Origin of the sequence: Moheibacter stercoris, from assembly GCF_040545805.1 — a bacterium.
Taxonomy (GTDB): domain Bacteria; phylum Bacteroidota; class Bacteroidia; order Flavobacteriales; family Weeksellaceae; genus Moheibacter; species Moheibacter stercoris.
Genome location: NZ_JBEPMO010000002.1, coordinates 115,343 through 173,013, shown reverse-complemented (window position 1 = coordinate 173,013; position 57,671 = coordinate 115,343). Strand labels below are relative to the sequence as shown.

General features: G+C 36.6%; 53 protein-coding genes (2 of these 53 running past the window's edge). 27 read left to right on the top strand and 26 right to left on the bottom strand.

Going from position 1 to position 57,671, the window contains the following annotated elements:
• From rpoC to ABID46_RS02665, 5 genes are all read left to right on the top strand, one after another.
• Positions 1–2,907, top strand: the 3' portion of a protein-coding gene (gene rpoC, locus ABID46_RS02685) for a DNA-directed RNA polymerase subunit beta' (RefSeq protein ID WP_354506806.1). Its footprint begins 1,353 nt before the window's first position; only the last 2,907 of its 4,260 coding nucleotides appear in the window; its start codon lies beyond the left edge, outside the window; the stop codon is at positions 2,905–2,907.
• Positions 2,907–3,209 carry a DUF3467 domain-containing protein gene (locus ABID46_RS02680; RefSeq protein ID WP_354506804.1) on the top strand — a complete coding sequence of 101 codons (303 nt, stop codon included), beginning with the start codon at positions 2,907–2,909 and terminating at the stop codon, positions 3,207–3,209. Before rpoC ends, ABID46_RS02680 begins: the two co-directional genes overlap by 1 nt.
• Before the next feature lie 231 nt (positions 3,210–3,440).
• Entirely contained in the window at positions 3,441–4,223 is a 783-nt protein-coding gene (locus ABID46_RS02675; RefSeq protein ID WP_354506802.1) for a hypothetical protein, read from the top strand.
• A 122-nt stretch (positions 4,224–4,345) separates the two neighbouring features.
• Entirely contained in the window at positions 4,346–5,233 is an 888-nt protein-coding gene (locus ABID46_RS02670) for a T9SS type A sorting domain-containing protein (RefSeq protein WP_354506800.1), read from the top strand.
• Between the two features lie 51 nt (positions 5,234–5,284).
• Positions 5,285–6,583: a dihydrolipoamide acetyltransferase family protein gene (locus ABID46_RS02665; protein ID WP_354506798.1), complete on the top strand. Its 1,299-nt coding sequence runs from the start codon at positions 5,285–5,287 to the stop codon at positions 6,581–6,583.
• Between the two features lie 89 nt (positions 6,584–6,672).
• On the opposite strand, the gene ABID46_RS02660 is transcribed toward ABID46_RS02665, so the two are convergent.
• Together ABID46_RS02660 and ABID46_RS02655 are read right to left on the bottom strand one after the other, a co-directional pair.
• The gene (locus ABID46_RS02660) at positions 6,673–8,277 is read right to left on the bottom strand and encodes an FG-GAP-like repeat-containing protein (RefSeq protein WP_354506796.1); all 1,605 of its coding nucleotides are present in this window, start codon (positions 8,275–8,277) and stop codon (positions 6,673–6,675) included.
• 14 nt (positions 8,278–8,291) lie between these two features.
• Complete coding sequence (locus ABID46_RS02655; protein WP_354506794.1) at positions 8,292–9,413, bottom strand: hypothetical protein; 1,122 nt, start codon at positions 9,411–9,413, stop codon at positions 8,292–8,294.
• A gap of 108 nt (positions 9,414–9,521) precedes the next feature.
• Between ABID46_RS02655 and ABID46_RS02650 the strand changes: the two genes are divergently transcribed.
• Positions 9,522–10,019, top strand: coding sequence for a DUF8465 domain-containing protein (locus ABID46_RS02650; protein ID WP_354506792.1), 498 nt, complete (start codon positions 9,522–9,524; stop codon positions 10,017–10,019).
• 63 nt (positions 10,020–10,082) lie between these two features.
• Complete coding sequence (locus ABID46_RS02645) at positions 10,083–12,905, top strand: gluzincin family metallopeptidase (RefSeq protein ID WP_354506790.1); 2,823 nt, start codon at positions 10,083–10,085, stop codon at positions 12,903–12,905.
• A 1-nt stretch (position 12,906) separates the two neighbouring features.
• Here ABID46_RS02645 and xerD read toward each other — a convergent pair whose 3' ends face one another.
• The 11 genes from xerD to ABID46_RS02590 form a co-directional block, all read right to left on the bottom strand.
• Positions 12,907–13,794 carry a site-specific tyrosine recombinase XerD gene (gene xerD, locus ABID46_RS02640; protein WP_354506787.1) on the bottom strand — a complete coding sequence of 296 codons (888 nt, stop codon included), beginning with the start codon at positions 13,792–13,794 and terminating at the stop codon, positions 12,907–12,909.
• Complete coding sequence (locus tag ABID46_RS02635) at positions 13,795–15,378, bottom strand: S41 family peptidase (protein ID WP_354506785.1); 1,584 nt, start codon at positions 15,376–15,378, stop codon at positions 13,795–13,797.
• Entirely contained in the window at positions 15,375–15,812 is a 438-nt protein-coding gene (locus ABID46_RS02630; RefSeq protein WP_354506783.1) for a deoxycytidylate deaminase, read from the bottom strand. Before ABID46_RS02630 ends, ABID46_RS02635 begins: the two co-directional genes overlap by 4 nt.
• Positions 15,813–15,863: 51 nt before the next feature.
• Positions 15,864–17,174: an aspartyl protease family protein gene (locus ABID46_RS02625; RefSeq protein ID WP_354506781.1), complete on the bottom strand. Its 1,311-nt coding sequence runs from the start codon at positions 17,172–17,174 to the stop codon at positions 15,864–15,866.
• A 55-nt stretch (positions 17,175–17,229) separates the two neighbouring features.
• A complete protein-coding gene (gene rodA / locus ABID46_RS02620; protein ID WP_354506779.1) occupies positions 17,230–18,759 on the bottom strand; it encodes a rod shape-determining protein RodA in 1,530 nt (509 codons plus the stop codon).
• Positions 18,728–20,656, bottom strand: a complete 1,929-nt coding sequence (locus ABID46_RS02615) for a peptidoglycan D,D-transpeptidase FtsI family protein (RefSeq protein ID WP_354506777.1) — start codon at positions 20,654–20,656, stop codon at positions 18,728–18,730. The genes rodA and ABID46_RS02615 overlap by 32 nt, the downstream gene beginning before the upstream one ends.
• The gene (locus ABID46_RS02610) at positions 20,653–21,168 is read right to left on the bottom strand and encodes a rod shape-determining protein MreD (protein WP_354506775.1); all 516 of its coding nucleotides are present in this window, start codon (positions 21,166–21,168) and stop codon (positions 20,653–20,655) included. The genes ABID46_RS02615 and ABID46_RS02610 overlap by 4 nt, the downstream gene beginning before the upstream one ends.
• Positions 21,155–22,012 (bottom strand): rod shape-determining protein MreC, encoded by an 858-nt coding sequence (mreC, locus tag ABID46_RS02605; RefSeq protein ID WP_354506773.1) that lies wholly within the window; start codon positions 22,010–22,012, stop codon positions 21,155–21,157. Before mreC ends, ABID46_RS02610 begins: the two co-directional genes overlap by 14 nt.
• Before the next feature lie 8 nt (positions 22,013–22,020).
• A complete protein-coding gene (locus ABID46_RS02600) occupies positions 22,021–23,046 on the bottom strand; it encodes a rod shape-determining protein (RefSeq protein WP_354506771.1) in 1,026 nt (341 codons plus the stop codon).
• 162 nt (positions 23,047–23,208) lie between these two features.
• Positions 23,209–23,970, bottom strand: a complete 762-nt coding sequence (locus tag ABID46_RS02595) for a C40 family peptidase (RefSeq protein WP_354506769.1) — start codon at positions 23,968–23,970, stop codon at positions 23,209–23,211.
• Positions 23,971–24,019: 49 nt separating this feature from the next.
• Entirely contained in the window at positions 24,020–24,664 is a 645-nt protein-coding gene (locus tag ABID46_RS02590) for an O-methyltransferase (protein ID WP_354506767.1), read from the bottom strand.
• Positions 24,665–24,825: 161 nt separating this feature from the next.
• Here ABID46_RS02590 and ABID46_RS02585 point away from each other — a divergent pair, with 161 nt between their 5' ends.
• The 4 genes from ABID46_RS02585 (at position 24,826) to ABID46_RS02570 (ending at position 26,896) form a co-directional block, all read left to right on the top strand.
• A complete protein-coding gene (locus ABID46_RS02585) occupies positions 24,826–25,527 on the top strand; it encodes a CoA transferase subunit A (protein WP_354506765.1) in 702 nt (233 codons plus the stop codon).
• A gap of 70 nt (positions 25,528–25,597) precedes the next feature.
• The gene (locus ABID46_RS02580) at positions 25,598–26,251 is read left to right on the top strand and encodes a CoA transferase subunit B (protein ID WP_354506763.1); all 654 of its coding nucleotides are present in this window, start codon (positions 25,598–25,600) and stop codon (positions 26,249–26,251) included.
• 11 nt (positions 26,252–26,262) lie between these two features.
• Positions 26,263–26,439, top strand: coding sequence for a CPXCG motif-containing cysteine-rich protein (locus tag ABID46_RS02575; protein WP_354506761.1), 177 nt, complete (start codon positions 26,263–26,265; stop codon positions 26,437–26,439).
• An 88-nt stretch (positions 26,440–26,527) separates the two neighbouring features.
• Positions 26,528–26,896: a peptidoglycan DD-metalloendopeptidase family protein gene (locus ABID46_RS02570; RefSeq protein ID WP_354506759.1), complete on the top strand. Its 369-nt coding sequence runs from the start codon at positions 26,528–26,530 to the stop codon at positions 26,894–26,896.
• Positions 26,897–26,961: 65 nt separating this feature from the next.
• Here the strand turns inward: ABID46_RS02570 and ABID46_RS02565 are convergent, their stop codons facing one another.
• The 6 genes from ABID46_RS02565 to ABID46_RS02540 form a co-directional block, all read right to left on the bottom strand.
• Positions 26,962–27,783: a phage tail-like protein gene (locus ABID46_RS02565; RefSeq protein WP_354506757.1), complete on the bottom strand. Its 822-nt coding sequence runs from the start codon at positions 27,781–27,783 to the stop codon at positions 26,962–26,964.
• Positions 27,783–28,646 carry a hypothetical protein gene (locus ABID46_RS02560; RefSeq protein ID WP_354506755.1) on the bottom strand — a complete coding sequence of 288 codons (864 nt, stop codon included), beginning with the start codon at positions 28,644–28,646 and terminating at the stop codon, positions 27,783–27,785. Before ABID46_RS02560 ends, ABID46_RS02565 begins: the two co-directional genes overlap by 1 nt.
• A 13-nt stretch (positions 28,647–28,659) precedes the next feature.
• Positions 28,660–29,568 (bottom strand): hypothetical protein, encoded by a 909-nt coding sequence (locus tag ABID46_RS02555; RefSeq protein ID WP_354506753.1) that lies wholly within the window; start codon positions 29,566–29,568, stop codon positions 28,660–28,662.
• A gap of 482 nt (positions 29,569–30,050) precedes the next feature.
• Complete coding sequence (locus tag ABID46_RS02550; protein WP_354506751.1) at positions 30,051–30,767, bottom strand: hypothetical protein; 717 nt, start codon at positions 30,765–30,767, stop codon at positions 30,051–30,053.
• A gap of 250 nt (positions 30,768–31,017) precedes the next feature.
• Positions 31,018–32,127: an ABC transporter permease gene (locus ABID46_RS02545; RefSeq protein WP_354506749.1), complete on the bottom strand. Its 1,110-nt coding sequence runs from the start codon at positions 32,125–32,127 to the stop codon at positions 31,018–31,020.
• 6 nt (positions 32,128–32,133) lie between these two features.
• On the bottom strand, positions 32,134–34,197 hold the full coding sequence (locus tag ABID46_RS02540; protein ID WP_354506747.1) for a carboxy terminal-processing peptidase: 2,064 nt from the start codon (positions 34,195–34,197) through the stop codon (positions 32,134–32,136).
• Between the two features lie 96 nt (positions 34,198–34,293).
• On the opposite strand from ABID46_RS02540, the gene surE reads away from it, so the two are divergent.
• Complete coding sequence (gene surE / locus ABID46_RS02535; RefSeq protein WP_354506745.1) at positions 34,294–35,076, top strand: 5'/3'-nucleotidase SurE; 783 nt, start codon at positions 34,294–34,296, stop codon at positions 35,074–35,076.
• 52 nt (positions 35,077–35,128) lie between these two features.
• On the opposite strand, the gene ABID46_RS02530 is transcribed toward surE, so the two are convergent.
• Positions 35,129–35,662, bottom strand: coding sequence for a hypothetical protein (locus ABID46_RS02530; protein ID WP_354506743.1), 534 nt, complete (start codon positions 35,660–35,662; stop codon positions 35,129–35,131).
• A 136-nt stretch (positions 35,663–35,798) separates the two neighbouring features.
• Here ABID46_RS02530 and ABID46_RS02525 point away from each other — a divergent pair, with 136 nt between their 5' ends.
• The gene (locus ABID46_RS02525; protein WP_354506741.1) at positions 35,799–36,215 is read left to right on the top strand and encodes a type II 3-dehydroquinate dehydratase; all 417 of its coding nucleotides are present in this window, start codon (positions 35,799–35,801) and stop codon (positions 36,213–36,215) included.
• Here ABID46_RS02525 and yihA read toward each other — a convergent pair.
• The gene (yihA, locus tag ABID46_RS02520; RefSeq protein WP_354506739.1) at positions 36,212–36,817 is read right to left on the bottom strand and encodes a ribosome biogenesis GTP-binding protein YihA/YsxC; all 606 of its coding nucleotides are present in this window, start codon (positions 36,815–36,817) and stop codon (positions 36,212–36,214) included. The genes ABID46_RS02525 and yihA overlap by 4 nt on opposite strands.
• The gene (locus tag ABID46_RS02515) at positions 36,814–37,590 is read right to left on the bottom strand and encodes an alpha/beta fold hydrolase (RefSeq protein WP_354506736.1); all 777 of its coding nucleotides are present in this window, start codon (positions 37,588–37,590) and stop codon (positions 36,814–36,816) included. Before ABID46_RS02515 ends, yihA begins: the two co-directional genes overlap by 4 nt.
• Before the next feature lie 237 nt (positions 37,591–37,827).
• Between ABID46_RS02515 and mraZ the strand changes: the two genes are divergently transcribed.
• The 14 genes from mraZ to ABID46_RS02445 all read left to right on the top strand — a co-directional run bounded on the left by mraZ (position 37,828) and on the right by ABID46_RS02445 (position 55,037).
• Positions 37,828–38,301 (top strand): division/cell wall cluster transcriptional repressor MraZ, encoded by a 474-nt coding sequence (gene mraZ / locus ABID46_RS02510; protein WP_354506734.1) that lies wholly within the window; start codon positions 37,828–37,830, stop codon positions 38,299–38,301.
• Positions 38,288–39,184, top strand: a complete 897-nt coding sequence (gene rsmH, locus ABID46_RS02505; protein WP_354506732.1) for a 16S rRNA (cytosine(1402)-N(4))-methyltransferase RsmH — start codon at positions 38,288–38,290, stop codon at positions 39,182–39,184. Before mraZ ends, rsmH begins: the two co-directional genes overlap by 14 nt.
• Positions 39,185–39,189: 5 nt before the next feature.
• Positions 39,190–39,534 (top strand): FtsL-like putative cell division protein, encoded by a 345-nt coding sequence (locus tag ABID46_RS02500; RefSeq protein WP_354506729.1) that lies wholly within the window; start codon positions 39,190–39,192, stop codon positions 39,532–39,534.
• On the top strand, positions 39,518–41,485 hold the full coding sequence (locus ABID46_RS02495; RefSeq protein WP_354506727.1) for a penicillin-binding protein: 1,968 nt from the start codon (positions 39,518–39,520) through the stop codon (positions 41,483–41,485). The genes ABID46_RS02500 and ABID46_RS02495 overlap by 17 nt, the downstream gene beginning before the upstream one ends.
• Entirely contained in the window at positions 41,486–42,946 is a 1,461-nt protein-coding gene (locus ABID46_RS02490; protein WP_354506725.1) for a UDP-N-acetylmuramoyl-L-alanyl-D-glutamate--2,6-diaminopimelate ligase, read from the top strand.
• A gap of 3 nt (positions 42,947–42,949) precedes the next feature.
• Positions 42,950–44,176: a phospho-N-acetylmuramoyl-pentapeptide-transferase gene (mraY, locus tag ABID46_RS02485; protein WP_354506723.1), complete on the top strand. Its 1,227-nt coding sequence runs from the start codon at positions 42,950–42,952 to the stop codon at positions 44,174–44,176.
• Positions 44,176–45,510: a UDP-N-acetylmuramoyl-L-alanine--D-glutamate ligase gene (gene murD, locus ABID46_RS02480; protein WP_354506721.1), complete on the top strand. Its 1,335-nt coding sequence runs from the start codon at positions 44,176–44,178 to the stop codon at positions 45,508–45,510. The genes mraY and murD overlap by 1 nt, the downstream gene beginning before the upstream one ends.
• Before the next feature lie 11 nt (positions 45,511–45,521).
• On the top strand, positions 45,522–46,724 hold the full coding sequence (locus ABID46_RS02475; RefSeq protein WP_354506719.1) for an FtsW/RodA/SpoVE family cell cycle protein: 1,203 nt from the start codon (positions 45,522–45,524) through the stop codon (positions 46,722–46,724).
• Positions 46,693–47,805 (top strand): undecaprenyldiphospho-muramoylpentapeptide beta-N-acetylglucosaminyltransferase, encoded by a 1,113-nt coding sequence (gene murG, locus ABID46_RS02470; RefSeq protein ID WP_354506717.1) that lies wholly within the window; start codon positions 46,693–46,695, stop codon positions 47,803–47,805. Before ABID46_RS02475 ends, murG begins: the two co-directional genes overlap by 32 nt.
• Positions 47,802–49,142 carry a UDP-N-acetylmuramate--L-alanine ligase gene (gene murC, locus ABID46_RS02465; RefSeq protein WP_354506715.1) on the top strand — a complete coding sequence of 447 codons (1,341 nt, stop codon included), beginning with the start codon at positions 47,802–47,804 and terminating at the stop codon, positions 49,140–49,142. Before murG ends, murC begins: the two co-directional genes overlap by 4 nt.
• Positions 49,132–49,872 carry a cell division protein FtsQ/DivIB gene (locus tag ABID46_RS02460; protein WP_354506713.1) on the top strand — a complete coding sequence of 247 codons (741 nt, stop codon included), beginning with the start codon at positions 49,132–49,134 and terminating at the stop codon, positions 49,870–49,872. Before murC ends, ABID46_RS02460 begins: the two co-directional genes overlap by 11 nt.
• Positions 49,862–51,259 carry a cell division protein FtsA gene (ftsA, locus tag ABID46_RS02455; protein WP_354506711.1) on the top strand — a complete coding sequence of 466 codons (1,398 nt, stop codon included), beginning with the start codon at positions 49,862–49,864 and terminating at the stop codon, positions 51,257–51,259. The genes ABID46_RS02460 and ftsA overlap by 11 nt, the downstream gene beginning before the upstream one ends.
• A 23-nt stretch (positions 51,260–51,282) precedes the next feature.
• Positions 51,283–53,097: a cell division protein FtsZ gene (gene ftsZ / locus ABID46_RS02450; RefSeq protein WP_354506708.1), complete on the top strand. Its 1,815-nt coding sequence runs from the start codon at positions 51,283–51,285 to the stop codon at positions 53,095–53,097.
• A 239-nt stretch (positions 53,098–53,336) separates the two neighbouring features.
• Complete coding sequence (locus tag ABID46_RS02445; RefSeq protein ID WP_354506705.1) at positions 53,337–55,037, top strand: T9SS type A sorting domain-containing protein; 1,701 nt, start codon at positions 53,337–53,339, stop codon at positions 55,035–55,037.
• 282 nt (positions 55,038–55,319) lie between these two features.
• Here the strand turns inward: ABID46_RS02445 and accC are convergent, their stop codons facing one another.
• The 4 genes from accC to ABID46_RS02425 all read right to left on the bottom strand — a co-directional run.
• Positions 55,320–56,678, bottom strand: coding sequence for an acetyl-CoA carboxylase biotin carboxylase subunit (gene accC / locus ABID46_RS02440; protein ID WP_354506702.1), 1,359 nt, complete (start codon positions 56,676–56,678; stop codon positions 55,320–55,322).
• Between the two features lie 91 nt (positions 56,679–56,769).
• Complete coding sequence (gene accB, locus ABID46_RS02435) at positions 56,770–57,252, bottom strand: acetyl-CoA carboxylase biotin carboxyl carrier protein (protein ID WP_354506699.1); 483 nt, start codon at positions 57,250–57,252, stop codon at positions 56,770–56,772.
• A gap of 112 nt (positions 57,253–57,364) precedes the next feature.
• Positions 57,365–57,565 carry a 50S ribosomal protein L32 gene (rpmF, locus tag ABID46_RS02430; RefSeq protein ID WP_354506696.1) on the bottom strand — a complete coding sequence of 67 codons (201 nt, stop codon included), beginning with the start codon at positions 57,563–57,565 and terminating at the stop codon, positions 57,365–57,367.
• 10 nt (positions 57,566–57,575) lie between these two features.
• A protein-coding gene (locus ABID46_RS02425; protein ID WP_354506693.1) for a YceD family protein crosses the window boundary here: on the bottom strand, positions 57,576–57,671 show its 3' end. Its footprint extends 483 nt past the window's final position; 96 of the gene's 579 nt are visible here — the last part of the coding sequence; its start codon lies beyond the right edge, outside the window; it ends in the stop codon at positions 57,576–57,578.

Here is a 57,671-nt window from a genome sequence, read left to right as displayed (position 1 = left end):
CAACCCAAATTAATTGAAGGAAAAGCAATCCAATTACACCCATTGGTGTGTACAGCATTCAACGCTGACTTCGATGGTGACCAGATGGCTGTTCACTTACCATTAGGACCAGAAGCGATTTTGGAAGCGCAATTATTGATGTTGGCTTCTCAAAACATTTTGAACCCTGCAAATGGATCTCCAATTACCGTACCTTCTCAGGACATGGTCTTGGGTCTATATTACATGACCAAAGCTCGTCCAACAGCAAAAGGTTCTGGAATTACGTTCTATTCAGCTGAAGAAGTTGAAATCGCTTACAATGAGAAAGCAGTTGATTTAAATGCTGTAATCAAATTGAAAGCAAATGTTCGTAAAGGAGAAGAATTGGTAGAAGAATACATTGAAACGACTGTTGGACGTGTATTATTCAACCAAATCGTTCCAGAACAAGTTGGTTACGTAAACGAAGTATTGACCAAAAAGTCATTACGTACGATTATCAACAACATTTTGAAAATTACGGACTTCCCTACAACAGCAGCTTTCTTGGATCAAATGAAAGATCTTGGATTTAAAAATGCATTTGAAGGAGGATTGTCATTTAGTTTAGGGGATATCTTGATTCCAGATCAGAAAAAAGATTTGATTTCTGATGCAATCAATCAAGTTGAGAATATCAAGATGAACTATAACATGGGTCTTATCACCAACAACGAACGTTACAACCAAGTAATTGATGTTTGGACAAATACCAACGCAACATTAACCGAAATTGTAATGAAGCGTATGACGGAAGACCAAGAAGGATTCAACTCAGTTTACATGATGCTTGACTCTGGGGCGCGTGGTTCGAAAGAGCAGATTCGTCAGTTGTCAGGTATGCGTGGATTGATGGCGAAACCACAAAAAGCAGGTTCATCTGGAGGGGAAATTATTGAAAACCCGATTGTCTCTAACTTCCGTGAGGGATTATCGATCTTGGAATACTTTATCTCGACCCACGGTGCTCGTAAAGGTTTGGCGGATACCGCTTTGAAAACAGCCGATGCGGGGTACTTGACTCGTCGTTTGGTTGACGTTGCACAAGACGTAATCGTGATGGAAGAAGATTGTGGTACATTGAGAGGTATTGAAGCAACTGCTTTAAAGAAAAACGAAGAAATCGTGGAAACATTGGCTTCTCGTATCTTAGGTCGTTCTTCATTGCACGATGTATACAACATGGATACAGGTGAGAAATTGCTTTCTGCTGATGAAATCATTACTGAGGACAAAGCTGAAGCAGTTGAAAAAGCTGGAGTTGAAATGGTTGAAGTACGTTCACCATTGACTTGTGAAGCGAAAACCGGTATCTGTACAACTTGTTATGGACGTAACCTTTCAACAGGTAAAAAAGTTCAAAAAGGTGAAGCAGTTGGAGTTGTTGCAGCTCAATCAATTGGAGAGCCTGGAACGCAGTTAACACTTCGTACTTTCCACGTTGGGGGTACTGCAGGTAACGTTTCTGAGCAGTCTTCATTGATTGCAAAAGCAAACGGACGTGTTGAATTTGAAGATTTAAGAACGGTTAAATCAGAAGATGAATTCGGAAATCCAGCAGACGTTGTAATTTCTCGTTCAACTGAGATGAAATTGATTGATGCTGACGGAAACGTTCGTATGACCAATAACATCGCGTATGGTTCTATCTTGAAAGTTGCAGATGGTCAACAAGTAACAAAAGGTGATGTAATCGCATCTTGGGACCCATATAACGGGGTTATTATTGCAGAATCTGCAGGTAAAGTTGAATACGAAAACATCGAACAAGGGGTTACTTTCCAATTGGAAATTGACGAACAAACAGGTTTCCAAGAAAAAGTTATCTCTGAATCTCGTAACAAGAAATTGATTCCTACCTTAAAAGTGATGATCACTGGCGGAGAGGAGAAAAACTACAACTTACCAGTTGGAGCTCACTTAATCGTTAACGACGGTGAGAAAATTAAAGCCGGTAAGATTTTAGTGAAAATCCCTCGTCGTTCTGCAAAAGCAGGGGATATTACAGGAGGTTTACCACGTGTAACCGAATTATTCGAAGCACGTAATCCTTCTAACCCAGCAGTTGTAGCAGAAATCGATGGTGTGGTTTCATTTGGTAAAATCAAGCGTGGTAACCGCGAGATCATCGTGGAATCAAAAACAGGTGAAGTAACCAAATACTTGGTGAAATTGTCAAATCAGATCTTGGTTCAAGAAAATGACTTCATCCGTGCAGGTATGCCATTGTCAGATGGTGCAATTACACCAGAAGATATTTTGAAAATCAAAGGGCCTACAGCAGTTCAAGAATACTTAGTAAACGAAATCCAAGAGGTTTACCGTTTACAAGGGGTAAAAATTGATGACAAACACTTCGAAATTATCGTTCGTCAGATGATGAGAAAAGTTCGAATTGTGGAATCAGGTGATACTCGTTTCTTAGAAGATAGCTTGGAACACAAAGATGATTTCATCGAAGAAAACAACCGTATTTTCGGAATGAAAGTCGTAGAAGATGGTGGGGATAGCGACAGCTTGAAACCAGGTCAGATTATTACGGCTCGTGAATTACGTGATGAAAATTCGAGATTGAAACGTGAAGATAAAAACTTAGTTACGGCAAGAGATGCAATGCCAGCAACGGCTGAGCCTATCTTACAAGGAATTACAAGAGCTTCACTTCAAACGAAATCATTCATGTCGGCTGCTTCCTTCCAAGAAACAACCAAAGTATTGAACGAAGCTGCAGTAGCAGGAAAAGTAGACGACTTAAACGGATTGAAAGAAAACGTTATCGTTGGTCACTTGATCCCTGCTGGAACTGGATTGAAAGAATACCAATCCATCATTGTAGGTTCCAATAGAGAATATGAAGAATTAGTTAGCGCAAAATCAGTTTTATAATGAACGAAGAAAAGAAAAACATAGACATTGAAATCAATGATCAGACGGCAGAAGGGATTTACTCAAACCTTGCTGTAATCAACCATTCACCATCTGAATTTGTTGTTGATTTCATTCAATTAATGCCAGGTGTACCAAAAGCGAAAGTTAAGTCAAGAATCATTTTGACGCCTCAACACGCAAAACGTTTGGCTGGTGCTTTGATTGAAAACGTAAATCGTTTTGAATCTCAATTCGGAGAAATCAAAGATGCGCAACAAGCATCTATGCCAATGAACTTTGGCCCTCCGGGTGAAGCTTAATTGCAAAGAAGTATTCAAGTAATACATAAACGAAACCGCCTCCATTGAGGCGGTTTTTTTTTATCTCTAAGGGAATACCCCGAAATGAAAATCCGAAGTATCCCTTAAAAAATCCGAATTCTAACATTGGATATTTGTAAAGCTTTTAGAGGATGAATCTAAATAGTTTCGAGCAAGTCTTGAGTAATATTTACTAATAGATGATGATTAACAATTAATACTAAATACCAAATGAAAACGAAACAACTGCTAATTGTATGGATTGGAATACTTTTATTTTCTTGTTCAGATAATGCCAAAACAGCCAACAATACCCAAGAAAATTTAGATGTAAATTCTGTTGTTGGAAATAGCAAAAATTTAGATCCAGAAGCCAAAGGAGGAAACAAGTGTTTACTTGGTTATGGGTCAAAATTAGATGAATTATTGACCTTAGATGAAGTTGTTTCATTGACAGGATTTTCAAAGGATATAGCGGAAGTTGATGTAGAACAGACTTCAAAAAATCCTTTGTTCAACTACGCTCGGTATAAATTCTCCAATAAAAGAACCGAAAAGATAGGTAGTTATAATATCTTAACGGAAGTATCCGATTTTGTCTCTGTTCGAAACTTGGACGAAATGTCTATGAAACAATTTGATTTTGAGTACAAAGCCATCACACAAGAAGAGTTAGATGATCTCAATCAGGTTACCGATGATTTAATTGACGGGAAAATTGAAAATTCTGACGTAGAAGATGCCGTGAAACAAGCAGAAAATGCGGGTGTAAACAAAGAAAACATGAAGAAAACATCGGGTGCTATCACAGGATTGTTCAAAGAAGTTTCGGAAGGTTACCGAAATGTTGAAGGATTGGGAGATGCCGCACGATGGAATGTCGTGACCAATGAATTAGCCGTTATTTCCAATGGGGTCAAATTTGACGTACAAGTTGAAATCAGCAAAGACACAGAAAAAAACAAAGAATTAGCTATCAAATTTGCCCAATTAATTCTTAAAAAATGCTCCTAATATATTAGTTTTTTCATTTAATTATAGTTTTTATAATTAACGAAACTCCTTTTCTAAAAAGGAGTTTTTTTATTTTCCTTTTTAAATCTTCTCTTGTATCTTTAGGTTTCAATTGACACACAATGAAGACTTTATTTTTAATGCTCGGAATCCTTGTTTATCTAGGTGTTTCCCAAGCCCAATCCTATACGCCTATGCTTGACAATCAAAACGAATGGCAGGTTTTGAGTTGTTATGGAGATGATTGTTTCAAAGATGTTTATTACACCAATGGTGATACGATTGTGAATGGTCAAAATCATAAGATATTGGATGGCTATCACTATATTTCTCGAACATTCTTATTAAGAGAAGAACTTAGTTCAAAAAAAGTTTATTTAAAGACTCATATCAATAACCAACAAAATGAATATCTTTTGTATAATTTTTCAATGCAAGAAGGAGATTCTATCGAAATGAAAAATCCCATTACGCCATTTCCAGAAGATGGAGGATTTTATACCTTGGATTCCATTAGACCACGCCCGATTTTACATGATCATATGGCGAAATTCTACTTTTTTTCGCCTTCAGTTTCCAATCAAAATGAAATTCAGACCAAACCTATTTGGGTAGAAGGAGTGGGTTCATTGTCATTGGTAACTGCGCCTGGTGGTCATCCCAATTATTTTGGTGTAGGACAAGTCTCTTGTTTTTTTAAAAATGGAAGTTTGTTTTATTTTGACGGTGATATGCAAGATTCTTGTGATGCGGTTATGAAAAATGTAGAAATGAATAATTTGTTGGAGACGAAATTTTATGTAGCCAATTCAATAGGACATTTGCAAACAAACATTCCCATTCAATCTTTGGATTTATTTAGTTCGCAAGGGCAATTAATTCGTCAAGAATCAATCGGTAATAAAACTCAATATCAAGTCGATTTTAAAAATCTTCCCACTGGGATTTATATTCTTCGAGTAAAATCAATTCAGAATCAGATGAAATCGATCAAATTCATTTTGCAATAGGGCAAATAAATTTGAATTTAGTAGATTTGTGCAACTAAACGAAAAATCTCTATGGCAGATTATAAATTGATATTACCCGCAATGGGTGAAGGCGTTATGGAAGCTACCGTCATCAACTGGTTGAAAAATGTTGGGGATATGATTCAAGAAGACGAATCTGTAGTGGAAATCGCTACCGATAAAGTGGATTCAGATGTTCCTTCGCCGGTTGCTGGAAAACTAAAAGAAATTTTGGTAAATGTAGATGGAATTGCCAAAATTGGGGAACCAATTGCAATTCTAGAAATTGAAGGTGAAGGTACCGATACGAATTCAGCTCCTCAAGCTAATACTGAAACTAGTGCTCCAGTAGAACAAACAGTTGTAGCGGAATTAGAAAAACCATTGCAAGCGACAGCATCAATTGATACAAGTTCGTCTGAAAAATTTTATAGTCCTTTGGTGAAATCAATTGCGCAAGCGGAAGGAATTTCTGTTGCCGAATTAGATGCTATTCAAGGTTCTGGATTGGAAGGTCGAGTAACCAAGGAAGATATTTTGAAATTTGTAGAAGATAAAAAATCAGGTAAAGTTGCGCCAGCTCCAGCTGCTGCTTCAGCGCCGATTGCTCAACCTCAAGCTGCTCCAGTTTCTATTTCGGGTGGTGATGAAATCATCGAAATGGATAGAATGCGTAAAATCATTGCGCAAAATATGGTTTCAGCGAAACAAATCGCTCCTCACGTGACCTCATTTATCGAGGCCGATGTGACAAACATTGTTTTATGGAGAGAGAAGAATAAGGATACTTTCCTAAAGAAAAACGGTGAGAAGATTACTTTCATGCCGATTTTCATTGAAGCGATTGCGAAGGCGATCAAAGATTTTCCAATGATCAATGTTTCGGTGAATGGAGATCAAATCATCAAAAAGAAAAACATCAACATTGGGATGGCTGCTGCTTTGCCTTCTGGAAATTTAATTGTTCCAGTAATCAAAAATGCAGATCAATATAGTTTAGCTGGATTGGCAAAACAAGTCAATGATTTAGCCAATAGAGCTCGTCAAAACAAATTGAAACCAGACGAAATTCAAGGTGGAACCTATACGATTACCAACATTGGAAGTTTTGGAAATACCTTAGGAACACCTATCATCCCTCAACCTCAAGTGGCTATTTTAGCTGTTGGAGCGATTATTAAGAAACCAGCTGTCATTGAAACTCCGCAAGGAGATGTGATTGCAATTCGTCACAAAATGTATTTGTCTCATGCCTACGATCATAGAGTTGTGGACGGAGCATTGGGAGGAATGTTTGTACAGCGCGTTGCGCAATATTTAGAAGCTTTTGATATGAATACCGCAGTTTAAGGTAATTCCATCAATTCGTATAAAAAAAGCTATCTCAAACGAGATAGCTTTTTTGTTTCTACCCTTTTGAGGTAGTATGAAAATGGAATTTAGTTCTTAATAAATTTCGAATGTTTCTTTTTCCCATCTTGGATAAACGAAATCACATAGGTTCCTTTGTTCAAAGATTGAACATTGATTTTTCCAGATGAAGCATCACCTTTCATTAGCAAAGCACCCGATAAATCTCTAATTTCAAAGGAAGCATTCTTGGTGCTTTCCGTTTTAATGTTCAAGATGTCTTTTGTAGGATTTGGATAAACCGCAAATGCCAATTGATCTAAATCTGTTACGCCCATTTGATGCTCACCTTCCACAATATGTAAGGTAGAATTGATCTGAGGATGAAGAATGGTATCCACGATTCCAGAAGGCCAACGTACGATGATTTTTTCAATCTGTGTATCTGTTCCAATTCCAAAATGAGTATTCAAGGTGCTCATAAAAGCAAATCCTTCACCCGATCGAACATCTCTGATTTGTTTTCCCAATTCACTATACAATTCAATTCTGGCACCAATGCCATTGGTATTACTTTCGGTTCCTTTGGTAGTGATTTTGATCCAATTGTTGTTATTTCCTTGATTGTAATAAATGGTTCCAAACGCAAATGCATCGATAAATCCATCATTGTTTAAATCGCCAAATGAAGCATCAGAAAATGGAGCATCTGCAGGAGTGAAGGTCATATCACCGTTTCCGTAAAAGATTAAATTGCTGTTTCCGGCAACATCAAGAAACCCATCGTTATCGAAATCATAGGCTATGTGTTCACGGCTTTTTCCGTCGAAATTGTCAAATCCAGAACCAGCAGTAACATCGGTAAAGGTTCCATCACCATTGTTTCGCATCAATTCATGGCTACCAGGATTGGATTGCATATAGGCGTTGATTCCATTGAAAAGATCTAACCAACCGTCGTTATTAAAGTCTCCCCATGCAGTAGACCAATTCTCAGAAGAACTATCCAAATTTGCTTCTGGTGCAACATTGGTAAAAGTTCCATCTCCATTGTTTCGAAGCAATTCATTGATTCTTTTTTCTGGTGTACTTCCACATTTGGCAATGAACAAATCCATCAATCCATCGTTGTTGTAATCCACCCAAATTGATCCATAATGACCACCTTGTGAATGGTCACCTAAACCACCTTGGTGATAAACCGGAACATTGTTTTCATTGATGTAATAAACACTTGGAGCAACATCGTGACACATATACGCATCAAGATTACCATCGTTGTTAATGTCAATAAAATTTCCTCTTTGCGAAAAAACATATTGATTGCCATATACGATATTGTATCCCATAGAACTTGAAAAGTCCGAAATGGCGAAAGCTACACCGCTACCACTACCATACATTAAATCATTATAACCGTCACCATTAAAATCACCCGCAGTCAATGACCATCCAGGCATATAAGGTGAATTGCTCGTAATATGTTCTTTCAAGGTAAAGGTGTCATCTTCATTTTGTTGATTGATGTATATTCTATTGGACGAAACGGCTACTATATCATCTAAATAGTCTCCATTCATATCCACCACGCACATTTTGTGCTGGCCAGGCATCGAAATGCCTTGTGATGTGAAAGTTACTTGCGCTCCTACTAAACTGGAAGCTACAAGCAACGATAATAAAATTTTTCTCATGTTTTGTCTGTTAATTAATTGCAATCCCCTTGCAAGGATAGAATCCACTGTTCTGTTAATGTAATCGCTTCCTCGTGTTGCAATGATCTACCCATCATTGGCATACGAATGTTTTCTTCGGTTGATTTGATGCGTTGGTACATATTCGAAGAAATAGGGTCTCCAGGTTTAACGATATGGGTTACGGGAACTCCCACAAACCCACTAATGTCTATATTGGGTTCAATACAAAGTCCTAATTGGGAAGGATCTTGCGTTGCTGTAAATGTCAAATTGATGGGTAAGTAATTGCAATGACCCGTTTCATTGTGGCAATGTGCACAATTAATATCGGCATATGAACGAAAACGGTCATTCAAAGGTTTGGATGCATCTTGATAATCCACCATAGAATTGATATTTGCAGGCGTTCCTAAATCCAAATATCCAAAATCCTCCCATTTATCAATTTGGTTATGAGTTCCATCTGCATAATTCAAATTGAAATTCAAATTTTGTGGTTTAGGTCCTATTGGGATCGCATGTTCTGCTGTTTTATGACAAGTCATACATTCTGCCGAAGAAGGAATTCGGTAAAATACATTTTTGGTTTGACCATTGTGACTGAATTCAAGGTCAACGAAACTTCCTTCTAAATCAAAAACGGCTTCTGTTTGTTCATTGTTCCAAACATAATTGGCAAAAATCCATTCAGATCCTTTTTTGATAATCAATCTCGTTTCAATGATTTTTTTGGTGTTGCTAGGAAGTATATTTTGATAATAAAAGTTTTTTACCAAAATGGTTCCCGATGGGAAATTAAAAATCTGCCCATCTCCATTGTAAGATGCTTTTGCTCCTTCTGGCATCCAAACAAATCTAGTTTTAGATGCATAATCTGTAAATAATTCCGAAGCTGGTTTAAAAGGTAAAACTCCATAGACCGGATCCAAATTATTCATCGGCGATTTAAAAAGATTGTAATCTGATAATTTTGGATACGGCATAGCATCCAAATTGTAATTTACAGGAGATACTTCTGTTGCCTCTCCATCATCTGTCGGTCCTGGATCATTGTCAGATGAACAACCAATTATCAACAATAATCCTAGAACAAATAAAAATTTGCTCAAATTTAATACGTATAATTTCCTCATTTCCTCTTGTGTTGCACGAATTTAATTAAAAATATGATACATATCAGTAATAATTTTAACATTTAGACAAGATTTTTTTTCCGTAAGAGAATTCAATATTTTTGCAAAATGTTCAAGAAAGGTGATAGAATAAGAGTGATTGATGACAATCAAAAAGGTCAAATTCTTAAAATACAAGCTGATACTATCATTGTGTTGAACGAATTTGGATTTGAAGAAGAGTTTTCTCCAAGCGAATTGATTTTGGATGAAAGTTTTCAAGTTGAGAAAGTGGAAATTTCTCCTGATGATATTTCGACTAAAAAGCAAAAGAAATTGGCATTATCCGAAGTCAAAGAAATTGATTTGCATATAGGGCAATTGGTGGATTCCTTTGCAAATATGTCCAATTATGAAATGCTACAAATCCAAATGAGAAAAGTAGAAGAAGAAATTCTATTAGCACGAACAGAAGGCCGTTCCAAATTAATTTTCATTCATGGACATGGTTCTGGGAAATTAAAAGAAGAAATGATGAAGCTTTTGACCCGATTTTCGGGTTTGGAAATTTACGATGCTTCCTTCCGGAAATATAAATTGGGCGCGACCGAAGTAAAAGTTCGCTAAGAAGTTAAAAATTTGCAATTCCAAGAAATTTAAAACAACTTTACAAGAATCGGATTCTTGACTATGTCTAAATTCTACCTTGTATTGGTGCTTATATGGATGTCAATCATTTCTTTGTCTCAAGAGAAGGATCGTATTTCCTATCATTTGAATCTGAATCCAACTACAAACATTTTAACGGTTTATCAAACTTTCGAATTAACCAATTCCAGTCAACAAGATCTTGAGGAAATTTACATTCATGCTTGGGCCAATGCCTATTCGGGTAGATTGACTAGATTAAATGAAATCAAACTTCAAGACCGAAAAGGGGCTTTGCATTTCTCCGAAAAAGAAGAAAGAGGACATCTTCAATATTTGGTTATTTCCCAAAATTCCAATCTCCTTTCATATGAAATTGTAGAAAGAGAATTTGTCAAACTTAACCTATCGGAACCTTGGGTAAAAGGAACAAGAATCCAATTGTTGGCCAATTATGAAGTGAAAATTCCCAAAGATGTCTTTACCAAATATGGATACAATGAGCAACAAGAGTTCTTATTAAAATACTTCTTTTTACAGCCCGCAACCCAAGATGAAAAAGGGAAATGGGTTTTGCAACATTACCAAGATTTCGAAGAATTATCGGCCAATCCTACAAATGTTCAGTTGACAATGGATCAGTTGGATGAGTATGATATGGCTTCGGATTTGTTTGAGGAAAACAAGATTTGGCGTGGAGAAAATATGGAACATTTCCGTTTATTCTTAACTCCGAAACCAGAAAATATTCAACATTTTAAGTCAGCTGACCAAAATCTACAGATCGAATTTGGCTATGCTTTGGATTCGATTCAAAAAGATCATTATGCCCAATTACTTCCGAAACAACTTCAATTTTTGGAAGACCATTTTGGCCCGTTGCCGATGCGGAAATTATTCATTTCTTCCAAAACTAAAAGAGAACAAGATTTTTTAGGAGTTGATGATTTGGATGCTTGGATTTTGGAGTTGAAACTTTTTACAGAAGAAGAAAAAAATGCTTTGAAGCTTTTTCAAGTTTTGGCGTACGAATACATCGATCATCTTTTTGTCGTCAACAAAAATCAAGATCATTGGATCAAAAACGGACTGCAATATTATGTGATGATGAAGTACGTAGATCATTATTATCCTACGTTGAAATTAGCGGGACAATTGCCCGATAAACTAAGTGTTTTGGGCATCAAACCGCTGAATTATTTTCATGCGTCCAAATTGAAAATGAATGAACGATACAAATTTTTGTATTTGTACTTAGCAAGACAAAATTATGATCAACCTATTGAAACAGATTTTGACGAATTAAGCAATCTCAATCAAATTGCCATTAGTGGATTCAAGACTGGAATTAGTTTTTACTACATTGATCAATATTTGGGTGGAAATGAATTTGATCATTTAATTAAAAATTTTTCCAATCAAAATCGAGGTAAACGGATTCAAAAGTCAGATTTTCAACAGTTTTTACAACAATATGCTTCCAAAGATTTGGATTGGTTTTTTGAGGATTATGTGGACAAAAAGGATAAAATAAATTTCAAATTGGTTAAACTTACAGATGCAGAAGATTCGCTTCAAATACATCTAAAGAATCAAACAGAATTTCAAGGACCATTTCAAATTTCAGCTTTTCGAAATGAAATGGAAGTAGAAAGACAATGGTATGTTTCTCCAACCAAAGACATCAACGTAAATTTCCCCAAAGGGGATTATGATAAAATTGAAGTAAATTCCAATTATTTATTGCCCGAATTCAACGATCGAGACAATTTTTTGCGAACCAAAGGCTTGTTTAAAAATGGCAAAAAATGGCAATTGAAATTGTATTCCGACATTGAAAATCCTGAGTATTCCCAAATTTTCGTCAATCCTCAAATCCGCTGGAACAATTATGATAAATTTTTGATTGGAATGAGGTTTCACAACCAATCTTTGCTAACGCGTCCTTTTGAATGGAATCTTTCTCCGAAGTTTTCGACAGGGACAGGTAAATTGGCAGGTGGAGCATCTGTTTCCAATACCTTTATGCCGCAACATGGCTGGTTTCAAGCGATTAAATTGGGTGGTTCCATGAAATACGAACATTATGATCAAGATTTAACCTACCTCAAATGGTCCTTGTATTCAACGTTGAATTTTAGAAAGAACCCTAGAGAAACCTTATCACATGGATTTATCTTTGCCTACGATAATTTGGATAAAGAAGTTCCTCAATTTGAAACGCAAACTCACGAAGAAAAATATGGCTTGTGGAATGCGACTTATTTCTATTCGCGTCCCGATTATATCCACGAATCGCATGGATCGGTTACCTATCAAATGACCAATTTTTTTCAAAAAGTCATGGGTGAATTTTATTATCGTTGGCGGTTTGCAACCAAAAAGCAATTAGGCGTACGACTGTTTGTGGGAACCTTTTTGGAGAATCAATCTAATTCTGATTATTTCAATTTTGGGGTCAGTCATGTGTCGGATTATTCTTTCAATTTGAATTTATTAGGTAGATCGGAAAGCTCCGGAGTCCTAAGTCAGGAATATGTATTGGCAGAATCGGGTTTCAAATCCAAATTTGATTTTACCATCAATCGATGGATTGTTTCTACCAATGTGGAATTGCCTATTTGGAAACTATTTGATTTGTATGCCGATGCGGGAGTTTTCAAAAATCGACTGCAAAATCCTGAATTTATTTATGATACAGGCTTGAAAATTAAAGTAATACCCGATTTTTTGGAATTTTATTTACCCATTCAATCCAGTTTGGGATTTGAACCATCGATGGACAATTATTGGGAAAGAATTCGTTTTACCTTCAATTTTAATTTAAGTAGTATCATCAATCATCTGAGACGAGGTTGGTATTGATTCAATTATTTCTCGGATGAAATTTTAAGACAGCTTCTCGAATGGATGTATCATCCAAATGAGTATAAATTTCGGTTGTGGTTATGCTTTCATGGCCCAACATCATTTGAATGGAACGTAAATCGGCACCATTTTTTAAAAGATGCGTGGCAAAGGAATGCCGAAAGGTATGCGGACTTATTTTTTTGCGCAATCCCGCTTTTTCTGCCAAATTTTTGATGATGGTGAAAATCATCACTCGCGTCAATTTTTTTCCTCTTCGATTTAAAAAGACAAAATCTTCAAATCCTTTTTGAATGGGGAGATGAACGCGAATTTCTTTTCGATAAATGTCAATGTACTTGATGGTGTAATCCGAAATGGGAATCAATCGTTGTTTGTTTCCTTTACCGATGACTCGAATGAAATTTTCCTCAAAAAATAAATCCGATAGTTTTAATTCGGTTAATTCCGAAACCCGAAGCCCACAACCATAAAGCGTTTCCAAAATGGCTCGATTTCGTTCTCCTTCTGCGGTTCCCAAATCGATTTCGGCAATCAATTGGTCAATTTCTTCCACCGATAAAGTGTCTGGAAGTTTTAAGCCCAATTTGGGCGTTTCCAATAACTCTGCTGGATTGTCGGTTCGCCATTCTTCATATTGTACATAATTGAAAAAACTCTTCAATGAAGAAACCAAACGAGCCTGTGATCTTGCGGTATAGTTTTCTTTGGCAAATTGATAGAGAAATTCTTCTACTTCAGAAGAGGTGATTTGCAATGGTTTTGTATCGGTAAATTTTTGAAGCTTTTTGATGTCACGTAAATAGGCTTCCAGCGTATTTGCCGAAAGACTTTTTTCAAGCTTTAAATGTGATTGATATTCAATTAAAACTTCTTTCCAATCCATTTAATTTGGAATATTTTCAAGTTCCAATACTCTTTGTATCATGGAATCTTCTTGCCACCAAACAGTATACAATGCATTGACGCCAAATAATTCTTCGGCTATGGAAGATTTGATAAAATTCTTCATCAGTTGAATTTCCTCTTCAGAAAGGCGTTCCTCCAAAATTCCCAGAACACCCAAATATTCTTCATAAATAGGGGTTACATCATAATAGTCCAAAAATAATTTTTGCGAGAAGAAAATTGGATTGTATCGGTTTTCCATGATTTTCTTGAAAAAGAAATTTTGATTGGATTCTGAATAGGCATTTTGAAGCACCCAACCTTTCAATTGCATAGTGTCCACCGAAACAAATTCATCGGGAATAATTCCTCCGCCACCATAGACAATTTTTCCAGAAGGCGTTTTGTATTCCAAATCTTTGTTGATTTTGATGCTGTCTTTGTAATGCAATTCACCGCTTTTTACACGTCGATACAATTCCTCTGAATAAGCTTTGTTTCCTTCTTCATATGGTCGTTGAATTGATCTTCCCGAAGGAGTATAATAATGCGCAACGGTCAATCTTACTCTTGTACCATCACCCAAATTGATTTCGCGTTGAACCAATCCTTTCCCAAACGAACGTCTTCCTACAATGGTTGCTCGACCGTATTCTTGCAAAGCACCTGCAACAATTTCACTTGAAGAAGCAGAACCTTCATCGATTAACACATAGACTTTCCCTTTTTCAAATAAACCTTTATTGGTTGCGTAAATGTATTTTCGTTTTTCATCTTTGTCTTGGGTATAAACAATGAGTTCATTTTTTGTCAGGAATTCATCGGCAATTTTTTCTGCTACCGACATAATTCCTCCTGGATTTCCTCGTAAATCCAAGATAAGCGTTTTCATTCCTTCTTCGTTGAGATCTTTCAAAGCTTCATGCATCTCATCTGCTGATTTTTCAGCAAATCGAACCAGTTTGATATACCCAATATCTTGGTTTATTTTCAAGGAAGCAACCACACTTGGAACGGGAACATCTCCTTTTTTTGCGTCAACCACTTGGACTTGGTTTTCTCTAAAAACGGTTAATTGAATATTGTCGATATCTTTTTCTTTGAAAATGGCTTGTGCATTTTCTGAACTCCATCCCAAAATATTGAGACTGTCAATTTTTAAAATTTTGTCTCCAATGAATAAATTGCCATAATTAGGACTTTGTTCCAAAACCTGGGTTATGGTCAATGTATCATTGATTTTCCGAACTTGAATTCCAATTCCTTTGAAATTACCCGTCATTTGTTGGGTAACATTTTGCAACAATTCTTTGCTCAGATAAGAGCTATGCGGATCTAGTTGCCCCAAAATATTGTTAATGACATTGTCGACCAAACTATCGGTATTGACATCTTCCATGTATTGATTGTCAATTAAAGAAACCAATCGCCTGATTTTTTGTTCGTTGGCACTGTATTCCAATCCCACTAAATTATCATTTTCATCTAAGGCAATGTCATACTTTCTGCCTAGCATAAATCCAATTATCATCAGGATTAGTGCAATGAAAATAGCATTTAGTATTTTGAGGAATGTTCTCATGAAAATAGTTCTGCTTCGGAAATATATTCAATACTAACGTCGGCTTTCTTCAAAAAGTCTATACCAGAATTATCTTTGTACTCTTGCGAATAAACCACTCGTGTAATTCCTGCTTGGTGAATGAGTTTGCTACATTCTTTACAAGGTGAAAGAGAAATGTACAAGGTTGCTCCACGGCAGGATTGGGTAGAGGAAGCAACTTTTAAAATAGCATTGGCTTCGGCATGCAAAACGTACCATTTGGTGTAACCTTCTTCATCTTCGCAAGGATTTTCAAATCCTGTCGGTGTACCATTGTATCCATCTGAAATAATCATCCGATCCTTGACTATGATAGCTCCAACTTGCTTGCGTTCACAATGAGAAAGTTTTCCCCATTCAATGGCCATTTTCAGATAGGCAATATCGTATTTGCGTTGTTTATCTTCTTTCATATTCTGCTGCAAGTTAGAAATATTCAGATGAAGTGTAAAATCTATACTCGTCTAAATGGCTTTTTTTAAACGAAATTCTGTGCTATGTTCTACCATACTTCCCTCTTTTGTGTAGACAATTTCAATCAATTGGCCTTCTTTGGTTTTGAACAATTGAATGATTTCTGGAAGGGAAATGGTCTCATTTTGATGGGTTATTTGACGAAATTCTTCGATTTTCGAGACTTGATTGGATGGAGAATGCGGATGATTGTTGAATATGCTGATTTTCTTCTTGTTAATCGATTTGATGGAATATCCTTTTCGTAGTCCAGCTTCGTATGCTGGGGAATTTTCTCTCACATAACTAACTTCCAAATACGGCAATTCTGGAAAGGGTTGATACAATTCCAAACCTGCTAAATTATAATGAAATGCTTCGTTGAATTTGCTGTTTTTACGAAGAAATAATTTCCGATTTCCTAAATCGCAAATGGTCGTAAATCGTTGCAAAATTTCTGAACCGATTGTTCCATTTCGATCATTTCGACTGACTTGAGAAACCGATAGACTATCAGGATAAGAAGTCGTTAAATTTTTTATTTCATAAGGGCCAATCCATAGTTTTTCCATTCGTGAACGCTTCCCATGAATTTCACCATTGAGTCCATATCCTAAATAATCTTCTACATAATTTTCGGGTACTTGTATGTTTTCGTGAGGTTTTTCAAAAAGCCACAAAGACTCCCAACTTCCTGTGTCAATCAATAATTGCAATGGAATTTTTGTTTGGTCAATTTCAGTTTCCAAGGTTATATAAGGTTTGTTTTGACGAATCATCAAGGGAATTTCATGAAACTTGGTCAAATTCTTTTTAGCATAAAAATGGTCATGTTTGTAGAGCGTTATTCGATCTTTTGTGTAATTAATTTCGACCACAAAATCTTTCAAAAATTCATAGCCGATAATCCCAAAAATGGGCAGCCCAAAACGAGTTCCTAGATCAAAGCCTTTTTCGTAAAGCAATACAATATTCACAGAAGAAGAGTGAGCATCATCGATTTCAATATCGTTGGAATAGGATAAATAGGCTTCCAATTGCGTTTTATCTTTCCCTAAACCTGATATGGTAATGGACTTACCTTTTTTTAAATTGAAATGATTGATCGCATCCAGATTGGTGATGACGGTATAAGCCGAACCCGTATCCAAAACAAAATTCATAGGAGGCGAACCATTGATGGAAACAGGGACAATAACAAGACCGCCTACGTGTTTAAAATTGAACGTGATTTTCTTTTTGTGATGAAATAAATCGAAATTCTGTGCAAATACGAAATTGCAACATATGATGAACGTAAGAAGGAGTAAGTTAGATTTCAAATACATTGAATCTAATGTACAAAATCTTCTAGAGAAGTTTAAAATATTCTAGCTTCTAAATTAAACTTTGTTTGTCCTTGTAATTCAAGATCAAGAAAATCGTAATCAAGGTAATAAAAGCCCATAAAGAACTTCCTCCATAACTGAAAAATGGTAGTGGAATCCCTACGGTTGGGAATAATCCCATAACCATTGCGATGTTGATGAAATAATGGAGTAAAAAGATGGTAGCGACAGAATAGCCAAAAAAACGTGAAAAAACACTTCGTTGATTTTCAGCCAGTCGATAGATTCTTAGGATGAATAATCCATAGAAAATAACCAAGATGGAACTTCCCAAAAATCCCCATTCTTCCCCAACGGTACAAAAAATATAATCGGTAGATTGTTCAGGTACGAATTTTCCCATTTTGACTGTTCCTTGCATATAACCTTTTCCAAAAAAGTCTCCAGATCCAATCGCAGTTTTGGAATACAATAAATTATAGCCCGACGTATCTCGGTATTTCTTTTCTCCCTCAAACAACACCATGATTCGTTCTTGTTGGTGCTTTGGTAATTTGGTGTAAATTATGGAAGAAAACAAAGAGATTCCTGTAATCATCATAAATAGTACGGCAGTTATAATACCTGTTTCGTAGGATTGATTGGTGGCAAATTCCGAACTCAACATTTTATAAGCAGATTCAGAATTGTCTTTTAAGATGAAATAAGAAATCGAAATGCAAGAAATGATTGCCAACAATAATCCAATTAATCCATAGAAAAACACATTGAATTCTAAGATTTCTTGGGTAACGAATTGTTTGGAAGTTTCGTCTTCAATCGCTCCCATTGATGGAAAGAAAAAGACCAAAATAAACAAGATGATAAAATAGAGAATCAAACCTAATTGGACACCCATTACGGTCTTTAATAGTTTTCGATTGTAGGTAAAGGCAATCACGAAAAGAGAAATGACTGCTGTTATAAATCCGATTGCTGTGAGAACATAGTAGGGTGGAAAACTGATGGAAGATAAAAACAAAACTCCTCCAATGACTGGTACCAAAATATACCAACCTGAAAATCCTTCACGATAAAGAGCGATGATAAAGGCGCTGAAAACCAATACAGAACCTAAATCGGGCTGTAGTAAAATCAAAGCTACAGGTATTCCAATAATCCCAAAAGCGATGATGATGGTTCGTTTTGAATTCATTTCAATAGATGGTGAACTGATGAAATTGGCGAGCAATAATCCTGTGCCGAGTTTTCCAATTTCGGCCGGTTGGAAACTGACAAAACCAAAATCGAACCAAGCCTTTGCACCGTTGATTTCCCGTCCAAATATGAGTACTCCAACGAGCATGAGCACCGCTCCCATGTAGAGAAACGGACTATAGACTTCAAAAAAGTTGGAGGTAATAGAAGAAACCGAAATCAACCCAAAAATTAAGAAAAAGCTAAGTCCGAAGAAAATCAATTGCTTGATTCCTTTGTCTGGATCCACGCTGTAAATGTTCATAATCCCAAAGGCTATGAGCATTAAACACATGATGATGGTTACCCAATCAATTCCTCTTAGCGATCTGCTTTGGTTCAAGGTTTTCTGTTTTTAAACTATCCGACTTAGGTGGTTCTACGTACCAACCTTTTTTCTTTAAATATTCAATCCATTGTTTTCTGTATTCACCTTCCAAACTCGAATTGATCATGCGTTGTTCCATGCTTTTCCGTTCGATGGTATCGGTCAAATACTTTTCAGCAATCAAAGTTGACATTGGCGCTGCCCAACGAGCTCCCCAATATCCGTTTTCAACAATTACAGCCACCACAATTTTAGGATCTTCCACAGGTGCAATCAACGTAAACAAGGAGTGGTCTTGTCCATGTGGATTCTGCGCTGTTCCAGTTTTCCCCGCTTGGGTAAATGCACTCGTACGAAATGCTCTTGCTGTTCCCAATGTGAACACTTGTTCCATTCCTTCTAAAATCGGAACAAAATGACGAGGTTCAACCAATGTTTTTTTAGGCTTTCTAAATCTTGGGTCATTATTGGGTTGTCCATCAATTTCCTTGACAATATGCGGTGTGTAAAAATGTCCTTTGTTGGCAATGGCAGCTGTGAAATTGGCCATTTGTAATGGAGTTGTGGTGATGTCACCTTGTCCAATTGCGTTAAAAATCATTTGGTAAGGAGTCCATTTTCCTTCCCCAAAACGTTTGTTATAAAAGTTTCCAGATGGAATCAAACCTGAACTTCCAACAGCCAAATCATTGTTCAAGTAAACGCCCAATCCAAAACTATTCATAATTTCTTTCCATTCGTCCACGCCTTTGTCTGGCTTTCCAGGATATTTGTTCACGATATCACGATAGGCTTCTGAAAAGAAATTATTACATGATTTTGCAATCGCTAAACGAACCGCAATTGGGTGATAATATTGACCACAATGACAAGCGATTTTCATACGACCATAACGAAATCCATGTTTACAAGAAAAACGGGTAGAGTCTGCTGTCATGGTTCCCATTTGCAATCCGGCCAAAGCCGTCATCATTTTGAATGGGGAACCAGGCGGATAAGTACCTTGGGTTGCACGATCATAATTCATCATCGAAACCGTATCGCGTAAAATGGCATTTCGGGTTTTGGAATTCAAATACAAATTAGGATCAACCGTAGGAGCAGAAGCCATGGCTAAAATTTCACCTGTTTTAGGATCCAATGCTACAATTGCACCGCGTTTGTTTTTCAATAATTGCTCTGCATATTGTTGCAATTCATAGTCTATCGTTAGGGTGATGGTTTTTCCGCTTTTGGCTGCTACATCATATTTTCCGTCTTCATAAGGTCCAACAGATTTCATCAATCGGTCTGCAACATAATTTTTTACTCCTTTGACACCGCGTAAATCTTTTTCGTAAGATTTTTCAACACCCGCAATTCCAACCAAATCTCCTGGTTTGTAATAGGTAGAGTCGGTTTTGATATAGGCTTCGTTTGCTTCGTTGATGTAACCCAAAATGTTTCCAGCCGAATGAACCATGTATTTTCGTTCCGGACGTTTGACAATCGTCATGGCAGGATAGAGATACAATTGCTCCTGAATACGCGCGTAATTTTCTCTGGAAATATTTTTAATTAATGGATAAGGCGATAGCGGACGGAAATGTTTTTCATTTCGAATCGAATTCAATCTTGCTTTAAAATAGTCCTTGGTAATTCCAGCCATGCTACAGAAAGCCGTTGTATCAAATTCTTCTTTGATCAAACCCGGAATAACATCCAATTCGTAGCTCGCAGAAGTACTTACCAATAATTTTCCATTTCGATCCAAAATATCACCCCGATTGGGAAATATGATTTCTTGTTTGATCGATGTATTGATGGCGTTTAGTTTGTAGCGATCGGTAGAAAGTTGTAAGAAAAACAATCGCCAAACAAAGAGTGCTATTACCAACACTACAAAAAAATTGATAATATAGATCTTCCTCATCGCTCCGCCTTCTTTCTAAACAAAATTAAATAGAAAAATACAAAAATGAGCGTGTAAATAGAACTATAAACGGTCCTTAGCATAACTCCTCCAAAATTTTGGAAGGATAAACTTTCAATGAAAAATAAAATAAAGTGGTGGATGAATACCATCAGAATCGAATACACAATCCATTGTCCAACACCAAAATCAGAAAATCTAAATTCTTCAATTTCAAAGAATTTAGTTCCCGAAACCATAGGGATGATGTGTTTGCTTAAAAACCCAATGGTGATACTTGCAAATGCATGAATTCCTCCCGTATTTTCAAATATATCAACTCCCAATCCCAAAAGGAAACAAAGAAATAACAACAAATAGCGATTTCTTTGTGGCGGATACAATAAAATGAAAAGGATGTAAATAAAAGGAGTCGCAATATGGTTAAAGGTCATTTTACTGAAGATGAAAACCTGCAGCATGACCAAAAAGGCAATCAGGACGATATTGATTAAAAACCTAAGGTTGAGCATTTTCTTCTAATGTTTTATCGTCGGTTTCTACTTCTTCTATTTGTTTTTTCTCCAAATTGATAACTACTTGTGCATAGCGTAATCTTGAGAAATCTTCTTTCAATTGTACCAATACATCCAATTCTCCTGAAACTTCATCGATCTTGGAATTGACAACGGTTCCAATCATAATTCCACCTGGAGCTGTTGACGATTTCCCATCGGTTTCAATCGTATCACCTTTGTTGACTTCTATGTATTTTGGAATCTCCATTAGGTGAACGTATCGAGGATCTTTTCCATCCCAATGAATAGTACCAAAGTATTGGTTATTTTTAATTTGAGCTGTGGTGCGTGTGTTTTTATTCAAGGTTGACATAACACGAGCATAATTATCAGACACATTGGATACATAGCCGATTACACCATTATTTGAAATGACAGCCATTCCTTTTTTGATTCCATCTTTGCTTCCTTTGTTCAAGGTCAAATAATTATGTGAATTACGCACAGAATTGTTGATAATTTCAACCGGAAGAAAACGGTAGGTTTGATGAAAAGCTACGTTGCTGATTGGACCACGAACAGTATCTCTTGCAGAAAATTGGCCTTTTAATTTTTCTATTTCGGTTCTTAATTGAGCATTTTCAGTTTGCAATTCACGGTTATTATCCTTCAATTGAAAAAATTGTGTCGCGTTGGAAATGCGTTTGTCAATATATCCACTTAGTTGTGTGCTTGTTTTGTCCATGACCGATTTATGGTAAACCTTTTGTCGAAAGGTGAACAAAAAAGCCAACAAGGAAAGTACGATATAAAACAAAAACAATCCATTCTTGATAATGGGATTAAGGATGAATTGCATACCGAGAATTATTTCATTAAGAAGGTAAACTTATCAATGTTTTTCAAGGCAATACCTGTTCCACGAACTACCGCTCTCAAAGGATCGTCTGCTAAAAATACAGGTAATCCTGTTTTTTTGGAAATACGTTGATCCAATCCGCGAAGCATAGAACCACCTCCGGCCATGTAAATTCCGGTGTTGTAGATATCTGCTGCTAATTCTGGTGGAGTTTGAGATAAAGTTTCCATTACTGCATCTTCGATACGTAAAATGGATTTATCCAAAGCACGTGCAATTTCTTTGTAGTTGACTGTGATTTCTTTTGGTTTCCCAGTAATCAAATCACGTCCTTGAACCGCCATATCTTCTGGTTCATGTTCTAGATCTTCAATGGCAGCACCTACTTCAATTTTCACACGTTCTGCCGTTCTTTCTCCAATGTATAAGTTGTGGTGACTTCTCAAATAATACGCAATATCATTGGTGAAAACATCACCAGCAATTTTCACAGATTTGTCACAAACAATTCCACCTAATGCAAGAACCGCGATTTCAGAGGTTCCACCTCCTATATCGATGATCATGTTTCCTTTTGGTAATTGAACATCGATTCCAACTCCAATTGCAGCCGCCATTGGTTCGTAAATCAATCGAACATCTTTTGCGTTCACGTGAGCAGCCGAATCTTTTACAGCGCGTTTCTCAACTTCTGTAATTCCTGAAGGGATACAAATAACAATTCGTAAAGAAGGAGAAAAGAATTTTCCTTTGATACCCGGAATTTGTTTGATGAATTCACGGATCATATATTCAGACGCTTCGAAATCTGCGATTACACCATCTTTCAACGGGCGAATCGTTTTGATATCGTCATGCGTTTTACCTTGCATATGTTTCGCTTTTTCCCCAACAGCAATTACTTTGTTGGTTCTGCGGTCAATGGCAACGATGGACGGGCTGTCCACAACTACCTTGTTGTTATGTATGATAAGAGTATTGGCTGTCCCAAGATCGATCGCAACTTCTTGCGTGAAAAAATTAAATAACTTCATTTAAAATCTAAAACTTTATTTGATTGGTAAGAGAATGCAAAAATAGATAATTTATAACGAGTTTAGGAAGGGAAAAATTGTCTTTTTTGGAAAAAAATAATTATTTATTCACAATTTGTCTCCCAAACCAATTTTAAATACATAAATTAATGAAAAACAGTATTATAGAATTTTCTTAATGACTCTTAATTTATGTGAATAGTTTTGTAAATCTCTGTTAAAAATTCCCGTGATATCAATTGGGTCAATTCTTACTTTTCCGTGAGCATGAATGATTTTATTTCCTTCCAAAATAATTCCCACATGGATGATTTTTCCATCTGAATTGTCAAAGAAGGCTAAATCTCCTGGTTCGGCTTCTTCAATAAAACTTAAGGCTTCTCCTAATTCTGCTTGTTGATAGGCATCTCTTGGTAATTTGTAACCACAAAATTTATAGACTTGTTGCACAAAACCCGAACAATCAATTCCAAAAACGGATTTCCCTCCCCATAAATAAGGTGTATTCAAGTATTGAAAGGCTAAATTGGGGATAGACTCTTTGGTGAATTTTCCTGTTTGAAATTCGCCTAAATAGTCCATTTCTTTGGTTCCGAATTTTATTTTCCCATTTTCTAAATTGGGTAAAACCGAAGCAATCGGTAAGGTTAACGGCATATCTTCATCGATCGCCAAGTTGAAACCTTCCGAAGCATAGTGAAGAGAATTCATCGTTTGAAACTCAACATCAGAAATGACCAGGAAATGTTTAAAATCTGCCCAACCTTCGTAGTCGTCATAGTCGGCTTTGATTTTAATCCAATTATTCTTTTTGTCAAGGATTTCTACTTTTTCACCAAAAAGAATTTGGCTAACCATTTCAGAACGATCTGATTGGTCAGCTCTCAAAGGCGCAACACTTACTTGACAAACAGCGTATTTCATACTTAAATTTCGGTGATGGAAATTTCGGATTTTAAAAAGCCAAAATTCATTAAATTTTTCGAATTATGCTAATTCCATCTCGAATTGGTAAAATCAGGCTTTCTACTCGAGGATCATTTGCCACCAAATCATTGAGTTCTTGAAGAGTTTTTGTGTCTTTGTCATTGGGTTTTGCTTCTTCCAAAACCTTTCCATACCACAACACATTGTCCGCTAAAATCACGCCTCCTGAATTCATTTGCGTGAGGACTTTTTCGTAATAATTGATATAATTGGACTTGTCTGCATCAATGAAAACCAAATCGTAGGTTTCGTTTTGAAGTTCGTCTAAAACGTCCAAAGCATTTCCCAATTTTACTTCAATTTGATTGGCAAATTCAGATTCGGCAAAATATTTTTTAGGTAAATAAATCAATTCTTCATTTCGATCAATTGTGATGATTTTCCCATCGGGAGCCAACCCTTCTGCCAAACACAAAGTGGCATAGCCTGTAAAAGTTCCAATTTCCAAAATCGTTTTAGGACGAATCAATTTCGAAATCATGCTCAACAAACGACCTTGGTGAGCACCAGAAAGCATTTGAGGTTGCGTCGTTTTTTGAAAGGTTTCTCTTTGCAAACGTTTCAACAACTCAGACTCTGAACTGATGTGCTTTTCTAAATAGCTTTCTAATTGGGAAGAAAGGATTTCCATCGCATTTGATTTAAGCTAGCAAAATTACGGATAAATGTCTATTTAAATCCCTTTCCAATGGTGAAATTATAAGGTTCTGTACAAGATTGTACGGAAAATAAATGGATTCCCGACCGACCCGAATATTTTTGTATTTTTATCCACACTCAAAACACAAGAGAATGATTAATAAGAAAGTTGAAAATGTACATGTAGCGCTTGAAGGAGTTCAAGATGGTATGACCTTTATTGTAGGGGGATTTGGTTTATGTGGAATTCCTGAAAACATCATTGCAGAATTGGTTCGTTTAGGCGTAAAAGATATAACCTGTATTTCTAATAATGCGGGTGTTGATGATTTTGGATTGGGGTTCTTGTTGAATAACAAACAAATCAAAAAAATGATTGCTTCTTATGTAGGAGAGAATGATGAATTTGAACGTCAAATGTTGAGTGGTGAACTGGAAGTGGAATTAACTCCACAAGGAACTTTGGCCGAAAAATGCCGCGCAGCTCAACATGGATTTCCAGCGATTTGGACGCCAGCCGGATACGGAACAGAAGTGGCAGAAGGGAAGGAAACCCGCGAATTTGACGGAAAAATGTATGTTTTGGAAATGGCCTACAAAGCAGATTTTTCATTTGTAAAAGCTTGGAAAGGTGACGAAGCTGGAAATTTAATTTTCAAAGGCACGGCCCGAAATTTCAATCAGCCAATGGCTGGAGCTGGAAAAATTACTGTTGCAGAAGTTGAAGAATTGGTGCCAGCAGGCGAATTAGATCCAAATCAAATTCATGTTCCAGGAATTTTTGTGAACCGAATTTTCCAAGGAGAGAAATACGAGAAACGAATTGAACAACGAACAGTTCGACCAAGAATTTAAGGTTCAAAGTTTAAAGTTTAATGCGAAGAAGGAAATAATTCTGAAATCGAAACAATCAACACAGAAAAAGATGCTTACAAAAGAACAAATAGCGCAAAGAATAGCAAAAGAGCTAAAAGATAAATACTATGTCAATTTAGGAATTGGGATTCCTACTTTGGTGGCGAACTATATTCCTGAAGGAATTGAAGTAGAATTCCAAAGTGAAAACGGTGTTTTGGGTATGGGCCCTTTCCCGTTTGAAGGAGAAGAAGATGCCGATATCATCAATGCTGGAAAACAAACCATCACAACGATGCCTGGAGCTTCCTTTTTTGATTCTGCAATGAGTTTTGGGATGATCCGTGGGAAACACGTTGATTTAACGGTATTGGGAGCGATGGAAGTCGATCAAAATGGTGATATTGCCAACTGGAAGATTCCTGGAAAAATGGTGAAAGGAATGGGTGGAGCGATGGATTTGGTTGCTTCGGCAGAAAACATCATCGTGGCCATGATGCATACCAACAAAGCAGGCGAATCGAAAATTTTGAAAAAATGTACGCTTCCTTTAACCGGAGTGAATTGTGTGAAAAAAGTCGTAACCGATTTATGTGTGATGAGCATTGAAAATGGTTCGTTCAGATTGTTGGAAAGAGCGCCAGGTGTTTCGGTTGAACACATCCAAAGTGTGACCGAAGGAAATCTTATCGTAGAAGGAGAAATTCCAGAAATGGTTTTTTAAAATCTCCAATCATGAACGAACATTTCTTTACATGTCCGCATTGTTGGGAGGAAATATCGATGTTAATTGATCTTTCTGTTCCTTATCAGAAATATGTGGAAGATTGTGAAGTTTGTTGCAATCCTTTGGAGATTTCGGTCAGTTGTGAAGAAGGAGAAATCGTCCATTTTGAAGTCAATGAATTGTAGAATTTCTTTCACCTTAGTTGTTGGAATTTTCTGCTTGCTAATAAGTGGAACTCTCAATGCGCAAAACTGTCCGTTGAAAGAGGGGCAAATGATTTTGAAGCATACTCCAATTTTCACTTACGAGCATCCGACTGAAGGAATTGATATTCAATCCAACTATTCTGAAGTTTATTCGGTAAGTTCAGGAGAAGTAATTCGAATTATTGATCTGCCAGATGAGAAATTAACTGTTCTTATTAGGGATTGTGTTTTGGGAGAAGAAAATCATTATTATGTTTATGGGAATTTAAAATCGACAGAAGTACAAAAAGGCGATTGGGTGGAACCAAACCAATCAATAGGATTGGCTTCTGAAGATGAGGGAAAGTTTACTCTATTCTTTCAATACCGAAATAAATTCGAAAAGTTTAATCCCTCGACGATATTAAATTGTCAACCAAGAAATATTTATTACTAAAAATAAAAAAGGGCAAATTCTACTGAATTTGCCCTTTTTTTTAGATGGTAATATCAATGAGAAAATTATAATATTCTTTCTACAATTGCATAGGTATTGACGTTTGGCTGAACGGTATAAACATCTGCTACTGTTAAAATAGGTATAGCTCCTCCAGTTGAAAATTTAATGATATCATTTTTATCTGCATAAATAATGAAAGTTGCAGTTGCGGTCATTGGTGCGCTTGCAGAAACCAATAAAGTATTCATATTGGCAATTGCTTGACCTACAATTTCAGCATTTTTGATGGTTTGAATACTAATTTGAGGTGGAGTCACGTGTAAACCTGAACTTCTAAATGTAAAACTAGTTTGAATTCGGTACAATCCTTCTTGTCGAATTTTCAAGTCTCCAGAAGCAGAGTCAATGATTCGTAATTCATCTACATCATCATTTTGAAACAGATTTAATGGTACCTGAGTTTCTGTACATGCAATTAATACACAAGTTGTTTTTGGCAAATCGTTTTCTGGTGTAGAAGGATCCAATGAAATTTTTGTTTTCATGGTATATCGGTTTGTAAACGCATCTACCCAAGTAGAACCGTTGTAATACAGAGCACGATTTTCATCATTTTCTTTCACGTATAAAATCATTCCTTCATAAGATTCATCATCTTTGAAATAGTCAGGTTCATTTGCATCATACAATGGCAAATCTTGAATTCTTTCAACCGATGGGAGAATCAACCCTTTGGAAGTAGAAGCTGTTTCACCTGGGTTTTGGATGGTCAAAATAGCGTTCGGATGAGAAGAAACGTTAGATTCTCCTCCAATGATTACTTGCGCATAAACGTTGGAAAGCCCAAATGTTCCAAGTAGTAAACTATATAATAAATTTTTCATTAGTCTAATTTTTCGATGTATAAAAAGGTGTTCGGATTGTTGCATAAATAGGTAATTCCGCCTCCAACTGTTAGTCCATCAGGATTTCGGATTCCTAATTCGAATTTGATTCGATCGCCAGCATTGAAATGTCGAACATATTCAAAATTCATGGCTTTGTTTCCTCCACCTGCAGAAACCAAAAGTCCTTGCAATGAAAAATCATGTTGCATAACTGACCACCATTTGTTGTAAGGATTGGAAGCGTTTTCGGGGTCGTTTACAAAAGAGGCTCTCAATACCACAACAGCATCGATATTTCCAACGCTTAATCCTCCTCCAGATTTAATCATGATAGATGGATTAATTTTGTACCAACCTGACTCTGTGAATTCGTATGTTTCTGCATATCCATCACTATCTACTAAATCCATTCCAATGATTTTGGCTTCATTTACATCTTCTTCATTTTTTTTATAAAACAGATTAAATGGAACGGCATCACGTGTCGAGATGTTAAGGATGTTAACTTTGGTAATATCGGGATGGTTAGAAGTCAACAGGGAGATTTTGTGATCAGCATTCGGGCTTTTGGCATTGGAAGGCAACCAGGTGTCTCCATCAAAGATGTAAAGTTTTTTATCCTCTTTGTTGTACATTAACATTCCTTCCATGTCTCTATCATTTTGAAACAAATCAGATTCCGCAACATCATAGTTTGGAAATTCCGTGAAATCTTCAGCAGTTGGAAGAATCATTCCCTTTTGAGAATCAATTTGCAACATAGCTTTTGGGTGAATTTCACCAATGTTTTCACTAATTCTTACTTGCGTATAAGCAAAAGAATACATGCATAACGCTGCAAGCATTACGATATTTTTCATTCGATTCATTTTATTAATCAATTTTGGTGAATAGTATTTCTCTAGGATTGAAGATGGAATTATCCCAAGCAAGTAATTCTGAACCAACGGTTACCGTTGCAGTTGGTGAGTGAATCATTGTGTAGACGTAATCGCCTGGATTTAGAGCTATTGTTGTGGCGATGCCGACACCAACATTACTTCCTCCACCAATACCTAATACACCAGGAAAGTTAGGGACAACACTTGATAAAAGGATCTCCTTATGGTTTCCTATTTCATCTTTTTTGAAGGCATAAATTTGGTAAGAAGCTCCTTCGGTAAGACTCACGACTCCTGCTATATAGGTTGGGATATTGACTCTGATTTGGTAAGTTCCAGCCTCGCTAATGACGAATTTCGAATTTTGGAATACATCATCATTAATCGGTCGGTCAATTACTATCGTTTCTCTGGTGATGTTTAAATTATTATACGAATTTTCTCCATCAATGGCATGACTAAATTGTAAATATTCATCTCTTCCACACCCCAATATAACGCAAACTATACTTTGTTGTTCTGATCCATCTCCAGCTGAAATAAATCTCGATTGTTTTAGTTGTGGGTCTACATAAGTAGCTTTATCATCCTCCCAATATTCACCATTGTAAACATTGACTGTATTGGTGTCTTTGGAGTACAAAATCATTCCTTCCATAGTAGGATCAATTTCAGGAGTATTTGAACCTCCATCTGCCAAAGGTAAATCTAACTTAGAATTTACATTGGGCAATAGTAAACCCAATGAACCATCTCCATCTACCTTCTTTCCAAACAGATGAAGGGAAGCTTCTGAATGAACTGCGAAATCTGAACCATCACCTTTTGCTATTCCTACTTGAGCAAACACAAGGGTACTGATCAAAAAGCAGCAGCATGCCGATCTTAATTTAAAATTCATTATAATTAATTTAATGTTATACTATAATCTAGCTGGTTAGTGGAATAACATTTTCATCAGATCGTTGGGTCTATTAAAGGAAGTTAGTTGTAATGCTTGTAGTAGTAGTGCTGCAAATTTAGGGCTTTTTCTAAAATTAGAATTGTTGTGTTATTGAAAAATTTTAGGTATTTATCGATTTTGTTTATGATGAAACTAATTATCGAACGAGATATAGGGAATTGATTTAGTTAAACTTATAAATGTCAATTGAATATCCATTTGTCCTAATTATAAATTTAATTTACTTAGAATTATTGTAAATAATGATTTAGAAATAAATGAAGTTGAATCCATAGAATTATTTGAAGAATATATGTCAAAAACAAGAGGAAATGATTTGTTTTGGCTGAACAATATTCTCTAAATTAGAATTCTAGAGAAATAAAATAAAAAATGCCTTTAGTTGTATAAAGGCATTTTTCAATTTCGAATTAGACAATCTAACCTGAAATTTTAGCAATTGATACAGTTGCTTGACTAGAGCTGAGCAAACCTAAATTTACACCACCTCTATTAATACCAAAATAAATTCGATCACCGGCATTCAGTTGGTACATGCCAGAAAGGTCAGCAGAAGATAATGTTAGGCTAGCAAGGGCAGCAAGTGTAATACCCGCGAAATCCTTGAAATTAATTTCACTAAATCCAGATGGAGTTTGTCTCACAATTGAAATTTTTGGTGTTCCGCTTAGCAAACCTAGTTGAATTCCTGTTCCATACGTAAAGGAATAATTTATTAAATAAATTCCAGTATCCGGAACTAAATATCCGTCATTTGAAATTAGTTCGTAATTTCCTGCAGTTACATCAGATTCAGCAAAAATGATGGGTTGAAAATCACCCCATAAACCAATATTCAATAAGGAAATTCCTGAGCTTTTTCTGGCTGCAAAAATTGTAGATCCAAAATATTCATTAAATAAAGCTTCCGCTAAACCTTCAGTTGTTACTTTTTTTACCACTGCATCACCTATGACTGTGTTGTCAATGTATAATACATTTTGCTCAGGGGTTATCGATTCAGTGAGTGCAACCTCTCTGACTTTTAAAGTTCCATTTACGTCCAACATAGCCTTCGGATCGTCCGTTCCAATTCCTACTTGGGCATTACTCGTATAGATTGCGATTACGAGTATCATCAATAAATAATTCTTCATAATATAGTTATTTAATCTCGTTACCTTACATGATCAAAGACTATTTATAAGATTCCTAATTTTAAAGTTGGGGGAGAATACATTAGTTTTAAAAACAGGAGTAATCTGGTTAGGTATCAAGATGTTAGCTTTGACTATGCTCAAAGTTACGACGAAATAACCTGATTACGGAAAACCATAATCAATTTAGAATTATTTTAAATTAAATCATCTATTTGGTTGAATTACTGAAGATTATTTTATGAAGTATTTATTTTACATCAAATGCATCGCGCAAAACATTGCCAAAAACATTGAAAGCTAAAACTAATAACATAATTGCCAAGCCGGGCAGCAAAGCCAAATGTGCGTCTCCAACAATGATGTGTGAATAGTTTTCTTTGATCAGATTTCCCCAAGACGGAGTAGGAGGTTGTGCGCCAATTCCTAGAAAGCTCAAACCACTTTCAACCAAAATCGCAGCCGCAAAATTTGCCGCAGAAATCACAATGACAGGCGCTAAAATATTGGGAAGAATTTCTTTGAAGATAATCCGCATATCGCTAAATCCAAGAGCTCGGGCAGCTTCTACAAATTCTTTTTCTCGGTAACTTATAAATTGGCCTCTCACAACACGCGCCACTTCAACCCACATCGTAAGACCTACAGCTACAAAAATTTGCCAAAATCCTTTTCCAAGGGCAAGTGTGATGGCGATTACCAATAATAATGTTGGGATGGACCAAACAACATTGATGACCCACATGATGACGTCATCAACTTTTCCTCTATAATATCCTCCAATCGCTCCAATTGGAATTCCTACAATAAGAGAAATAAATACCGCAATGAATCCAATTAAAAAGGAAATTCTTGTTCCGATGACCAATCTCGAATAGAAATCTCTTCCATAAGCATCGGTTCCCAATAGAAATGTTTTGTCGTAAATGAATTCTTGCTCTATTTCTGACAAATTAATTCCTTTTGAAGTCCATTCATTGGTGGAAATTTCCACAGGTTCCCCTTTTAATCCATCTCCTAAATAAGGAATGTAGGAAATGTTTTCTCCTTTGATTGAATAAGAATCAATGGCGATTTGCTCGGTTTCAATTGGCTTGCCAAAAAAATAATCGGATAGGGAATTATTTCGGGTATAATGATCCAATGGGATTTCCAAAATCTTTTGTTGAAATCCCATTGGTTTATGTGCTAAAATTACATTTTGTTGGTTGGCATCAATCACTTTATCAGCCGAAATGAAATAGGCAAATATCGTCACTAAAGCAGCCAGCAGGATCAAAGACAAGGAAACAATCCCCAAAGGATTTTTCTTTATTTTTTGAATGGCTATTTGATTAAATGACCTCGATTGTTGCTCCATGAATGATTAGGATATGTCTTTTAATATGTTGATCGATTCTTCTAAATAAAAATCATTCGTCATATTTTTATGCCAATCTTTTCTTCTTTCTTGAAATACCGTATCGGTTTTGAATTTCTCCAATTCATGTTTCGGCGGCTGAACTTTTAAAGAAGTTTTGTAAACATCCAACGAGTCAAACATTTTTGCTTTTTCTTCTCTAACCTTACGTTGTTGTTTATAGGTTTCAAGATTCAATGAAAAACGATCAATTTTTTCCGTATCCTTATAATAACGCGCCGCTTCATCAATCAATTTTAAATACGCATTGTCTTTCAAACGATTGGCGCTTTTTGCTTTTACTTCCTCTAAATTGAATTTGGCGGGCCAACGATCAAATTTGATTTCTTTGATTTGATCCCATGGTAATGCATCATGAGAATTTCCTTCACTGATATCAGCATACGTCAATAAATCTGTCAAAACGATGTCAGGTGTTACTCCTTTTAATTGTGTAGAACCACCAGAAATTCGGTAAAACTTTTGAATGGTTAATTTCAAAGCACCGTATTCGTCTGGACTAAATGTACGTTGATCCAACGGAATGAATTGTTGAACCGTTCCTTTTCCAAATGTTTTGTTGCTTCCCACAATGACAGCACGACCATAATCTTGCATCGCAGCAGCTAAAATTTCGGAAGCCGAAGCAGAAAGCTCATTTACCAAGATCACCAATGGTCCATCATACAAAACAGATGGATCTCTGTCTTCGTGAACACGCATCTGTCCATCGCTTCTTCTCACTTGAACAATTGGTCCTTTTGGAATGAATAATCCTGCGATTTCAACTACTTCTTCCAAAGATCCTCCACCATTGTAGCGGATGTCAAACACCAATCCTTTGATGTTCTCTTTTTTCAATTCGTTGATTTCTTTTGTGATATCATTCGAAGGATCACGTCCATTTCTATCGTTAAAATTGGTATAGAACTCAGGTAAATAAATCACTCCATATTTCTCACCATCTTTTTCTACAACAGCACTTCTTGCAAAAACTTCGTCTTGTTCAATTACATCTCGAACCAATTTGATATCCTTGATAGAGCCATCTTTCTTTTTAACAGTTAAAGTTACTTCAGTACCTTTTTTTCCGCGTATATGACGAATGGCTTCGTCCAATAAAAGTCCTACAATGTTGACTTGATCTTCCCCTTTTTGTTTTACGTGCGTAATTTGGTCTCCAACTTCCAATTGACCATCTTTCCATGCTGGACCACCAATGACAATTTCCATAATGGTTGCATATCCTTTTTTGTCTTGAAGTCTAGCACCTATTCCTTCTAATTGTCCTGAAATTCCAACATCAAAATCATCTTTGTCTTGTGGACTAAAGAAACTTGTATGAGGATCATATTTTTCGGTAAAGGAATTGATATAACTTGTTAAGAATTTATCTTTCTTTAACTTCAATTGTCTTCTGAAAAAGTCAGAAATGTTTTCTGAAACCTTTTCCCTTGCTTCTTTTTCTAATTCAACCAAAGGAACACCTACTTTGGTTGAATCTTCTTGCAATCGAACCAATTCAGATAAGGTATTGTATTTTAAATACTTTCTCCAAAGATCTTTTGCTTCGGTTTTATTCTTTGCATATTGAACGACTTCTTCTCCAATCAATAATTCTTCATCTTTTGTGAAATCAAATGGAGTTTTCAAAATTTCTTCTGAATAGGCTTTTGCTTCTTGGAAACGAATGAACAAAGTGTCAATCGTTGCATGATAAAACCTTAAGTCTTGGTTGTTGAAATAATCATCTAAATTATGAATGTCTTTTTCGAATTCATCCATATCAGATTGCAACAAATAACGCTTTCCTGGATCGATTTTTTCAAAATACATCTTGAATACATCTTCTGAAAAGTTATCATTAATGACCTGCGGTCGATAATGCATATAAGTTAAAGTGTTACGAATATTTTTAATAATCGTTTTGTATTTTTCATCATCATTAGCATTTCCAGGGGTACAAAAACAAAACGCCAAAAAACACATGGATAAAAAAGACAGGAGGACAAATGTTTTTTTCATTAGCATATACAATACTTATTTAAGAATTGGTTAAATAACCAAACAAATATAGAGCCAAATCTAAGATTGTTTACATTTGACAAAATATTCAAACAAATATAAATGAAATCCAAGGAAAAACCATTGATTCTTGTAACAAATGACGATGGAATCACAGCGCCTGGAATACGCGCCTTGATAAAAATGATGAATGAGATTGGGGAAGTCTATGTTGTAGCACCCGATAGTCCTCAAAGTGGGATGGGGCATGCGATTACCATTAATTCAACTTTGTTTTGTGAAAAGGTTACCATTGATGATGGACCTCAAAGCGATAGAGAATGGGCGTGTTCTGGAACTCCAGTGGATTGTGTAAAATTAGCGATCAATCGCATTTTGCCTCGTAAGCCTGATTTATGTGTATCTGGAATTAATCATGGCTCCAATTCTTCCATCAATATTATTTATTCTGGTACCATGTCGGCAGCTGTAGAAGCAGGGATTGAAGGAATTCCATCGATTGGTTTTTCCCTAAGTGATTTTTCGTTTAGTGCCGATTTTGATGCAGCCAAAAATTTCATTCAAAAAATAGTTCGAGAAACCATCAAAAATGAAATGCCAAAAGGGATGGTTTTGAATGTTAACATTCCAAAATTACCTGAACAAGAGTTAAAAGGAATTAAGATTTGTCGTCAAGCCAAAGCAAAATGGGTAGAAGATTATGATGAGAGACAAGATCCTCGTGGTAGAACCTATTATTGGTTGACAGGGGAATTTAAAAACTTAGACAAGGGAGAAGATACCGATGAATGGGCGTTGCAAGAGGGGTATATTTCCGTGGTTCCGATTCAATATGATATGACGGCTCATCATTATATGGCCGATTTAAATCGATGGGATTTTTAAACTAAAAAAGAGACCAAAGCGGTCTCTTTTTTTTATTCAGTTATTTTGGATATTATTTGGTTCCAATACTTTTGATGTCTTGAACTGCTTTATCCGTTCCTTCTTTGATATCTTTAGCAGCATCTTTCACACCTTCTTTCACACCTTCTTTTGTGTCTTGATAAACCTCTTTGGATTTGTCAGCAACCTCATTGGCAGCTTTTTTCGTTTCATCAGCCACATCGTTAGCTACACGTTTCGTTCCTTCTGCAACATCTTTTGCACCTTCTTCAACATGGTCAGCTACTTCGTTCGCTTTGGTTTTTAAATTTTTCCAAGCAATTTTTGCATCTTCAACCGCTTTTTCAGCTGCAGTTTGCGCTGCTTTGTCTCCACTTTCGATTGCTTGTTTTAAATCTTGTTCTGCTTTTTTTAAGTCAGCTTCCGCTTTTGTTAATTCTTCATCTGTTGAGATTACGGTCACATCACCATCTGGAGTTTCTACGAGAATTGTTTCGTCTGTTACTGTGTTTTCTTTTGGTTCGCAAGAAGTTAAAGCAAACATACCTGCTGCAATTGCCATTAGGCTTAGATTAATTTTTTTCATTCCTTTTATAGTTAATTTGAAGTTTGATTTTATCAATAATAATACCAAGTTAAGAAAATTGTTCAAATGTTAATTTGTCAAATTGTGCTAAAATCAAAATCATTACGTGTAATTTTGTGTTATAATTTAGTATCAAATGAAACAAATTCAAATTATCAATGGCCCCAATTTAAATTTACTGGGAAAAAGAGAGCCAGAAATTTATGGAACTGAATCATTTGAAATGTATTTTGAAAGATTGAGGAAAGATTTTCCCGATATATCCTTGCATTATTATCAGTCCAATCATGAAGGTGATTTGATAGATAAATTGCATGAAATTGGATTCAAATATGATGGCATCGTTTTAAATGCTGGAGCTTATACGCATTATTCCTATGCAATTGCAGATGCTATTAAAGCAATTTCAACACCAGTTGTGGAGGTGCATATTTCCGATATTTACGCAAGAGAAGATTTTCGAAAAATTTCTGTTACAGGAGAAAATTGCCAGAAAATTATCTCTGGAAAAGGGCTAGACGGCTATCGTTTGGCGATTGAAGAAATGATCTAAAACTGATCTTTCAACTGTTCGTTTATGTCCGAAATGAAATTCAACAATTCCAATCTACCGATTCTTCCTGTGGCAGAACTCGTAAATACTTGTGGCATTGATTCCCATGTTTTCATCATTTCCTTACGATAGTTCATCAATGCTTTTTGCAAGGCAGTGCTACTGATTTTGTCGATTTTGGTAAAGACCATCGAAAAGGGTATGCGATTTTCGCCCATCCATTCCATAAATTCCAAATCGATTTTTTGTGGTGGTATTCGACAATCAATCAAAACAAAGGTATTGATCAAATTAGGGCGAAGTGTCAAATAATTGGTGATCATTTTCTCAAATTGACCACGTTTTGTTTTGGAAACGCGTGCATATCCATAACCAGGTAAATCGGTCAAATACCAAGATTCTTGCATCAAAAACACATTGATTAATTGTGTTTTCCCTGGTGTTCCAGAGGTTTTGGCTAAATCTTTTTGATTGGCCAACATATTGATTAAAGAAGACTTTCCAACATTGGAACGTCCAATAAATGCGTACTCTGGTTTATTGGGTTCAGGGCAATCGTCCCATTTGGGGGCGCTTTTGACAAATTCAGGTTTTAAATTCATGGAGTTGGTGCAATTTGTTTTTCAATCAACCAATTGCTTAATAATTCATTAAACACATCAGGATGTTCCATCATCGGGGCATGACCGCATTTGTCAATCCAGTAAAGACTTGCATTGGGTAAATGTTCCTCAAATTCCACGGCAACTTCAGGAGGTGTTACATTATCCTGTTTTCCCCAAATCAAACATACAGGTGTTTGAATGTCTTTCAAATCCTTTTTCATATTGTGCTTAATGGCACTTCTCGCAATGTACAAGGTTTTAATCGCTTTTTTACGATCATTAACAGTTTCAAAAACATCATCAACTACTTCTTTGGTAGCGACAGCTGGATCGTAAAAAACTTCTTGCGTCTTTTTCAATATATAATTATAGTCTCCTCGCTTAGGAAATGTTTCACCAAATGATTTTTCGTATAATCCTGAACTTCCAGTTAAGCAAAGTGCTTTGACAAGCTCAGGTTTTTTGTGTGTAACAACCAATCCCAAATGACCACCCAATGAATTTCCTACTAAAATAGCAGGTTCTTGTACAATTTCTTTTAGAAAGCGACCTACATATTTTGCAATACTAGACACATTGGTACTTAACAAAGGGAAATCATAAAGTGGCAATTCTGGTGCATATACTTTATAACCTTTTTGTGAGAAATATTCCGTAAGAGAACTAAAATTACTTAGTTCACCCATAAGTCCATGAAGAAGTACAATCGGGATTCCTTCCCCTTCTTCAATGTAAGAAAACTTTTTAGACTTCTTAAGTTTTAACAGCATTCAACCTTTTTTGAAAGAAACAAAATTAAACATTTCTTGTGAAACATGATAAAAATATATCATTACCACTTTTAATCGGATAAATTTTTAAGTCAGAATCACTCAAATTCTTTCTAATTCTTGGATAGAGAAAGTTTTGCCAATCTCATTGACTAAGAAGTGGTAAAAGTTTTCAACAATGTGGTATTTTGTGGTAAAAAATGGTAAAAAGTTTTATATTTTTGAAAAAAATTCTAATTGAAGCCACTTTTAGGAACATATGAATGTAAAATTGATGCAAAGGGCAGATTGCCATTGCCTTCTGGATTGAAGAAGCAATTCGCGGCAATGATCGATGAGGGCTTTGTATTGAAACGTTCCGTGTTTCAGCCGTGTTTGGAGCTTCATCCGATGGGTGAATGGAACAAGGTGATGGAAGATGTTAACAAGCTGAATCGTTTCGTGAAAAAGAACAATGATTTCATTCGATTATTTACGGCGGGATTAAAAGTGGTGGAAGTTGATGGGAATGGACGCGTGCAAATTGCAAAAGACTTAATCAATTTTGCAGGTTTGAAAAAAGACGTGGTTTTGTCTCCCAATGTCAACATTTTGGAAATTTGGGATAAAGACGCGTACGAAGAAGCTGTAAATATCAAGGAATTGGATTTTGCTTCTTTAGCAGAAGAGGTTATGGGTGGAATTAATTTAGGAGAAAATGGAGTATCATAACCCTGTATTATTAAAGGAAAGTGTAGATGCTTTGGTGGAAAATCCAAGCGGGATTTATGTGGACTGCACCTTTGGAGGTGGTGGTCATTCGAGAGAAATAATAAGTAGATTGAATGAAGAAGGGCGATTGATTTCCTTTGACCAAGACGAAGATGCGGTTGCCAATAAATTGGATGATTCAAGATTTACCTTGGTCATGCAAAACTTTAGATTCTTGAAAAACAACTTACGTTTTCAAGGGTTCAAACAAGTGGATGGAATTTTGGCTGATTTGGGTGTTTCTTCTCATCAATTCGATACGCCAGAAAGAGGTTTTTCGACTCGATTTGATGGAGATTTGGATATGAGAATGAATCAAGCGTCCAAATTAACCGCTGCGAAAATTCTAAATGAATACGAAGAAGAGAAGTTGGCAGACGTCTTTTATTATTATGGAGATTTAAAAAACTCCAGAAGATTGGCAAGAGAAATTCTTGCAGAGCGCGCCAATGGAACCATTCGAACAATTGAACAATTAAAGGGGATTTTTCACTACATCCCCAAAAACATAGAAAATAAGTTTTTCGCCCAAGTTTTTCAAGCATTGCGTATTGAGGTCAATGATGAAATGGCGGCGTTGCGCGAAATGTTACTGCAAACTGCAGAGGTTTTGAAGCCTGGAGGCAAATTGGTCATCATATCCTATCATTCATTGGAAGATCGATTGGTGAAACGATTTATGAAAAACGGTATGTTCGAAGGAGAGCCAGAAAGAGATGTGTTTGGAAATTGGGACGCTCCTTTTAAGCCAGTTCAATCCAAAGTGATTGTTCCGACTGATCAAGAAATTAAAGAGAATCCTCGAGCGCGAAGCGCGAAAATGAGAGTTGCTATTAAAAACTAATTCAGATGGCAAAAAATAAAAAGAGCAATATCAACCTGATGGATATCCTGAAAGGGAAATTCCTTGTCGAAGATGGTTCCATGCAGAACTGGAGATTTGTGTTGTATCTAGTGTTTTTGGCATTTGTGAGTATCTCAAGTTCGCATTGGGTAAACAAAAAAGTAGTAAAAATTAAACAATTAGATGAAGAAGTTTCCAATTTGAAAGCTCAATATACAGATGCTCATCGCTATTTGATGAAAATGCAATTAGAGCCAGAAATTATGAGGCAATCAGAAGCTTTGGGGATTAAATTAACAGACGAACAACCTTACGTTATAGTAAAGAAAATTTATGATCAAGAACCGTAAACATGTATTGGTAAGAGGGTATGCAGTGGCTGCAGGATTGCTTATGATTGCAATCGGGGTCTGTTATTCTATGATCAAAATTCAGGTAGCTGAAGGGGCAAGATTGGATGATTTTGCCGAAAGAAGTTTTCGTTTGCAAGAAGAGCCTGCTGAACGTGGGAATTTGTATGCTTCAGATGGAGATTTGTTGGCAACTACGATTACCATTCATAATATTTATTTGGATTTGACAGTTGTCAAAGACGAACTGTTCAATTCTGAAGTTCGTGCTTTATCAGATTCTTTGTCTAAAATGTTTGACAAACCATCCTCTTATTTCGAAGAAAAATTAAAAACAGAACGAAATAAAGGAAATAGATACATGACCTTGATCAAAGGATTGGATTATCAGGAATACATGAGAATTAAATCTTTTCCCATTTTCAGAGAAGGTCAAAATAAAGGTGGATTTATTCATGAAACCAAACCAAAACGTGAATTGGTCTTGGCCGATGTAGGGGCGAGAACAATTGGCTACGATGATCATCGTGGGAAAGCTGGTTTGGAAGGTGCTTACGCAAAAGATTTGTCGGGAGTTGAAGGAAAACGTTGGGAACAGTTTATGGGGCGCGGCCAGTGGAGACCTTTTAAATCATGGGAACAAGAACCTGTTAATGGTTCCAATGTCTATACGACCATCGATGCAGGTATGCAAATTGCTGCTTATAGTGCATTGCAAGATCAATTGAAGCAATATCAAGCGGAATATGGATGTGTGGCTGTAATGGAAGTGGAAACTGGGAAAATTCGTGCGATTGTCAATTTGAAACGAATTTCAGATTCTATTTATTCCGATGTCTATAATTATGTAGTAGGAGATGGTGCTGAGCCGGGTTCTACTTTTAAAACGGTTTCGATTTTAGCAGGTTTGGAAAATGAAAAATTCAAACCCGAAACGATGGTTGAAACAGGTGGTGGACGCTATCGTTTGTACAATCGAGTGATTTCTGACACCAAAGGTTATGGTAGAATTGATGTCGGAACGGTTTTGGTAAAATCTTCCAATATTGGTACTGCGAAATTGATCAATGCTGGATATGGAGCTGATCCGCAAGAGTTCTTTGATCAATTGGACAAATGGCATTTGACCAAACCTTTGGGAATTGACATTTCAGGGGAGGGTGCTCCGAAATTTCATCGTCCTGAAGATCCAAATTGGAGCAATGTAACTTTGCCAGTTATGTCCTATGGATATGGTTTCCAAATGACGCCTTTGCAGATTTTAACCTTTTACAATGGTGTGGCAAATGGTGGTAAATTATTAAAACCATTGTTCATTGACAAAATTGAAAAAAGCAACGGTCAAGTTATCGATTTCAAGCCTCAAGTTTTGGTAGAAAGAATGTCTTCTCCAGAAAACATTGCTGCGGTAACTAGGATGTTGAAAGATGCTGTTTCTGACGGAACTGCTCGAAATATTTTTACAGAACATTATGAAATAGCGGGGAAAACCGGAACTGCGCGTGTCGAATATTGGGTGAAAGATCAACCGATGCAATACCGTGCTTCTTTTGCTGGATTCTTTCCTGCAGATAATCCAAAATATTCTTGTGTGGTGATTATCCATAAACCCAATAGAAGCAAAGGATATTATGGAGGTGGCGTAACAGCGCCAGTTTTCAAGAAAATTGCGGATTGGGTGTATTCCAGAACGCCTCAACCATCTCCAGAACTACCGAAATTGGTAAATGTTCCGAATTTGATTCAGTCAACAGAAAAATTCAAACCGAATTATGAAACCAAAAAGATTCCGAATCTAATTGGAAAATCGGGTGATAGTGTGATTCCTGCTTTGGAAAATATGGGTTTAGATGTGCGTTATTCCGGTATCGGAAAAGTGCGAGCACAATCAATACCAGCAGGTTCAACATTTAGAAAAGGTGAAACAATATATTTAACGTTAGAAGGATAAATGCAGTTGAAAGATTTACTATACAAGGTGAACATTCGGGAACTTATGGGCAATCCATTGGTGGAAATTTCCACGGTGGAATTTGACTCAAGAAAAGTTGCTGAGAGCACTTTGTTTGTTGCTCAATCTGGAACTCAGGTTGATGGACATGATTTTATTGATAAAGCAATTGAGTTGGGTGCAGTAGCCATTGTGTGCGAAAAGAAACCTGCTCAAATTCAAGATCATGTTACTTATGTGGTGGTAGAAAATTCTTCTATAGCTTTAGGGATTATTGCCTCAAATTTATACGGCAATCCAACCGAGAAATTAAAATTAATCGGAATAACCGGAACCAATGGCAAAACCACAACAGCGACCTTAACCTATAATTTATTGGAGTCACTTGGCTTTGCAACGATTTTGGTTTCGACGATTCGAATTTTAATACATGGAAAGGAATATCCGTCTTCTCATACCACACCAGACATTTTGACCTTAAACAAAATTTTTAGTGAAGCAGTTGAAGCGGGGTGTGAATATGCGGTGATGGAAGTGAGTTCACATGGAATTCATCAAAATAGAATTGCTGGTTTGCATTTCCAAGTGGGAGTATTCAGCAATATATCGCATGACCATTTGGATTACCACAAGACTTTTGCGGAATACATCAAAGCCAAGAAGAAATTCTTTGACGAATTGCCAAAGTCTTCGCATAGCTTGACCAATATTGACGATAAAAATGGAATCGTGATGTTGCAAAACACGGATTCTACTCGCCATTCCTATGCCTTGAAAACCGATGCGGATTTCAAAGCGAGAATTTTGGAAAATCAGTTCGATGGAATGTTGATGTTGTTGGATGGGAAAGAATTTTGGACGCCTCTAATTGGTCAATTCAATGCCTATAATTTGTTGGCTGTTTATTCCATTGCACGAATTTTAGGATTTGACCAAGAAGAAATCTTGACAAGTCTTAGCAAATTGAAAACCGTCGATGGTAGATTTCAATCCATTATTACCGAAAACGGAATTGTTGCCATTGTGGATTATGCTCATACACCCGATGCATTGGAAAATGTATTGAATACGATTCAAAACATCAGAACCCGCAATGAAAAATTGATTACGGTTGTAGGGTGCGGAGGAGATCGAGATAAAACGAAACGCCCAGAAATGGCCAAAATAGCTTCCAACGAATCCGATTTAGCTATTTTCACGTCAGACAATCCAAGAAGTGAAGATCCAGAAGCGATTTTAGCTGAAATGGAAGTTGGAGTTGAGCCTCAAAATTTCAGAAAAACTTTAAAAATCACAGATCGTAAAGAGGCAATCAAAACGGCTTTGAAAATGGCCGATAGAGGAGACATCATTTTGGTTGCTGGAAAGGGGCATGAAACTTATCAAGAAATCAAAGGGGTAAAACACCATTTTGATGATATGGAAACAATTGTAGAATTAAGTAAACAACTCAATAAATAAGGAATGCTGTACTATTTATTTGACTTTTTGGATAAACAATTTGACATTCCTGGATTTGGAGTGTTTCAATATACATCAACTCGTGCAGGTTTAGCTGTTCTAATGGCTTTGCTAATCGCTTTGTTCTTCGGGAAGAAAATTATCAATTATTTACGACGTGAACAATTGGGCGAAACCGTTCGTGATTTAGGTTTAGAAGGACAAAAGGAAAAAACTGGAACGCCAACAATGGGTGGAATTATCATCATTTTGGCAACGGTTATTCCCGTTTTGCTTTTTGCTAAATTGGACAATATTTATATCATTATCTTATTGGTTTCAACTGTTTGGTTGGGAGCTATCGGATTTTTAGATGATTACATCAAAGTATTTCGTAAAAACAAACAAGGTCTAGCTGGGAAATTCAAAGTTTTAGGACAAGTTGGTTTAGGACTATTTGTCGGAACGATGATTTACTTTAGTCCAGATGTGACTGTTAAACACCAAGTTCCTGTACAACAATCGCAAGTAGTTGGTCATCAAATTGTCAAATTCGGAGAAGAAGAAAAAAGTTTAGATACGACCGTTCCCTTCTTGAAAAACAATGAATTCAACTATGGTGAATTATTGTTTTGGATGGACAATTCTGGGAAAATTAAATACGAATGGATTGTTTTCTTATTTGCAGTCATCGTGATTATCACAGCTGTTTCCAATGGAGCCAATTTAACCGATGGGATTGATGGTCTCGCGGCAGGTTCGTCGGTCATTATTGTGGCCGCATTATCCTTATTTGCCTTCGTTTCGGGGAACATCATCTTTGCTGATTATCTCAACATTGTATTCATCCCTCGAACAGAAGAGGTCGTGATTTTCTGTACGGCATTTATTGGGGGATTGATTGGATTCCTTTGGTACAATACCTATCCGGCTCAAGTTTTCATGGGCGATACGGGAAGTTTGACCATCGGTGGATTAATTGCTGTAATTGCGATCATCGTTCGAAAAGAATTAATGCTTCCTGTATTATGTGGAATTTTCTTTGCCGAAAGTTTGTCTGTCATGATGCAGGTAAGTTATTTCAAATACACAAAAAAGAAGTTTGGAGAAGGTAGAAGGATTTTCTTGATGTCACCATTGCATCACCATTTCCAGAAAGAAGGATACCACGAAAGTAAAATTGTCAACCGTATGATGATTGTCGGGTTCATCTTGGCTGTTGTATGTATCATCACCTTAAAAATGAGATAATGCAGGAGAACTTAGTCATATTAGGCGGAGGTGAAAGTGGTGTAGGTGCAGCGCTTTTGGGTAAAAAACAAGGATTTCGTGTGTTTCTTTCAGACCGTGGAAGTTTGAAGGAAGAATACCGAACCAAATTAACCCAAAACGGAATTGAATTCGAAGAAGGAACGCATTCCGAAGAGCGAATTCTTAATGCGGACTTGGTGGTGAAAAGCCCTGGGATTCCCAAGAAAGCACCTTTGATTGAAGAATTGAAAAATCGACATGTACCGATTATTTCCGAAATCGAATTTGCTTCAAGATATACAACGGCCAAAATTATTGCCATCACAGGAAGTAACGGAAAGACGACCACCGCAACTTTGATGCATCATATTCTAACCCAAGAAGGACTAAACGTTGGATTGGGAGGAAACATCGGGAAGAGTTTTGCCGAAATGGTGGTCAATGATGAATACGAATATTATGTATTGGAAATCAGTAGTTTCCAATTGGATGATGTGATTTCGTTCAAACCGTATATCGCCATCTTGTTAAACATAACTCCTGATCATTTAGATCAATACGATTATAAATTGGAATTGTATGCACAATCGAAATTTAAAATCACCGAAAACCAAAACCACGAAGATTATTTCGTGTACAACTATGACGACAACGGCATTGCCGATTTGATAAAAGAAATAAATACAAAAGCTAAAAAAATACCATTCTCAATGAGCACACATGTAAACGACGGATCTTATGCAGATGATGAAAATGTAACCTTAAACTTTCCAGAAAAAGTAGAATTACCAATTTCTGAATTTGCTTTGAGAGGAAAACACAATGTTTCCAATAGTATGGCTGCGGCTACTGCTGCCAATATCTTGAAAATTAGAAAAGATACCATTAAACGTAGTTTGTTTGATTTTACAGCTGTGGAGCACCGTTTAGAATCTGTATTGAAAGTTGGGGGAATTGAATTTATCAACGACTCCAAAGCGACCAATGTCAATGCAGCTTATTATGCATTGGAAAGCATGAAAAACCCAACTGTTTGGATTGTGGGTGGAACCGATAAAGGAAATGACTATTCGGAATTGATGCCTTTGGTGAAAAAGAAAGTGAAGGCAATTGTATGTTTAGGAGTTGACAATTCCAAAATTTTAGATGCTTTTGAAGGAGTTGTGGATAACATCATCGAAACCAATACGATGCAAGATGCAGTTCGTTCCGCTTATATGTTTGGTAGAAAGGGTGATACTGTTTTGTTGTCTCCAGCTTGTGCAAGTTTTGATTTATTTAAAAATTACGAAGACAGAGGAAATCAGTTCAAAAAAGAAGTGAAAAACCTATAATACGAAGTCAAATGGGATTTGGATTTTTAAAAAATTACATAAAAGGAGATAAGTACCTTTGGGCATTCATTGTCCTATTGGCGATATTCTCTTTTCTTCCCGTTTATTCGGCAAGTTCCAATTTGGTGTATACCGTAGGAGCAGGTTCGGTTTTCTCGCATATGGGAAAACATGCAGCTTTCTTAATCATTGGTATGATCATCATTGTGGCGCTTCAGCGAGTCGATTACAAATATTTCGGAGGAATTGCCTTACTCGGTTTACCCGTCATATTTGTGCTGCTCATCGTCACACTCTTACAAGGGACAACCATTGAAGGGGCAAATGCCGCACGCTGGTTGAAATTGCCAGGTACATCCATAACCATTCAAACTTCGACATTTGCATCGATGGTTTTGCTAGTGTACATCGCAAGGTATTTAACCAAGATCCGGAACAAAGATGTGACCTTAGGGCAATCCTTTTTTCCGTTGTTTTTCCCAATGTTCGTAATTATTGGATTGATTTTTCCAGCCAATGGATCCACCGCGGTCATTCTATTTGTGATGTGCATGGTGTTGTTGTTCATTGGGGGCTATCCGATTAAGTATCTGTTAGGAATCTTTGGATTTGGTGTTCTGGCGGGTGGAGCTTTTATTTTCATAGCCTTGAATTTTGCCGATATAATTCCGAATTCACGTGTGCACACATGGAAATCTCGTATTGAGAATTTCTCCAAAGATGACGGAATTGAATCCTATCAGGTTGCCCATGCCAAGGCGGCTATAAATCGAGGAGGAGTGTCGGGTGTTGGTCCTGGGAAAAGTGTATTCAAACAGACCTTACCTCAATCTTCATCGGATTTTATTTTCGCCATTGTAGTGGAGGAATACGGAATTATGGGATCGATGTTTTTAATCTTCCTGTTCCTCATGATTTTATTTAGAATGATGGTCATTGCGACCAAAATCCATACATTTTTTGGGACACTCTTGGTGTTTGCCGTCGGGTTGCCCATTATTTTTCAGGCATTCATCAACATGGGTGTTGCTGTGAACTTATTTCCTGTAACGGGTCAGCCTTTGCCAATGATCAGTTATGGAGGAACGGCTCTTTGGGTAGTTTGTATTGCCTTTGGAGTGGTGTTGAGTGTGAGTAGAGCGATTAAATCGCAAGAAGAAATTGATTTAGAAGTAAAAAGAAATGCACCAGAAGTTATCGAAGACATCGCCTAGAATTATCATTAGTGGTGGAGGCACAGGTGGGCATATTTATCCGGCAATTGCGATTGCAGATGAAATCAAATCCCGTTTGCCAGAAGCACAGATTTTGTTTGTAGGTGCTTTGGGGAAAATGGAAATGGAAAAAGTTCCAAAAGCAGGTTACCAGATCAAAGGACTTCCTATCTCGGGAATCGTTCGTGGCAATCTTTTGGCGAATTTGAAATTTCCTTTGAAGCTTCAGAAGAGTTTGAGTTTGGCTTCCAAAATCATTCAGGAATTTCAACCCGATGTAGCAATTGGAACTGGCGGATACGCAAGTGGTCCACTTTTGTGGCAAGCTGCAAAACGAAACATTCCGGTTGTCATTCAAGAACAAAATTCCTTTCCAGGAATTACCAATAAACTTTTGAAAAACAAAGCAGCAGCGATTTGTGTTGCTTATGACGGAATTCAAGAATTTCCAAAATCAAAAGTTCATTTAACAGGAAATCCTATTCGTTCTGAAATTTTCCAAAATCTAACCGATCATGATGTCGCATTGAATTCATTTGGTTTGGATACTTCCAAAAAAACGATTTTGTCCATCGGAGGAAGTCAAGGTTCGAGAACCTTGAACAATGCATGGTTGGCAGATTGGAAAAAATTGGTGGATTCCGATGTTCAATTGATTTGGCAAACAGGAAAATTAGAATACGAAAAAATACGTGCAGAAATTCCGCATGACGCAAAAGGAATTCATGTAACGGAATTTATATACGATATGAAAACAGCATTTGCAGCAGCAGATGTGATTGTTTCAAGAGCAGGAGCGATGGCAATTTCTGAGTTGTCGTTAGTTGGGAAACCTGTGATTTTGGTTCCTTTCCCATTTGCGGCAGAAGATCATCAAACCAAAAACGCCCAAGCTTTGGTAGATAAAAATGCAGCCATGATGTTTACAGACCAAGAAGTTCCTTTCTCATTGGTAAAGGCTAGTTTGGAATTGTTGAAGGACGAAAGCAAACAAAAGGAATTGTCAACCCATTTAAAAGCTTTGGGAAAACCCAATGCAACAAAAGAAATTGTGGATATTTTATTAAATCAAATCAAATGAACGTTTTAGATTATGCCTATTATTATTTCATTGGCGCCGGAGGAATCGGTATGAGCGCCTTGGAACGCTATTTCAAATCTTTGGAAAAAGTGGTTTTGGGGTATGATAAAACGCCTACTGAACTGACTTTGGCTTTGGAAAAAGAAGGGATTGACATTTCATTTGATGATCAAACTGATAAAGTACCTAACTTCTTAACGCCCGAAAATACTTTGGTGATTTATACACCAGCGATTCCAAATGATACCGTTATTTATCAATATTTCGTTCAGAAGGAATTCCGAATGGTAAAACGTTCCGAAGTTTTGGGTGAAATCACGAAATCATCTTATGGTATTGCAGTAGCAGGAACTCATGGGAAAACGACGACATCTTCCATTTTAGGTCATATTTTACATCAGGCAGATCTAGAAAGTACCGCTTTTTTAGGTGGAATTATCGAGAATTATAATTCCAATGTCTTGATCAATGGAACGAAATATACGGTTTCAGAAGCGGACGAATTTGATCGTTCTTTTTTGAGATTATCGCCCAAAATTGGAATCATTACCTCCATGGATGCCGATCATTTGGATATCTATGGAAACAAAGAAGAATTTGAACAAACTTTTGTTGAATTCAGTCAGAAAATTACTGAAAAATTATTTGTTCGAAAAGGCTTACCATTGGAAAACGCCACGACCTATGGAGTAGAATCAGGTGCCGAAATTGATGCGATCAACATCCGAATTGAAAATGGAATTTACCATTTCGATGTTCAAACTCCGGAAGGATTATTCCGTGATTTTAGCCTGAAATTACCTGGAAGGCACAATGTCGAAAATGCGACAGCTGCAATTGCGGTTTCCTTGTATTTGGGAATTCCATTTGAAACCATTCAAAAAGCTTTGGCAGAATTTCTTGGAGTGAAAAGACGATTCAATCGTTGGGATTTCAACGACAAAGTATATATTGACGATTATGCGCATCATCCGACTGAGCTAAATGCTGTGATTCGTTCGATCAAAGATATGTTTCCTGGGAAAAAGGTATTGGGTGTATTTCAGCCGCATCTTTTTACTAGAACAAGAGATTTTATGGACGGATTTGTGGATAGCTTAAGTCAGTTTGATGAATTGATATTGTTGGATATTTATCCGGCGAGAGAGCTTCCTATTGAAGGAGTTACCTCTGATTCTTTGTTGGAGAAAATCAATTTGGAAGCGAAAGAAGTTTCGAGTTTACAAGAGGCTATGTCCAAAATCAAAACCAAAGAATTTGATGTTTTGGTTACGGTAGGAGCAGGGAATATTGACACATTGGTTCAACCGATTAAAACATGGTTAAATGAAGGCTAAATTGATGTTGTTAAAAGTCCTAATTGGGATTGTGATTTTCATTTTTTTGGTGAGTTTTTCAGCCATTCGTCATGCCTGCAAGCCCTTGACCGATTTGAAAATTTCAGTCGATCACGAATCAGGGAAATATTTTGTGAACGATAGTTTGATTAGAAAAATCGTCAATAGCAAACAATTGAATGTTTCCAAAATTGCTTTAGGGAACATGGATGTAGCCAATGTTGAGCATATTTTGAACCGCAATTCCTTCATTGAAAAGTCGGAAGTTTTCCAGGATATTGATGGCGCAATGCACATCCAAATTAACCAAGAAACGCCGTTGGCAAGGATTAACACTGGGACGGACGAATATTATTTATCGGAAAATTTAACCAAAATGCCTTTGTCAAGTTTGTATGCTGCTGAGGTTTTGATGGTTGGCGGACCGATAGAAGAAGAAGATTATGAAGGACTAAAAAATTTAGTAGAAGTTATTTCGGCTGATAAGTTGTTGAAAAATCACATTATCGCTGTTAAAAAACAAGGGCCAAATTCATTTATTTTGTTGGTGAACAAAGGTGATTACATCATTGAATTTGGTGCGTTAAATAATTTCGAAAACAAATTTGACAATCTGAAGCTTTTCTATGACCAATATCTGGGGAAAGTGGGATTGAATTATTACGAAAAAATAAACCTAAGATTTAATAACCAAATTGTATCAACCAAAAGAATTAATGATGACAAATAGAGGAATAGCAGTAGGCTTGGATATCGGGACCACGAAAATCGTAGCGATGGTCGGACGTAAAAATGAACATGGGAAAATTGAAATTCTTGGAATTGGGAAGGCCAAAAGTTTAGGCGTTCACAGAGGAGTTGTCAATAACATTACCCAAACTGTCAATTCAATCAAAGAAGCAGTTTCTCAAGCTGAGGCAGCTTCTGGGATTAAAATTACAGACGTTACAGTTGGTATTGCTGGGCAGCATATACGTTCCCTTCAGCATAGCGATTATATCACTCGCCCTAATTCTGAAGATGTCATCGATGAAAACGACTTGAAAAAATTGGTCAACCAAGTGTACAAATTGGTGATGTTACCAGGGGAAGAAATCATTCATGTTTTGCCTCAAGATTTTAAAATCGATGGTGAAGGTGAAATCAAAGAACCTATGGGAATGTACGGTAGCCGTTTGGAAGCTAATTTCCATGTAGTGGTTGGACAAGTTACCTCTATCAAAAACATTGCACGTTGTGTGAAAAATGCTGGGTTGAATTTAGCTGGAATCACTTTAGAACCAATTGCTTCTTCAGACGCAGCTTTGAGTAAAGAAGAAAAAGAAGCAGGTGTTGCTTTGATTGATATAGGAGGTGGAACAACCGATATTGCGATTTTCAAAGACAATATGATTCGTCATACTTCTGTCATTCCTTATGGTGGAAATGTCATCACGGAGGATATCAAAGTGGGATGTTCAATTATTGAACGTCAAGCAGAATTATTAAAAGAAAAATTTGGGTCTGCATGGCCTGGAGAAAATAAAGAAACCGAAATCGTTTCGATTCCTGGTTTAAGAGGACGTGATCCGAAAGAAATTTCCTTAAAGCGTTTGTCTCAAATCATCAATGCACGCGTAAAAGAAATTTTGGAGCAAAGCTATTTGGAATTGAAGCATTATGGTTGTGACGATCAGAAAAAGCGTTTAATCGCTGGTGTCGTTATGACGGGTGGTGGTTCAAAATTGAAACACATCAGACAGTTAACCGAATATTTAACAGGGATGGATGTTCGAATTGGGTATTCCAATGAGCACATTGTTGGTGATTATGTAGATGAATTGTCAGGTCCTGAATATGCAACTTCGGTTGGATTGTTAATGAAAGGATTAGAAAAATTGGAAGAAAATGATTCCGATATCTACGAAGAAGAAGTCATGAGCACCATGAACGAAGGAGTGGTTGATTCTGAAGAAATTTCTGCAGAAGTCGAAGCAGAGGTTGATCCATTTTTAGATGCTCCGAAAAGTGAAGAGAAAAAGCCTGCGAGAATTAAAAAGCAAAAACAGGCAAAAGGGCCATCTATTTTCTCGAAATGGACGGATAAGTTTATCCAAATGATTAATGAAACTGAATAATTTAGACTAAAAAATAAAACGATATGAGTACTGGAGATTTTATGTTTGATTTACCGAAGCATCGCTCTTCTTCCATCAAGGTAATTGGTGTTGGAGGAGGTGGTAGCAACGCAGTCAACTACATGTATCAGCAAGGGATAGAAGGAGTAGATTTTGTGGTTTGTAATACAGATGCCCAAGCTTTAAATAATAGTCCTGTACCCAATAAAATCCAATTGGGACAATCAACAACCGAAGGTTTAGGCGCAGGTGCCAATCCTGAAGTTGGGGAACAAGCCGCATTGGAGAGCATTGAAGATATCAAGAAATATTTAGACGTTAACACCAAAATGGTTTTCATCACAGCAGGAATGGGTGGTGGAACTGGAACCGGTGCGGCTCCTATCATTGCTGGGATTTCCAAAGAATTGGGAATTCTTACTGTTGGAATCGTAACAGCTCCTTTCTATTTTGAAGGAAAAATGCGTTTGGAACAAGCCGAAAGAGGAATCGAAAAGTTACAGAAAAACGTCGACTCTTTGATCGTCATTAACAACGATAAATTACGTGAGTTATATGGTAATTTAGGTTACAAAGCAAGTTTCTCCAAAGCGGATGAGGTGTTAACAACCGCTGCAAAAGGAATTGCTGAGGTAATTTCGAAACACTATGCAACCAATATCGACTTACGTGATGCTCGTACCGTATTGGCTGATTCTGGAACTGCTATCATGGGAACAGGAAAAGCAAGTGGCGAAAATAAAGCAAAAGAAGCGATAACTGCTGCATTGGATTCTCCATTGTTGAACAACAATAAAATTTCAGGAGCACAAAATGTCTTGTTGTTGATTGTTTCGGGTGATAATGAGGTAACGATGGACGAAATCGGTATCATCAATGAATACATCCAGGCAGAAGCTGGTAACAATGCCAACATCATTATGGGAGTTGGGGAAGACATGGAATTGGGAGACAAAATCTCGGTTACCGTTGTTGCAACTGGATTTCCAATGGATGACCAAGTTTTTACGGGTAAAGAAGAAGAAAAAGTATTTCATCGCTTAGAAGAAGAACAACCTTTGGTGCAAAAACTTTCGGCTGAAACACCTTTTCCAGTACAAGTAAAAAAAAATAAATTAGACGAATTAGACGAGCCAATTATGAAGGAAGAGAAGCAAGAAGCTCCTGTAACTCCTGCTCCTCAAGCTCCTCAAGAAATTCGATTTGTTTTAGAAGAAGAGGATGAAAAACCTATTGCCAAGGTTGAGAAATTAGATGATTTTGAACCTGTTTTGAAATCAGAATTGCAACAACCGTTGTTTACGGAAGAAATTTCAGAAGCTAAAAATGAAGGTTTGTTCCAATTTGAAGAGGAAACATTCGTAGCGCAAAACGAAATCATCGAAGAAGAAGAACCTCAAACAATCATGTTCTCATTGGATGATGATTTTGAGAACGAAATCATTGAACGACCTTTTGAACAAAAACAAGAGCCAAAGTTTGAACAAGGTTTTCAGCAAGTACAGCAACAAACCATTTCTGCTGTACAACCCGAATTCGTCCAAGAAGTAAAACCTCAAATTACACCAGAAGATCCGTTTGATTCTCCTATCTCACAGTCTTTGTCACAAGCAATCGAAGATAGAAGAGCGAGATTGAAACAATTTAATTATAAATTTAAGAATGCTATTCATTCGAAATCAGTAGATGAATTGGAAAGCATTCCTGCATATAAAAGACAAGGTTTAGAGTTGAGTGAGCGTGAAGATCTTGGCCCATCTGATTACATTGTGAGCAAAGATGCCAACAATGAAATCGTGATGCGTCAAAATAATTTCCTTCACGGAAACGTCGACTAAGATTTTAGGTTTAGGTTGGTTAAAATTGTCCTTGATAAAATGTCAAGGGCAATTTTTTTTATAAAACCCTTTAGTATAGTGGTTTAATAGAGTAAAATTAAATTTCTTTTAAATAAAAGGATTTATTAAAAATCTTAAAGTTGTTTAGGAAAATTTCGTTCGGAATATTTTTTCATTCAAAGAAAAATGATGAAATTAGGACGAAATTAGCACTTAATTAACATTCAAAAATCAATAATATGAGAACAACTTTTACAAACTTCTTAGCCTTGGGTGCATTGCCACTTATGGCTTTAGGACAATCAATGGTGAGTACAACACCAGAAAATAAGAAAGTAATTTTAGAGGAATTTACAGGAATTACTTGTGTGTACTGTCCTCAAGGTCACCAAATTGCAAACCAGATTATGAACAACAACCCTGGGAACGCGTATGTTATCAACATTCACCAAGGTGGATTTGCGGTTCCATCTGGAAATCAACCCGATTTTCGTACTGCTTTTGGTGATGCGATTGTAAACCAGTCTTATTCAGGAAGTGGATTTGGATATCCTTCTGCAACCGTTAACCGTCATGTTTTCCCTGGAATGCAAATGTCTGCCGCTGGGACAACTGCAATGGGAAGAGGAAATTGGGTCGCTGCTTCCAATCAAATTTTACAACAATCTTCTTACGTGAATTTAGCTGCTGAGGCTAGCGTATCTGTTTCTTCTAGAACCGTTACAGTAAATGTAGAAGCTTTTTACACAGCAAATAGTCCTGTAAGTACAAATCGTTTAAATGTAGCCTTGTTGCAAAACAATACCAAAGGTCCTCAAAGTGGAGGTAATCAAGGAAATAATTATAACCACATGCACCGTTTGGTTCATTTATTAACAGGTCAATGGGGTGAAGAAATTACAACTACAACACAAGGTACTTTGGTTGAAAGAACCTATACCTTTGATGTGCCTGCGAAATTTAGAAATGTATTCGCAGATATTTCTGAATTAGAGGTTGTCGTATTTATGACAGAAACTCAACAAGAAGTAATTAGTGGTAACCAAACAATGGTTGATGTTATTCCTTCAGAATATCAGAATGACTTAGCCGTGGTTGAAATCAAAGAGATTAAGCCAACTTGTATGTCAGATTTTGATGCGAAAGCAACTATCATGAATGTTGGAAATAATGACATTACTTCTGCAACTATTACGTACAAAGTAAATGGTGGTGAAGCTCAAACAATTAATTGGACTGGTGATTTAGCGTTGTTGGAATATGAAGAGGTGAATTTGCCAATTTCAGGATTAACTTTACAAGATGTTAATACCTTAGAAGTATCTGTTAGTACAGATGAGAACAATGACAATAATACAAAAGAGCTTACCTTTAACAAAGCAGTTGAATCAAGCACTTCATTGACATTAGTCTTGAATACGGATCAATATGCAAATGAAGTTAGCTGGAACATTAAGAATTCAGCAGGTACAACAGTTGCGAATGGTAATGGATACGGAAATAATCAACAGTACACAATTCCAATCACTTTAGATGAATTAGATTGTTATACCTTCACTATTTTGGATTCTTATGGAGATGGTGGTAGAACTGTAACCTTAAAAGATAGCAATGATGTTACCATTTATCATACAACTGGTAACTACGGATCTGGTGAGTCAACAAACTTCTCTGCAAGTGTGTTAGGAGTTGCAGATGCTTCTTCTTTAGCTTCTGTGAATGTTTATCCAAACCCATCAACTGGTATCGTAAACATCGATTTAAAAGCTGCTAAAAATAACATTGAAGTTTTTGACATGACAGGAAGAAAAGTGAAAGCGGAAGCTTCTGTAAGTGCTGGAAAACATGCAATGGATTTAAGTGGATTAGGAAAAGGAACTTTCGTTGTGAAAATCTCTGATGGAACGAACACTATCAGCAAAAAAGTGATTATTAAATAATCTTTATTGATGCAATATGAAAAACCATTTGGTCCTTAGGGACTAAATGGTTGTTTTTGTCTCTAATATTTTCTACAGTCATTTTCCTTATCATAAAGATAGAAATCCGATTACTGAACTTAAATCAAAACAAGAAATAAAGAGATGATAAATCTATTGGTTATAGGAGTAATCCAATACTTGAAAATTATTGAAAGGATTAGGAACTAAAATAGATCTATAGAAATAAAAAAATCCGAATGGTAAACATCCGGATTTTTATGATTTTGATAATCTTATATTTTAGAATTGATCAGCATAGCTTGGATCCAATTCAAAAGTTTCCATGAATTTCGTGGTATAATTTCCTTTGATGAAATCTTCATTGTCCATCAATTGTCTATGGAAAGGTACCGTAGTTTTAATTCCTTCGATGTAGAATTCCTCCAAAGCACGACGCATTTTAGCCAAAGATTCTTCACGAGATTGTGACGTGACAATCAACTTAGCAATCATGGAATCGTAATAGGGTGGAATTACATAACCTGCATACACATGCGTATCGACACGTACTCCATGACCTCCTGGAATGTTGATATTGGAAATCATTCCTGGTGAAGGACGGAATCCATTGTAAGGATCCTCTGCATTGATACGACATTCGATAGAATGCAATTTCGGATAATAATTCTTACCAGAAATAGGTTGACCAGCAGCCAATAAGATTTGTTCTTTCACCAAATCATAATCAATTACCTGTTCGGTAATTGGGTGTTCTACTTGGATACGAGTATTCATCTCCATAAAGTAGAAATCACCATTTTTGTCTACTAAAAACTCAACGGTTCCTACACCTTCGTATCCAATGTATTCTGCAGCTTTTACAGCAGCATTACCCATTTTTTCACGTAATTCTGGTGTCATAAATGGAGAAGGAGTTTCTTCTACCAATTTTTGGTGACGACGTTGAACGGAACAATCTCTTTCAGACAAGTGACAAGCACGACCTGTTGAATCTCCCGCAATTTGAATTTCAATATGGCGAGGTTCTTCAATCAATTTTTCCATATACATACCGCCATTCCCAAAAGCTGCTGTAGCTTCGTTTACAGCCGATTCGAAATTTTTCTCCAATTCCTTTTCGTCCCAACAAGCACGCATCCCTTTTCCACCACCACCAGCAGTCGCTTTGATCATAACCGGATAACCGATTTTCTTCGCTACTTTTTTGGCTTCTGCTAAATCTTTTAAGATTCCTTCAGATCCAGGAACAACAGGAACTCCCGCTTCAATCATGGTTGCTTTCGCCGTAGCTTTGTCTCCCATTTTGTTGATATGTTCAGGTGAAGCGCCGATGAATTTAATTCCATGGTCTTGACAAGTTTTGGAGAATTTGGCATTTTCTGACAAAAATCCATAACCTGGGTGAATAGCGTCAGCATCTGTAATTTCTGCTGCCGAAATGATATTGGATATTTTTAAATAAGAATCTTTTCCTGAAGGTGGCCCAATACACACAGCTTCATCTGCAAAACGTACGTGCAAACTATCACGATCTGCGGTTGAATAAACTGCTACGGTTTTAATTCCCATTTCTTTTGCAGTACGTATAACACGCATGGCAATTTCCCCTCGATTGGCAATTAATATTTTTTTAAACATCGTTTGTAAATTATGAATTAGTATTAACTATGAATAAAAAGACTTTTGGTTTTCTAAAATTCCTTTAGCCTTTACAACATTCATAATTTAGTTAAGATGGGTCAATCAAAAATAAAGGTTGATCATATTCAATTGGACTAGCGTCGTCTACCAAGATTTTGACAACTTTTCCAGAAACTTCTGATTCAATTTCGTTGAATAATTTCATCGCTTCTACAATACACAATACAGAACCAGTAGAAACATTGTCTCCTACAGACACAAATGGATCTTTTCCAGGTCCAGATGCACGGTAGAAAGTACCAATCATTGGAGATTTTACGGTGATGTATTTTGAATTATCTTCAGCAGGAGCCGCAGAGGTTTCAGCAGAAGCTGATGCTGGAGCTGATGCAACAGCTTGTGTAGGTGCTGCCATCATTTGTGGTTGAACCATTGGTTGAGGCGCGTACGTAACCGTTTGTCCTCCAATGTTTTTGATCTTGATTTCAAAACCTTCCAATTTCAAATTCACTTCCGCAACTTCTGATTTTGAAACAAATTTGATCAAATTTTGTATTTCTCTGATATCCATAGTATGTTCTTTTTAAGATAAACTTGAGTGTAATCTTCAAATGTATAAAAAAATTGAAAAAGCTGTCTCTAAAAATGATAGAAACAGCTTTTTGTTCAATATAGAATTGGAATTATTCTACTTCCTCTTCTTGATTTTTTTCCATAACTACTTTACCTCTGTAGTACATTTTACCGTCTAACCAGTATGCTCTGTGGTAAAGGTGAGCCTCTCCAGTCGTCTTGTCAATCGCGATCTGAGGCGCTTCAATTTTGTAATGAGTTCTACGTTTATCTCTTCTCGTAGTCGATTGTCGTCTCTTAGGATGTGCCATAACTTATATTTTATCCGTTATTGTTGTTTTTTAATTTTTTTAATGCTTCCCATCTTGGGTCAATTTCTTCGTCGTTTGATTCTTCATTCAATTCATCTTCATCCAT

What these genes read in the sequence shown, in the direction of transcription:
- ABID46_RS02630 (WP_354506783.1), bottom strand. Translation starts at nt 15,812, where the DNA reads ATGAAAGAAGATAAACAACGCAAATACGATATTGCCTATCTGAAAATG.
- murD (WP_354506721.1), top strand. Translation starts at nt 44,176, where the DNA reads ATGCAGGAGAACTTAGTCATATTAGGCGGAGGTGAAAGTGGTGTAGGT.
- ABID46_RS02635 (WP_354506785.1), bottom strand. Translation starts at nt 15,378, where the DNA reads ATGAGAACATTCCTCAAAATACTAAATGCTATTTTCATTGCACTAATC.
- mraY (WP_354506723.1), top strand. Translation starts at nt 42,950, where the DNA reads ATGCTGTACTATTTATTTGACTTTTTGGATAAACAATTTGACATTCCT.
- ABID46_RS02495 (WP_354506727.1), top strand. Translation starts at nt 39,518, where the DNA reads ATGATCAAGAACCGTAAACATGTATTGGTAAGAGGGTATGCAGTGGCT.
- ABID46_RS02645 (WP_354506790.1), top strand. Translation starts at nt 10,083, where the DNA reads ATGTCTAAATTCTACCTTGTATTGGTGCTTATATGGATGTCAATCATT.
- ABID46_RS02595 (WP_354506769.1), bottom strand. Translation starts at nt 23,970, where the DNA reads ATGAAATACGCTGTTTGTCAAGTAAGTGTTGCGCCTTTGAGAGCTGAC.
- ABID46_RS02680 (WP_354506804.1), top strand. Translation starts at nt 2,907, where the DNA reads ATGAACGAAGAAAAGAAAAACATAGACATTGAAATCAATGATCAGACG.
- ABID46_RS02660 (WP_354506796.1), bottom strand. Translation starts at nt 8,277, where the DNA reads ATGAGAAAAATTTTATTATCGTTGCTTGTAGCTTCCAGTTTAGTAGGA.
- ABID46_RS02550 (WP_354506751.1), bottom strand. Translation starts at nt 30,767, where the DNA reads ATGAAGAATTATTTATTGATGATACTCGTAATCGCAATCTATACGAGT.
- murG (WP_354506717.1), top strand. Translation starts at nt 46,693, where the DNA reads ATGCACCAGAAGTTATCGAAGACATCGCCTAGAATTATCATTAGTGGT.
- ABID46_RS02565 (WP_354506757.1), bottom strand. Translation starts at nt 27,783, where the DNA reads ATGAAAAATTTATTATATAGTTTACTACTTGGAACATTTGGGCTTTCC.
- murC (WP_354506715.1), top strand. Translation starts at nt 47,802, where the DNA reads ATGAACGTTTTAGATTATGCCTATTATTATTTCATTGGCGCCGGAGGA.
- ABID46_RS02590 (WP_354506767.1), bottom strand. Translation starts at nt 24,664, where the DNA reads ATGGAAATCCTTTCTTCCCAATTAGAAAGCTATTTAGAAAAGCACATC.
- ABID46_RS02575 (WP_354506761.1), top strand. Translation starts at nt 26,263, where the DNA reads ATGAACGAACATTTCTTTACATGTCCGCATTGTTGGGAGGAAATATCG.
- ABID46_RS02555 (WP_354506753.1), bottom strand. Translation starts at nt 29,568, where the DNA reads ATGAATTTTAAATTAAGATCGGCATGCTGCTGCTTTTTGATCAGTACC.
- ABID46_RS02540 (WP_354506747.1), bottom strand. Translation starts at nt 34,197, where the DNA reads ATGCTAATGAAAAAAACATTTGTCCTCCTGTCTTTTTTATCCATGTGT.
- ABID46_RS02525 (WP_354506741.1), top strand. Translation starts at nt 35,799, where the DNA reads ATGAAACAAATTCAAATTATCAATGGCCCCAATTTAAATTTACTGGGA.
- ABID46_RS02445 (WP_354506705.1), top strand. Translation starts at nt 53,337, where the DNA reads ATGAGAACAACTTTTACAAACTTCTTAGCCTTGGGTGCATTGCCACTT.
- ABID46_RS02475 (WP_354506719.1), top strand. Translation starts at nt 45,522, where the DNA reads ATGGGATTTGGATTTTTAAAAAATTACATAAAAGGAGATAAGTACCTT.
- xerD (WP_354506787.1), bottom strand. Translation starts at nt 13,794, where the DNA reads ATGGATTGGAAAGAAGTTTTAATTGAATATCAATCACATTTAAAGCTT.
- rsmH (WP_354506732.1), top strand. Translation starts at nt 38,288, where the DNA reads ATGGAGTATCATAACCCTGTATTATTAAAGGAAAGTGTAGATGCTTTG.
- ABID46_RS02610 (WP_354506775.1), bottom strand. Translation starts at nt 21,168, where the DNA reads ATGCTCAACCTTAGGTTTTTAATCAATATCGTCCTGATTGCCTTTTTG.
- ABID46_RS02545 (WP_354506749.1), bottom strand. Translation starts at nt 32,127, where the DNA reads ATGGAGCAACAATCGAGGTCATTTAATCAAATAGCCATTCAAAAAATA.
- accB (WP_354506699.1), bottom strand. Translation starts at nt 57,252, where the DNA reads ATGGATATCAGAGAAATACAAAATTTGATCAAATTTGTTTCAAAATCA.
- ftsA (WP_354506711.1), top strand. Translation starts at nt 49,862, where the DNA reads ATGACAAATAGAGGAATAGCAGTAGGCTTGGATATCGGGACCACGAAA.
- ABID46_RS02515 (WP_354506736.1), bottom strand. Translation starts at nt 37,590, where the DNA reads ATGCTGTTAAAACTTAAGAAGTCTAAAAAGTTTTCTTACATTGAAGAA.
- ABID46_RS02655 (WP_354506794.1), bottom strand. Translation starts at nt 9,413, where the DNA reads ATGAGGAAATTATACGTATTAAATTTGAGCAAATTTTTATTTGTTCTA.
- ABID46_RS02675 (WP_354506802.1), top strand. Translation starts at nt 3,441, where the DNA reads ATGAAAACGAAACAACTGCTAATTGTATGGATTGGAATACTTTTATTT.
- ABID46_RS02650 (WP_354506792.1), top strand. Translation starts at nt 9,522, where the DNA reads ATGTTCAAGAAAGGTGATAGAATAAGAGTGATTGATGACAATCAAAAA.
- ftsZ (WP_354506708.1), top strand. Translation starts at nt 51,283, where the DNA reads ATGAGTACTGGAGATTTTATGTTTGATTTACCGAAGCATCGCTCTTCT.
- rpmF (WP_354506696.1), bottom strand. Translation starts at nt 57,565, where the DNA reads ATGGCACATCCTAAGAGACGACAATCGACTACGAGAAGAGATAAACGT.
- ABID46_RS02570 (WP_354506759.1), top strand. Translation starts at nt 26,528, where the DNA reads ATGATTTTGAAGCATACTCCAATTTTCACTTACGAGCATCCGACTGAA.
- mreC (WP_354506773.1), bottom strand. Translation starts at nt 22,012, where the DNA reads ATGCAATTCATCCTTAATCCCATTATCAAGAATGGATTGTTTTTGTTT.
- ABID46_RS02490 (WP_354506725.1), top strand. Translation starts at nt 41,486, where the DNA reads ATGCAGTTGAAAGATTTACTATACAAGGTGAACATTCGGGAACTTATG.
- ABID46_RS02460 (WP_354506713.1), top strand. Translation starts at nt 49,132, where the DNA reads ATGAAGGCTAAATTGATGTTGTTAAAAGTCCTAATTGGGATTGTGATT.
- ABID46_RS02585 (WP_354506765.1), top strand. Translation starts at nt 24,826, where the DNA reads ATGATTAATAAGAAAGTTGAAAATGTACATGTAGCGCTTGAAGGAGTT.
- yihA (WP_354506739.1), bottom strand. Translation starts at nt 36,817, where the DNA reads ATGAATTTAAAACCTGAATTTGTCAAAAGCGCCCCCAAATGGGACGAT.
- ABID46_RS02530 (WP_354506743.1), bottom strand. Translation starts at nt 35,662, where the DNA reads ATGAAAAAAATTAATCTAAGCCTAATGGCAATTGCAGCAGGTATGTTT.
- ABID46_RS02615 (WP_354506777.1), bottom strand. Translation starts at nt 20,656, where the DNA reads ATGAGGAAGATCTATATTATCAATTTTTTTGTAGTGTTGGTAATAGCA.
- ABID46_RS02500 (WP_354506729.1), top strand. Translation starts at nt 39,190, where the DNA reads ATGGCAAAAAATAAAAAGAGCAATATCAACCTGATGGATATCCTGAAA.
- ABID46_RS02670 (WP_354506800.1), top strand. Translation starts at nt 4,346, where the DNA reads ATGAAGACTTTATTTTTAATGCTCGGAATCCTTGTTTATCTAGGTGTT.
- ABID46_RS02665 (WP_354506798.1), top strand. Translation starts at nt 5,285, where the DNA reads ATGGCAGATTATAAATTGATATTACCCGCAATGGGTGAAGGCGTTATG.
- ABID46_RS02580 (WP_354506763.1), top strand. Translation starts at nt 25,598, where the DNA reads ATGCTTACAAAAGAACAAATAGCGCAAAGAATAGCAAAAGAGCTAAAA.
- accC (WP_354506702.1), bottom strand. Translation starts at nt 56,678, where the DNA reads ATGTTTAAAAAAATATTAATTGCCAATCGAGGGGAAATTGCCATGCGT.
- surE (WP_354506745.1), top strand. Translation starts at nt 34,294, where the DNA reads ATGAAATCCAAGGAAAAACCATTGATTCTTGTAACAAATGACGATGGA.
- ABID46_RS02560 (WP_354506755.1), bottom strand. Translation starts at nt 28,646, where the DNA reads ATGAAAAATATCGTAATGCTTGCAGCGTTATGCATGTATTCTTTTGCT.
- ABID46_RS02600 (WP_354506771.1), bottom strand. Translation starts at nt 23,046, where the DNA reads ATGAAGTTATTTAATTTTTTCACGCAAGAAGTTGCGATCGATCTTGGG.